At 71.7% G+C, this 56,301-nt stretch carries 52 protein-coding genes, 2 rRNA genes and 1 riboswitch (2 of these 55 only partly in view); of the genes, 20 read left to right on the top strand and 34 right to left on the bottom strand.

Going from position 1 to position 56,301, the window contains the following annotated elements:
• Positions 1–377, top strand: partial view of a lipase maturation factor family protein gene (locus tag ACMATS_RS32320; protein ID WP_414169889.1) — the 3' end only. Its footprint begins 1,054 nt before the window's first position; the window shows 377 of its 1,431 coding nt (coding positions 1,055–1,431); the start codon falls outside the window, past its left edge; the stop codon is at positions 375–377.
• A 206-nt stretch (positions 378–583) separates the two neighbouring features.
• On the opposite strand, the gene ACMATS_RS32315 is transcribed toward ACMATS_RS32320, so the two are convergent.
• On the bottom strand, positions 584–1,975 hold the full coding sequence (locus ACMATS_RS32315; RefSeq protein WP_414169888.1) for an FAD-dependent monooxygenase: 1,392 nt from the start codon (positions 1,973–1,975) through the stop codon (positions 584–586).
• Positions 1,976–2,083: 108 nt separating this feature from the next.
• Between ACMATS_RS32315 and ACMATS_RS32310 the strand changes: the two genes are divergently transcribed.
• Positions 2,084–3,106 carry a PHP domain-containing protein gene (locus tag ACMATS_RS32310; protein ID WP_414169887.1) on the top strand — a complete coding sequence of 341 codons (1,023 nt, stop codon included), beginning with the start codon at positions 2,084–2,086 and terminating at the stop codon, positions 3,104–3,106.
• A gap of 217 nt (positions 3,107–3,323) precedes the next feature.
• Here the strand turns inward: ACMATS_RS32310 and ligD are convergent, their stop codons facing one another.
• Entirely contained in the window at positions 3,324–4,226 is a 903-nt protein-coding gene (gene ligD / locus ACMATS_RS32305) for a non-homologous end-joining DNA ligase (RefSeq protein WP_414169886.1), read from the bottom strand.
• A gap of 32 nt (positions 4,227–4,258) precedes the next feature.
• Here ligD and ACMATS_RS32300 point away from each other — a divergent pair, with 32 nt between their 5' ends.
• The gene (locus tag ACMATS_RS32300; protein ID WP_414169884.1) at positions 4,259–5,209 is read left to right on the top strand and encodes a Ku protein; all 951 of its coding nucleotides are present in this window, start codon (positions 4,259–4,261) and stop codon (positions 5,207–5,209) included.
• 5 nt (positions 5,210–5,214) lie between these two features.
• Here the strand turns inward: ACMATS_RS32300 and ACMATS_RS32295 are convergent, their stop codons facing one another.
• Positions 5,215–7,893: an ATP-binding protein gene (locus ACMATS_RS32295; RefSeq protein ID WP_414169883.1), complete on the bottom strand. Its 2,679-nt coding sequence runs from the start codon at positions 7,891–7,893 to the stop codon at positions 5,215–5,217.
• 426 nt (positions 7,894–8,319) lie between these two features.
• Here ACMATS_RS32295 and ACMATS_RS32290 point away from each other — a divergent pair, with 426 nt between their 5' ends.
• From ACMATS_RS32290 to ACMATS_RS32270, 5 genes are read left to right on the top strand one after another with little or no spacing between them, the layout of a single operon-like run.
• Positions 8,320–9,783 carry a sensor histidine kinase gene (locus ACMATS_RS32290; protein WP_414169882.1) on the top strand — a complete coding sequence of 488 codons (1,464 nt, stop codon included), beginning with the start codon at positions 8,320–8,322 and terminating at the stop codon, positions 9,781–9,783.
• A 29-nt stretch (positions 9,784–9,812) separates the two neighbouring features.
• Positions 9,813–10,220, top strand: a complete 408-nt coding sequence (locus ACMATS_RS32285; protein WP_336417327.1) for a roadblock/LC7 domain-containing protein — start codon at positions 9,813–9,815, stop codon at positions 10,218–10,220.
• Positions 10,217–10,576 (top strand): DUF742 domain-containing protein, encoded by a 360-nt coding sequence (locus ACMATS_RS32280; protein ID WP_414169881.1) that lies wholly within the window; start codon positions 10,217–10,219, stop codon positions 10,574–10,576. The genes ACMATS_RS32285 and ACMATS_RS32280 overlap by 4 nt, the downstream gene beginning before the upstream one ends.
• On the top strand, positions 10,557–11,180 hold the full coding sequence (locus ACMATS_RS32275; protein WP_390776099.1) for a GTP-binding protein: 624 nt from the start codon (positions 10,557–10,559) through the stop codon (positions 11,178–11,180). The genes ACMATS_RS32280 and ACMATS_RS32275 overlap by 20 nt, the downstream gene beginning before the upstream one ends.
• Positions 11,177–12,610 (top strand): cytochrome P450, encoded by a 1,434-nt coding sequence (locus tag ACMATS_RS32270; protein WP_390776100.1) that lies wholly within the window; start codon positions 11,177–11,179, stop codon positions 12,608–12,610. The genes ACMATS_RS32275 and ACMATS_RS32270 overlap by 4 nt, the downstream gene beginning before the upstream one ends.
• Here the strand turns inward: ACMATS_RS32270 and ACMATS_RS32265 are convergent.
• Together ACMATS_RS32265 and ACMATS_RS32260 are read right to left on the bottom strand one after the other, a co-directional pair.
• The gene (locus tag ACMATS_RS32265) at positions 12,585–13,718 is read right to left on the bottom strand and encodes a terpene synthase family protein (RefSeq protein ID WP_414169880.1); all 1,134 of its coding nucleotides are present in this window, start codon (positions 13,716–13,718) and stop codon (positions 12,585–12,587) included. The two genes, ACMATS_RS32270 and ACMATS_RS32265, sit on opposite strands and share 26 nt — an antisense overlap.
• 5 nt (positions 13,719–13,723) lie before the next feature.
• Positions 13,724–14,629 carry an SAM-dependent methyltransferase gene (locus ACMATS_RS32260; RefSeq protein WP_390776102.1) on the bottom strand — a complete coding sequence of 302 codons (906 nt, stop codon included), beginning with the start codon at positions 14,627–14,629 and terminating at the stop codon, positions 13,724–13,726.
• A gap of 488 nt (positions 14,630–15,117) precedes the next feature.
• On the opposite strand from ACMATS_RS32260, the gene lnt reads away from it, so the two are divergent.
• Entirely contained in the window at positions 15,118–16,707 is a 1,590-nt protein-coding gene (gene lnt, locus ACMATS_RS32255; protein ID WP_414169879.1) for an apolipoprotein N-acyltransferase, read from the top strand.
• Between the two features lie 2 nt (positions 16,708–16,709).
• Here the strand turns inward: lnt and ACMATS_RS32250 are convergent, their stop codons facing one another.
• Together ACMATS_RS32250 and ACMATS_RS32245 are read right to left on the bottom strand one after the other, a co-directional pair.
• Positions 16,710–17,624, bottom strand: a complete 915-nt coding sequence (locus tag ACMATS_RS32250) for a Gfo/Idh/MocA family protein (protein WP_414169878.1) — start codon at positions 17,622–17,624, stop codon at positions 16,710–16,712.
• The gene (locus ACMATS_RS32245; RefSeq protein WP_414169877.1) at positions 17,621–18,841 is read right to left on the bottom strand and encodes an FAD-dependent monooxygenase; all 1,221 of its coding nucleotides are present in this window, start codon (positions 18,839–18,841) and stop codon (positions 17,621–17,623) included. Before ACMATS_RS32245 ends, ACMATS_RS32250 begins: the two co-directional genes overlap by 4 nt.
• Positions 18,842–18,955: 114 nt before the next feature.
• On the opposite strand from ACMATS_RS32245, the gene ACMATS_RS32240 reads away from it, so the two are divergent.
• The 3 genes from ACMATS_RS32240 (at position 18,956) to ACMATS_RS32230 (ending at position 20,893) form a co-directional block, all read left to right on the top strand.
• Positions 18,956–19,555, top strand: coding sequence for a TetR/AcrR family transcriptional regulator (locus ACMATS_RS32240; protein WP_391156221.1), 600 nt, complete (start codon positions 18,956–18,958; stop codon positions 19,553–19,555).
• An 85-nt stretch (positions 19,556–19,640) separates the two neighbouring features.
• Entirely contained in the window at positions 19,641–20,159 is a 519-nt protein-coding gene (locus tag ACMATS_RS32235) for a DinB family protein (RefSeq protein WP_414169876.1), read from the top strand.
• Between the two features lie 83 nt (positions 20,160–20,242).
• The gene (locus ACMATS_RS32230) at positions 20,243–20,893 is read left to right on the top strand and encodes a hypothetical protein (RefSeq protein WP_414169875.1); all 651 of its coding nucleotides are present in this window, start codon (positions 20,243–20,245) and stop codon (positions 20,891–20,893) included.
• A gap of 50 nt (positions 20,894–20,943) precedes the next feature.
• Here the strand turns inward: ACMATS_RS32230 and ACMATS_RS32225 are convergent, their stop codons facing one another.
• From ACMATS_RS32225 to ACMATS_RS32205, 5 genes are all read right to left on the bottom strand, one after another.
• Positions 20,944–21,630, bottom strand: coding sequence for a uracil-DNA glycosylase (locus ACMATS_RS32225; protein ID WP_390776109.1), 687 nt, complete (start codon positions 21,628–21,630; stop codon positions 20,944–20,946).
• Positions 21,631–21,781: 151 nt separating this feature from the next.
• Entirely contained in the window at positions 21,782–22,543 is a 762-nt protein-coding gene (locus ACMATS_RS32220; protein ID WP_390776110.1) for an SDR family oxidoreductase, read from the bottom strand.
• 41 nt (positions 22,544–22,584) lie between these two features.
• Positions 22,585–23,346 (bottom strand): 3-oxoacyl-ACP reductase FabG, encoded by a 762-nt coding sequence (gene fabG / locus ACMATS_RS32215; protein ID WP_390776111.1) that lies wholly within the window; start codon positions 23,344–23,346, stop codon positions 22,585–22,587.
• 144 nt (positions 23,347–23,490) lie between these two features.
• On the bottom strand, positions 23,491–23,934 hold the full coding sequence (locus ACMATS_RS32210) for a DUF3037 domain-containing protein (protein WP_414169874.1): 444 nt from the start codon (positions 23,932–23,934) through the stop codon (positions 23,491–23,493).
• Positions 23,892–24,719 (bottom strand): HipA family kinase, encoded by an 828-nt coding sequence (locus ACMATS_RS32205; RefSeq protein WP_414169873.1) that lies wholly within the window; start codon positions 24,717–24,719, stop codon positions 23,892–23,894. The genes ACMATS_RS32210 and ACMATS_RS32205 overlap by 43 nt, the downstream gene beginning before the upstream one ends.
• Positions 24,720–24,849: 130 nt before the next feature.
• Here ACMATS_RS32205 and ACMATS_RS32200 point away from each other — a divergent pair, with 130 nt between their 5' ends.
• The gene (locus tag ACMATS_RS32200; RefSeq protein ID WP_390776114.1) at positions 24,850–25,383 is read left to right on the top strand and encodes a Rieske (2Fe-2S) protein; all 534 of its coding nucleotides are present in this window, start codon (positions 24,850–24,852) and stop codon (positions 25,381–25,383) included.
• On the opposite strand, the gene ACMATS_RS32195 is transcribed toward ACMATS_RS32200, so the two are convergent.
• Positions 25,370–26,035, bottom strand: a complete 666-nt coding sequence (locus ACMATS_RS32195) for a cysteine hydrolase (protein ID WP_414169872.1) — start codon at positions 26,033–26,035, stop codon at positions 25,370–25,372. The genes ACMATS_RS32200 and ACMATS_RS32195 overlap by 14 nt on opposite strands.
• A gap of 136 nt (positions 26,036–26,171) precedes the next feature.
• On the opposite strand from ACMATS_RS32195, the gene ACMATS_RS32190 reads away from it, so the two are divergent.
• On the top strand, positions 26,172–26,615 hold the full coding sequence (locus tag ACMATS_RS32190; protein WP_414169871.1) for a pyridoxamine 5'-phosphate oxidase family protein: 444 nt from the start codon (positions 26,172–26,174) through the stop codon (positions 26,613–26,615).
• Positions 26,616–26,618: 3 nt separating this feature from the next.
• Here ACMATS_RS32190 and ACMATS_RS32185 read toward each other — a convergent pair whose 3' ends face one another.
• The gene (locus tag ACMATS_RS32185; RefSeq protein WP_414169870.1) at positions 26,619–27,527 is read right to left on the bottom strand and encodes a LysR substrate-binding domain-containing protein; all 909 of its coding nucleotides are present in this window, start codon (positions 27,525–27,527) and stop codon (positions 26,619–26,621) included.
• A gap of 74 nt (positions 27,528–27,601) precedes the next feature.
• Here ACMATS_RS32185 and ACMATS_RS32180 point away from each other — a divergent pair, with 74 nt between their 5' ends.
• Entirely contained in the window at positions 27,602–28,618 is a 1,017-nt protein-coding gene (locus ACMATS_RS32180) for a DMT family transporter (protein ID WP_390776118.1), read from the top strand.
• Here the strand turns inward: ACMATS_RS32180 and ACMATS_RS32175 are convergent.
• Complete coding sequence (locus ACMATS_RS32175; RefSeq protein WP_414169869.1) at positions 28,609–29,943, bottom strand: aminotransferase class I/II-fold pyridoxal phosphate-dependent enzyme; 1,335 nt, start codon at positions 29,941–29,943, stop codon at positions 28,609–28,611. The two genes, ACMATS_RS32180 and ACMATS_RS32175, sit on opposite strands and share 10 nt — an antisense overlap.
• A 35-nt stretch (positions 29,944–29,978) precedes the next feature.
• Between ACMATS_RS32175 and ACMATS_RS32170 the strand changes: the two genes are divergently transcribed.
• Positions 29,979–30,680, top strand: coding sequence for a pyridoxamine 5'-phosphate oxidase family protein (locus ACMATS_RS32170; RefSeq protein ID WP_414169868.1), 702 nt, complete (start codon positions 29,979–29,981; stop codon positions 30,678–30,680).
• A gap of 35 nt (positions 30,681–30,715) precedes the next feature.
• Here the strand turns inward: ACMATS_RS32170 and ACMATS_RS32165 are convergent, their stop codons facing one another.
• The 4 genes from ACMATS_RS32165 to ACMATS_RS32150 all read right to left on the bottom strand — a co-directional run bounded on the left by ACMATS_RS32165 (position 30,716) and on the right by ACMATS_RS32150 (position 35,430).
• Positions 30,716–31,705 carry an EamA family transporter gene (locus ACMATS_RS32165; RefSeq protein WP_414169867.1) on the bottom strand — a complete coding sequence of 330 codons (990 nt, stop codon included), beginning with the start codon at positions 31,703–31,705 and terminating at the stop codon, positions 30,716–30,718.
• Positions 31,706–31,772: 67 nt separating this feature from the next.
• On the bottom strand, positions 31,773–32,300 hold the full coding sequence (locus ACMATS_RS32160; RefSeq protein ID WP_414169866.1) for a Clp protease N-terminal domain-containing protein: 528 nt from the start codon (positions 32,298–32,300) through the stop codon (positions 31,773–31,775).
• Positions 32,301–32,424: 124 nt separating this feature from the next.
• Positions 32,425–34,716 (bottom strand): glycoside hydrolase family 3 N-terminal domain-containing protein, encoded by a 2,292-nt coding sequence (locus ACMATS_RS32155; protein WP_414169865.1) that lies wholly within the window; start codon positions 34,714–34,716, stop codon positions 32,425–32,427.
• Between the two features lie 135 nt (positions 34,717–34,851).
• Positions 34,852–35,430, bottom strand: a complete 579-nt coding sequence (locus tag ACMATS_RS32150) for a PadR family transcriptional regulator (RefSeq protein ID WP_390776123.1) — start codon at positions 35,428–35,430, stop codon at positions 34,852–34,854.
• A 183-nt stretch (positions 35,431–35,613) separates the two neighbouring features.
• Here ACMATS_RS32150 and ACMATS_RS32145 point away from each other — a divergent pair, with 183 nt between their 5' ends.
• Complete coding sequence (locus ACMATS_RS32145) at positions 35,614–36,429, top strand: PhzF family phenazine biosynthesis protein (protein WP_414169864.1); 816 nt, start codon at positions 35,614–35,616, stop codon at positions 36,427–36,429.
• Positions 36,430–36,450: 21 nt separating this feature from the next.
• Here ACMATS_RS32145 and ACMATS_RS32140 read toward each other — a convergent pair whose 3' ends face one another.
• Both ACMATS_RS32140 and ACMATS_RS32135 read right to left on the bottom strand, forming a co-directional pair.
• Positions 36,451–37,233: a CPBP family intramembrane glutamic endopeptidase gene (locus ACMATS_RS32140; RefSeq protein ID WP_414170834.1), complete on the bottom strand. Its 783-nt coding sequence runs from the start codon at positions 37,231–37,233 to the stop codon at positions 36,451–36,453.
• Between the two features lie 144 nt (positions 37,234–37,377).
• A complete protein-coding gene (locus ACMATS_RS32135) occupies positions 37,378–38,892 on the bottom strand; it encodes a glutamate--cysteine ligase (protein ID WP_414169863.1) in 1,515 nt (504 codons plus the stop codon).
• Between the two features lie 490 nt (positions 38,893–39,382).
• Between ACMATS_RS32135 and ACMATS_RS32130 the strand changes: the two genes are divergently transcribed.
• Together ACMATS_RS32130 and ACMATS_RS32125 are read left to right on the top strand one after the other, a co-directional pair.
• Complete coding sequence (locus ACMATS_RS32130; RefSeq protein ID WP_390776127.1) at positions 39,383–39,970, top strand: hypothetical protein; 588 nt, start codon at positions 39,383–39,385, stop codon at positions 39,968–39,970.
• A 301-nt stretch (positions 39,971–40,271) separates the two neighbouring features.
• Entirely contained in the window at positions 40,272–40,478 is a 207-nt protein-coding gene (locus tag ACMATS_RS32125; protein WP_190076185.1) for a DUF5999 family protein, read from the top strand.
• A gap of 116 nt (positions 40,479–40,594) precedes the next feature.
• Here the strand turns inward: ACMATS_RS32125 and gcvP are convergent, their stop codons facing one another.
• Positions 40,595–43,480: an aminomethyl-transferring glycine dehydrogenase gene (gene gcvP, locus ACMATS_RS32120; RefSeq protein ID WP_414169862.1), complete on the bottom strand. Its 2,886-nt coding sequence runs from the start codon at positions 43,478–43,480 to the stop codon at positions 40,595–40,597.
• A 184-nt stretch (positions 43,481–43,664) separates the two neighbouring features.
• A riboswitch (glycine riboswitch) is annotated at positions 43,665–43,772 on the bottom strand.
• 122 nt (positions 43,773–43,894) lie between these two features.
• On the opposite strand from gcvP, the gene ACMATS_RS32115 reads away from it, so the two are divergent.
• Positions 43,895–44,242 carry a PRC-barrel domain-containing protein gene (locus ACMATS_RS32115; protein WP_414169861.1) on the top strand — a complete coding sequence of 116 codons (348 nt, stop codon included), beginning with the start codon at positions 43,895–43,897 and terminating at the stop codon, positions 44,240–44,242.
• Here the strand turns inward: ACMATS_RS32115 and ACMATS_RS32110 are convergent.
• The 12 genes from ACMATS_RS32110 to ACMATS_RS32055 all read right to left on the bottom strand — a co-directional run.
• Positions 44,188–45,582 (bottom strand): DNA polymerase IV, encoded by a 1,395-nt coding sequence (locus tag ACMATS_RS32110; protein WP_414169860.1) that lies wholly within the window; start codon positions 45,580–45,582, stop codon positions 44,188–44,190. The two genes, ACMATS_RS32115 and ACMATS_RS32110, sit on opposite strands and share 55 nt — an antisense overlap.
• A 67-nt stretch (positions 45,583–45,649) precedes the next feature.
• The gene (locus tag ACMATS_RS32105) at positions 45,650–46,291 is read right to left on the bottom strand and encodes a MerR family transcriptional regulator (RefSeq protein ID WP_390776131.1); all 642 of its coding nucleotides are present in this window, start codon (positions 46,289–46,291) and stop codon (positions 45,650–45,652) included.
• Between the two features lie 169 nt (positions 46,292–46,460).
• A complete protein-coding gene (locus ACMATS_RS32100; RefSeq protein WP_045933737.1) occupies positions 46,461–46,934 on the bottom strand; it encodes a bifunctional nuclease family protein in 474 nt (157 codons plus the stop codon).
• A 51-nt stretch (positions 46,935–46,985) separates the two neighbouring features.
• On the bottom strand, positions 46,986–47,723 hold the full coding sequence (locus tag ACMATS_RS32095; RefSeq protein ID WP_414169859.1) for a MerR family transcriptional regulator: 738 nt from the start codon (positions 47,721–47,723) through the stop codon (positions 46,986–46,988).
• A gap of 16 nt (positions 47,724–47,739) precedes the next feature.
• The gene (locus tag ACMATS_RS32090) at positions 47,740–48,585 is read right to left on the bottom strand and encodes an FHA domain-containing protein (protein ID WP_390776133.1); all 846 of its coding nucleotides are present in this window, start codon (positions 48,583–48,585) and stop codon (positions 47,740–47,742) included.
• A gap of 130 nt (positions 48,586–48,715) precedes the next feature.
• Positions 48,716–49,609 (bottom strand): DUF881 domain-containing protein, encoded by an 894-nt coding sequence (locus ACMATS_RS32085; protein WP_391156335.1) that lies wholly within the window; start codon positions 49,607–49,609, stop codon positions 48,716–48,718.
• A 5-nt stretch (positions 49,610–49,614) separates the two neighbouring features.
• Positions 49,615–49,947: a small basic family protein gene (locus tag ACMATS_RS32080; RefSeq protein ID WP_004947174.1), complete on the bottom strand. Its 333-nt coding sequence runs from the start codon at positions 49,945–49,947 to the stop codon at positions 49,615–49,617.
• The gene (locus ACMATS_RS32075; protein ID WP_390776135.1) at positions 49,944–50,840 is read right to left on the bottom strand and encodes a DUF881 domain-containing protein; all 897 of its coding nucleotides are present in this window, start codon (positions 50,838–50,840) and stop codon (positions 49,944–49,946) included. The genes ACMATS_RS32080 and ACMATS_RS32075 overlap by 4 nt, the downstream gene beginning before the upstream one ends.
• Before the next feature lie 90 nt (positions 50,841–50,930).
• Positions 50,931–53,426, bottom strand: coding sequence for a mannose-1-phosphate guanyltransferase (locus ACMATS_RS32070; protein ID WP_336416952.1), 2,496 nt, complete (start codon positions 53,424–53,426; stop codon positions 50,931–50,933).
• Positions 53,427–53,503: 77 nt separating this feature from the next.
• Positions 53,504–54,094 (bottom strand): CDP-alcohol phosphatidyltransferase family protein, encoded by a 591-nt coding sequence (locus ACMATS_RS32065; protein ID WP_390776137.1) that lies wholly within the window; start codon positions 54,092–54,094, stop codon positions 53,504–53,506.
• Between the two features lie 157 nt (positions 54,095–54,251).
• Positions 54,252–54,368, bottom strand: a 5S ribosomal RNA gene (gene rrf / locus ACMATS_RS32060).
• Between the two features lie 74 nt (positions 54,369–54,442).
• Positions 54,443–56,301 (bottom strand): 23S ribosomal RNA (locus ACMATS_RS32055); it runs 1,266 nt beyond the window's last position.

The following is a 56,301-nucleotide window of genomic DNA, read 5'->3' as shown; positions in this document are numbered from 1 at the left end:
ACGAGGAGCACATCACGCGCGAAACGGTGTGGAAGGAGTACGGCTTCAAGGGCAAGCCCGGCGATCCACGGCGCGCACCACGGCAGTTCGCGCCGTGGCACCTCCGCCTGGACTGGCTGATGTGGTTCGCCGGGATCTCGCCCGGGTACGCGGAGGACTGGTTCGGCCCGTTCGTGGAACGGCTGCTCACCAACGACCCGGCAACGCTGCGGCTGTTGCGCCACAACCCGTTCCCCGACGCCCCGCCCACGCACGTCCGCGCGCGGCTGTACCTGTACCGCTTCACGACGTGGCAGGAGCGCCGCGAGACGGGGGCGTGGTGGCACCGGTCGCTGGAACGGGAGTGGCTGCCACCGGTGGCACTGGCGAGACGGTAAGTGGCGCCCCGTAAGGGGCGCGGGGCTGTTGACTTATGCGGCTCCGCCGCGTGGGCGCGACCGGACGCCCCGTAAGAGGCGCGGGGAACTGCGCGACCAGCCACAGACGGCCCGCAGCCGACGCATCACCCCAGGGGTCCGGGGCGCAGCCCCGGGACGTCGACTGCGGGAGCGTCGTAGCTGGTCGCGCAGTTCCCCCGCGCCCCTTACGGGGCGAGCCCCCACCGCTCCCGCTCCGCCGCAGTAATCGGCGGCTCCGCCGCGGGCCGCTGCCCAGGCCCCCGCAGCACATGCACGGCAACGCCCGGGGCAAACAGCGCGGACAGCGGCCGCGACAACGTCATCACCTCCAACAGCGGCCGCGTCACAGCCGGATTGGCGGTGGCCGTCAGCATCGTCCGCTGCACATACCCCCGCAGCAGCCGGGCCGCAGCAGGCGGCCGGGCACCCACCACCCCGGGGTAGTTGACGTCCTCGCCGACCGCCAGGTCCCACGCGGGCCCCGCCGCCGCGGCGGCCGCCCGCTGCACCCGCCGGGCGAACCCGGGACCGCCCGCCCCCTCCGCCCGCAGCACCGCCCGGAGGGCAGCCGCACTGTGCGCGGCCACCGACATGCCGTGCCCGTAGACCGGGTTGTACGCGGCCAGGGCGTCGCCCATGACGAGGAACCCGGCAGGCCACTCCGGGAGGCGCTCGAAGTACCGGCGCCGGTTGACGGTGGAGCGGGTGAGGTGCACCTCGGTCAGCGGCTCGGCGCGGGCGATGAGGTCGGCCACGATCGGGTGCCGCAGCGTGCGCGCGTAGGGCTCGAACTCCCCCGCGTCCCGGGTGGGTTCACCGCCCCGGGTGCCCGCGAGGGTGACGATCCAGCGCCCGCCCTCGATGGGCAGCAGGGTGGTGCCCCGCCCCGGGCGCGGCGTGCCCGCCTCCGCCTGGACGCTGACCACCGGGACGTCCTCCGCCCCGGGCGGCGCACGGAACACCCGCGTCGCGTAGACCAGCCCCGAGTCGACCGTCTCCTCGCGGACGACGGGCAGTCCGAGCCGCGCCAGCCACTGCGGCGCCCGGGAACCGCGGCCGGTGGTGTCGACCACGAGGTCCGCTTCGAGCTCCTCGGCGCCGTCCCCGCCGTGCAGACGCACCCCCGTCACCCTGCGCGCGGTCCCGAGCAGGCCCGCGGCCTCGGCGCCCTCGTGCAGCGTGATCCCCGGCCGGGCCAGGATCTGTTCGCGCACGACCGCGTCGAGCAGGTCGCGGCTGCAGGCGATGAGGTACTCCATCTCGGGCCAGCGCGGCATCCAGCCCTGCGCCAGGAGGGAGACCAGCCCGGTCGGCAGCGGGATCCGCCGGGCCCCCGCCGCCAGCCACCGCTCGGAGACGCCGGGCAGCAGGGTCTCGATCACGCGCGCCCCGCCGGACATCATCAGGTGCGCGTGGCGGGCCTGCGGCACGCCTTTGCGCGCGCGGGCGGTGTCCGGCAGCCGGTCGCGTTCGACGACCACGACGTCGTGGCCGTGGTCCGCGAGCGCCGCCGCGGCCAGCATCCCGGCCATGCCGCCGCCGAGCACCACTGCCCGGCGGCTGTTCGCACTGCTCATCCCGGATCCTCCCGACGGCTGTCTGTCGGTTCTCCCCATACCGCGCCCGGCCCGAACGCATGCGGGCGAACCCTCCGTGGCGCACGGTGGGGTGTGGAGGTGGCTGCCGTGGACACTCCCGGACCGGTGGAGGCCCTGGAACGCATCGCGTTCCTGCTGGAGCGCGACCGGGCGCCCACGTACCGGGTCAAGGCGTTCCGCACGGCGGCCGCGGTGATCGCCGCCATGCCGGAGGAGGAGGTGCGCCGGCGCGCGGCCGACGCCTCGCTCGTCACGGTGCGGTCCATCGGCCCCAAGACGGCCGCCGTGGTCACCGAGGCACTGGCCGGCAGGGTGCCGGAGTACCTGGCGCACCTGGAGCAGGAGTCCGGCGGGCCGCTGACCGAGGGCGGGGAGGCGCTGCGGGCCGCGCTGCGCGGTGACTGCCACCTGCATTCGGACTGGTCGGACGGCGGCAGCGGCATCGAGGAGATGGCCCGCACGGCCCGGGCCCTGGGCCACGAGTGGGCGGTGCTGACCGACCACTCCCCCCGGCTGACCGTCGCCCGCGGCCTCTCCCCGGACCGGCTGCGCGCCCAGCTCGACGCGGTCGCGGAGGTCAATGAGCGGATGGGCGACGGCTTCCGGCTGCTGACGGGCATCGAGTGCGACATCCTCGCCGACGGCTCGCTGGACCAGGAGGAGGAACTGCTGGAGCGGCTGGACGTGGTGGTGGCCTCGGTGCACTCGAAACTGCGGATGGACGCGGAGGGCATGACCCGCCGCCTGGTGGCCGCGGTGGCCAGTCCGCTGGTGGACGTGCTGGGGCACTGCACGGGCCGGCTGCTGGACGGGCGGGGGCGGCCCGCATCGGAGTTCGACGCGGCGATGGTCTTCGCCGCCTGTGCCCGCTTCGGCACCGCCGTGGAGATCAACAGCCGCCCCGAACGGCTCGACCCGCCACGCCGGTTGCTGCGCCGGGCGCTCGATGCGGGGGTGCTGTTCGCGATCGACAGCGACGCCCATGCGCCTGGTCAGCTGGACTGGCAGATTTACGGCTGCGCCCGCGCGGAGGAGTGCGGGGTACCTGCGGACCGCGTGATCACGACGTGGCCGGAGGAGCGGTTGCTGGAGTGGACGCGGTCGCGGTGACCGCGCCCGTAAGGGGCGCGGGACTGTTTCCATATGCGGCTCCGCCGCGTGGGCGCGACCCGGGCCCCGTAAGGGGCGCGGGGAACTGCGCGACCAGCCCCCACCGGCCTGCAGCCGAAGCACCACCCCCGGGGTCCGGGGCGCAGCCCCGGGATCGTCGGCTGCGGGCGCGTCGTGGCCGGTCGCGCAGTTCCCCGCGCCCCTACGGGGCGCACCCTCACGGGAGGTGGCCGCGCGTGGCATCCGCGGTCAGCGGCGCCAGCAGGTCGCCGAACTCCTCGGCTCGGTCGAGGACTTGCTCGGGGGTGAAGGCCAGCTCCGCAGGATCCCGGCAGGCCGCGACCTCGTCCCAGGTGACGGGGGCGGCAACGGCGGGAAGTTCCCGAAGGCGAAGGGTGTAGGGGGCGGCCGTGGTCTTGGCGCTCGCGTTCTGCGACCAGTCGATGAGCACCTTGCCGCGGCGCTCGACGCGCGTCATGGACACCACCACCAGGCCGGGGTGCTCCCCCATCATCCGGGCGGCCAGCCCCTTGGCGTAGCCGCTGACCGCCCGCCCGCAGGCGGGGTGGACGGGCGCGTAGAGGTGCAGGCCCTTGGAGCCGGAGACCACGGCGTGGGCGGTGAGCCCGTCGTCGTCCAGCAGCTGGCGCAGCCGCTGGGCGATGCGGCAGCAGACGACGAGATCGGCGCCCGGTCCCGGGTCCAGGTCGAGCACGAGCCGGTCGTGCCGGTCCGGCCCCGCGGCCGCAGTCCACTGCGGGACGTGCACCTCGTAGGCGCCCAGATTCACCATCGCGACCAGCGCTGCGGTCGAGTCGACCACGACCTGCTCCGTCACCCCCTCCCGGTGCTCCACGGGCACCACCCGAACCCACCCGGGCGCACCCGGAGGCGGGTTCTTGGCGACCCAGCTCTCCCCTTCCGGGCCCTCGGGCGCCCGTACGAACGAGGCGGGGCGCCCGTCGAGGTGCGGCACCATCACCGGCGCGATCCGCGCGTAGTACTGCAGCACCTGCGCCTTGGTGTGTCCCGTGGCGGGGAAGAGCACCCGGTCGAGATGGGACAGCGACAGCCGGCGGCCGTCGATCTCCACCACCTGCCGGTCCGGAGTGACAGGCATAAGGTAGGAATTCCCCGCGGAGGGACAAATCCATGCGCACCATGTGGAAGGGCGCCATCGGTTTCGGCCTGGTCTCGGTGCCCGTACGGCTCTATGCCGCGACCCAGGAACACGGCATCAAGCTGCACCAGGTCCACGCCGAGGACGGCGGCCGGATCCGCCTCAAGCGCGTCTGCGACAGCTGCGGCGAGGACGTCCCCTACGAGGAGGTGGCCAAGGGCTTCGAGGACGACGAGGGCCACACCGCTGTCGTCACCCAGAGCGACCTCGCGGGCCTGCCCCTGCCGAGCAAGAAGCTCATCGACGTCCTGGCCTTCGTCGACGCCGACCGCATCGACCCCCTGCAGCTGTCGAGCTCGTACTACCTCGCGCCGGACAGCACGGCCGCGGACAAGCCGTACGTCCTGCTGCGCGAAACCCTCAAACAGACCGACCGCGTCGCCGTCACCAAGATCGCCCTGCGCACCCGGGAGTCCCTGGCCCTGCTCCGCGTCCACGAGGACCTGCTGACCCTGCACACCATGTACTGGCCCGACGAGATCCGCGACAGCACCGACCTCGCCCCGCCGTCCTCGGTGACCGTGCGCCCGCAGGAGCTGAAGATGGCCACGAGCCTGATGGACACGCTCTCGGAGGACTTCGACCTCACCGCGCTGGAGGACGAGTACCAGGTCGCCCTGGACGACCTCATCGCCGCCCACCTGGACCACCGGCCGGTGGCCAGGAAGGCCGCAACGAAGGCGCCCGACAACGTCATCGACCTGATGTCCGCCCTCCAGGCGTCCATCGACCGCGCCGCCGGAAAGCCGTCGGGCACGAAGGCGGGGACGAAGGCGGGCACGAAGGCGAAGAAGGCGGCGGCAGGCCGGGAGCCGGCCAAGGCGAAGGCCGAGCCGAAGAAGCAGACAGGACGGACAGGACGGACAGGGGCGAAGAAGACGGCGGCGAAGAAGAGCAGCAGCGCGCGGAAGAAGGCGGGCTGACGCCGTCAGACCACCGGCGCCAGCTCGGCCCTGGCCCTGTCCGCCAGCCCCTCCGCCCCGCACTCCTCCGCGAGGTCCAGGCCCTCCCGGAGCTGCCCCGCCGCCTCGTCGACACGGCCTGCCCGGCGCAGCGCGGCGCCACGCTCCACCAAGGCGGTCGCGTACTCGAAGCGGCACGGCGACCTCCGCAGGTACTCCACCGACCGGTCCAGCTTGACCAGGGCGTCCTCCGGCGTGGCCACCCGGGCGGCACGCCGCAGCGCCTCGCCGATGGCGGTGTCGGTGCCGAACCGCATGGCGTGCTGCACGGCCTGGTCGGCGAGGGCACGGGCGCGCTCGGGCTCCTCGGGTGCGACGGCCGCCGCCAGGTCCAGCGCCCACGGGGCCCAGAGCGTGTTGTGACGGCCGCGCTCGCTCAACCGCCGCCCGGCGGACTCCAGTTCCGCGATGGCCTCCTTGGTCCGTCCGACGGCGAGCAGCAGCTTCCCCGCCACGGACGCCGCATCGGGCATCACCATGGCCGGAGGATAGGGCGGGCCGAACGCGTACTTCTCCGCGACGGCCCGGGCCTCGTCGACCCGGCCGCGGGCCAGCAGGGTGTCGACGAGCATGCAGGTCCCGTCCCACTGGATCGGCAGCCCCGGCCCCAGCCGGTCCGCGAGGCGGAGCCCTTCGCGCAGGAACTTCTCGGCGAGCTCCAGCCGGCCGCGGCGGAAGTGGACGAGGCCGAGGTACTCGTGGGCGAAGGCCAGATGGGCGCCGCGCCATCCGGAGATCTCGAAGGCGCGCACGGCCTCGGTGAAGAGCTCCTGGGCCTGGTCGAGACGGTCCGTGAAGGCATAGGTGATGCCGATGATGCTGGGGATCTCGAAGCCCCACTCCGTGTTCGTCCACCCCAGGCCGTCGGGGAGCCGGTTGCCCGTCAGGATGCGGTCGGCACGGTCGACGACCTCCATGGCGTCGTCGCCGCGGATCATGCCGTCGAAGGCGTGGAGCGCCAGCAGGGCCCGTTCGGAGTTGTCGCGCCCGCTGAGGCGGTTGGCGAGTTCGGCGACCTCCCGGGAGCGCTCGTGCGCCCCGTCCTCCTCCAGCTGGATCCCCTTCCAGAGGAAGTGGGCGGCCTGCAACCGCATCCGGTCGGGGCCTGTCGGTGTCCTGGTGGCCTGATCGGCCACGACCTTCGCGGCTTCGGCCAGTTGGCTGTTGTGTGCGTACGCCTGCGACAGGCGGTACGTCGCATCGACGCGCAGGCCGTCCGGCAGCCCCGGCAGGTCGAGTGCCGCCCGCAGGTGGTTGATGGTGGCGGGCGGCGAGGTCAGCAGGGCCGAGCAGCCCAACTCGTACAGCACGCTCGGCTTGTCCTCGTCGGGCGGCGGTTCGGCCAGCGCCCGTTCCAGACATCGGGTCGCGGCCTCGGGGGCGCCGACGGCGAGGTGTTCCCTGGCCGCTCTGCGCAGCTGCCGCACCAGATCCGGGTCGTCGTCGGGGTGGACCTCCAGGAGGTGCCGCGACGCGATGGCGGCGCCCTGCCCCGCGTTGGTGACCGCCCAGGCCGCCAGCCCGTGCATCGCGGTGCGCGTGGCGGGCGGGATGGCCTGGTAGACGGCGGTGGCGATCAGGGGATGGACGAATTCGAGCTCGGTGACGCCGACCAGGATCCGGGCCTCGCGCAGCCGGTCCGCACAGCTCAGGCCCTCCGCGGGGCTCATGCCGGCGACCATGGCGGCCATGCGGGGCGCGATCTCCGTACCGAGCACGGCGGCGGCCCAGGCGAACCGGGTGGTGGACGTGCCCAGTTGTTCGAGTCGGGTGACCAGGCCGCTGCCGCGGGCGGCGGCGCCGAGCTCGCGGAGCAGGGCGGCCGACTCCTCCGTGGGCTTGAGGCCGCGGTCCCGGGACTTGGCGATCAGCTCGACGGCCTCGTACGGATTGCCGCCGGTGACGGCCCAGATCTCGCGGCAGAAGGGGTCGTCGGCGCCCGCGCCCAGGGCGCCGCGCACCAGCACGGCCACGGCTGCCGGAGTGAGCGGGTGCAGGACGACGGGGCGATGGCCACGGCCGTCGACCAGATCCCCGAACGCGGGCACCTGCGGGGGCAGCTCACGCGGACGGTAGGCGGCGACGAGAAGGATCGGCAGCTCTCCGAGCCGCACGGCGAACGAGCTGATCCAGTTCAGCGATTCCGCATCCACCCAGTGCGCGTCGTCGACGACCAGGATCAACGGTCCCCGCTTCATGGCGAATTGGGCAACCATCCAGTCGAGGCCGTCGCGCACACCCTGCGGGTCGGGCTGCGAACCGGTCGGCGGCGCGATCCCCAGAGCCGGTCCCGAGATGTCGCGCCAGGCGCCGAGCAGTTCCTCGCGCTCCGCCGGGGCCATGGGAGCCAGGGCGGGCTGCAGCAGCTGCCGGACGACATGGAAGGGAACGGTTTCCGCACCCTTGCTGCCGCGGGCGGACAGCACGGTGCAGCCGCCGAGCTCGGCGGCGATCCGCCGCACCTCGCCCAGCAGTGCGGTCTTCCCGGTGCCGGCCTCGCCGCTGCAGAACAGCAGCCCTCCGCGGGGCCGTTCGCGCCCGGGTCCGCCGCACAGCTCCTCGACCGCCCGCCGAGCCGCCTCGATCTCGTCCTCGCGCTCGAACAGGGCGGGGCTCGGGCGGTGTTGGTCCTGTTGCCCGGTCATGACACTGCCCTCCCATATGAGTCTGATGAGGCGAGCCTAGCCCGGACGGCGAGCCTTGGGGCGAGGTTCGCAGGACAGCTCACTCGCGGGCCGCTCACGGGCACTCACGGACAGCGGGCCGCCCCCGTCCGCACAGACCGACATCATTCAAATGCCTTTTCGATAACGGCCGGTGCAGGGGGCATTGTGATGCCTTTCGAATTCGGTCGTCAGCCCATTCTGCGAATATGACAACTTCCCGTCGGAGCGTCGCGCGACCGGCTACGCTCCATCTCGCGCAGCGGGTTGTGGCGACTGCAGCACGCTGCCGTCTGCCGCTGCGCTGCCGCGACCGGAGAACCTCCTTCATCCTCATTCGCGCTCGGGCGGCTCCCGTTATTCCCACGTCGCCCCCCGACTTGCTTTTCAAGCGCCCGAGGTTCTCGCATGGTTGGTACTGGATCGTCACATCAAGTCAGGCGGCCCGCCTCCGCACTCATATGGCTGGTCCCCCCTGTCGTGCTGGCGGTCTGCACGGCCACCGCCGCGGTGTTCGCACCTCTCGACGTCCGCGTCCCGGCGGCCTGGTGCGGAACGGCGGCCACCGTGGCCGTCGCGCTCACCTCCTCCGAGGCGGTGCGCCGGGGACGGGTCATCGCCTCCCTGCGCCACCGGTGCGCGGAGCAGGAGGCCGTGCTCCGGCACCGGCTCGTCCAGCAGGAGCGTGAGACCCAGCGGCTGGCCCGTGAGCTGCTGCCGCACACGGTGACGCTGCTGCAGAGCGGCGCCGGCGCCGAGGAGGTCCTCGGCGCCGTCTCCCAGCCGGCCCCGCTCGACCCCGCGTTCGCCGCCGCGCACCGGTCGGTGCTGCGCTCCGTGATCGACGCCGTGCAGGCGGAGGAGGGCCTGCGCGACTCGGCGCACCGCGCGTTCGTCAACATCGCCCGCCGTATGCAGGCCATCGTGCACCAACAGGCCACCGACCTGCGGGAGATGGAGGACCGGCACGGCAACGAGCCGGAGGTCTTCAGCGACCTGCTCCACCTCGACCACGGGACCGCGCTGATCGGCCGCCTCGCCGACAGCATCGCGGTCCTCGGCGGCTCCCGGCCCGGCCGCCAGTGGAAGAACCCGGTTCCCCTCTACAACGTGCTGCGGGGCGCCATGTCCCGGGTGATGGACTACCGGCGCGTGGACCTGCACTCGGTGGCTGACGTCGCCATCACCGGCCCCGGGGTGGAACCGCTGATCCACGCCGTCGCCGAGCTGCTGGACAACGCCACCCGGTACTCCCCGCCGCAGACCCGGGTCCATCTCACCGCCGTCGAGGTCCAGTCGGGGGTGGCCGTGGAGATCGAGGACGCCGGTGTCGGCCTCACCGAGGAGGCACGCCGCCGCGCCGAGGCCGTGCTCGAACTGGCCGACCGCGGTCTCGACCTCAACGACCTCGGCGAGACCCCCCGTCTGGGCCTCGCCGTCGTCGGCAAGCTCTCCCAGATGTACGGGTTCAGGATCTCGCTGCGCTCCTCCGCCTACGGCGGGGTCCGCGCCGTTCTGATCGTTCCGCAGAACCTGGTCACGGCGAGTGCCACGCCGGGCGGCGAGATCGCCCGTGCCGCCACCCTGCCGCCGCCCAAGCCCAGGAAGAAGCCCGGCCGTCCGCTGCCGCCGCCGCCGGCCCTCGAACTGCCGGGCCCGGCCTCCGAGTCTCCGGGAGGACTTCCGCAGCGCCGGCGGCGGATGCCGGGCATGAGCCCCAGGACCGCGCGCGGGACCGCGGCCGACCGGGCGTCGGGCAGCCGCCGGCCGCCCTCACCGGCCGAACCCGTACAGCCGGGCATCTGGCTGTCCGCCTTCACCGACGCCATCAACGGCCGGGAATCCACGGGCGGTCAGGGCACCGAACAGTGATGAATCGTCAGACAAGAAAGAGTGGCCAAGTGACGCAGCAGCGGTTCAACATGGACTGGATGCTCAAGGATCTGGCATCCAGTGTTCCGCAGACCCGCCACGTGATCGTGCTGTCCTCGGACGGCCTGCGCATGGCTCAGCACGGTACGGACACGGACGCCGCGGACCGGCTGGCCGCCGCCTGCGCAGGGCTGCAGAGTCTGTCGGCGGCCGTGGCCGCCGAATTCCCGCAGGGCGACGGGCAGATGCGCCTCGTGGTCATCGAGGTCGACGGCGGCTTCTTCTATCTGATGGCCGCCGGTGCGGGCGCCTATCTGGCGGTGCTGGCCGACGACGACGTGGACGCCGGCCTGATGGGGCAGCAGATGCGCGACCTCGTGGCGCGCATCGGCGAACACCTCACCAGTCCGCCCCGGGTATCCGGGCCGGTGGCATGAGCAAACCCGAAAGGGCATGGGATCCCGGCAATCCGGACCGCCTGTACATCCTCACCAGCACGAGCGACGGTACGGGCAAGGAAGTCAGAATCGATCTGGTCACGCTGGTCGTCTCCCGAACGGAAGGCGACCCCGGCCTGCAGCCCGAGCACTGTGCCATTGCCCGGATGTGCGACTACCCCTTGTCCGTGGCCGAGATATCCGCCTATCTCACCCTGCCCGTCAGCACGGTCACCGTTCTGCTCAAGGACCTGCTGGCACGCGAACTCGTGGAGGCCAGACCGCCGGTCCCGGTCGCCACGGTGCCCGACGCCCGAATCCTGGAGGCGGTGATGCATGGACTACAGAATCTCTGATTCCCCCGCGGGGCCCAGGAGGGAGGACATCCTCCCGGCCTCGACCGCGGCAGCCGTCAAGGTGGTGATCGTCGGTGGTTTCGGGGTCGGCAAGACGACCCTGGTGGGCACCGTGAGCGAGATCAGGCCGCTGACCACCGAGGAGACGATGACCCAGGCCGGTGTCGGCGTGGACGACCTCGCCGGCATCGAGCAGAAGATCGAGACGACCGTCGCGATGGACTTCGGGCGGATCAGCATCAACGAGCAGCTGGTGCTGTACCTGTTCGGCACCCCGGGCCAGGAGCGCTTCTGGTTCCTGTGGGACGGCCTCTTCGAGGGCGCCCTGGGGGCGGTGGTCCTGCTCGACACGCGCCGCCTGGAGGTCAGTTACGAGGTCGTCGACCTCCTGGAGGAGCGCGGCGTGCCGTTCGTCGTCGCCGTCAACACCTTCCCCGGCGCGCCCGTCCACCCCATGCCGGAGCTGCGGGCCGCCATGGACCTGCCCGACGAGGTGCCACTGTTCTCCTGCGACGCCCGTGACCGCATCTCCTGCCGCGACGCCCTGATGACCCTGATGCGCTACCTGTACGCGCTCGCCAACCGATCCCCGGAGCCACAGTGACCCCACCAGACGAACACTCCCGTACCGAGACCGCGACCGCCCCTCCCCCGCAGTGCCCGGCGCACGCCTACGGCACGGGTGGCATGGTGCGGCTGTACGGGCCCGCCGCGGAGGCCGACCCGATGGGCCTGTACGAGCAACTGCGCGAACGGTACGGCGCGGTGGCACCCGTGTTGCTGCACGGCGATCTCCCCGCCTGGCTGGTCCTCGGCTACCGCGAGAACCTGGACGTCATGCGCACCCCCTCGCGCTTCTCCCGCGACTCCCGCAACTGGCGTGACATGCGCGAGGGGAAGCTCACCCCCGAGCACCCGCTGGCCCCGATCTCGACCTGGCAGCCCATCTGCGCCTTCGCCGACGGCCAGGTGCACGAGCGCTGGCGGGGCGCCATCAACGACTCCATGGGGCGATTCGACCGCCGTGGCATGCGCCGGCACATCACCCGGTTCGCGGGACAGCTGGTCGACCGGTTCTGCACCACCGGCACGGCGGACCTGGTCGACGACTTCGCCGAGCACCTCCCCATGCTGGTGATGACCCAACTCCTCGGCATGCCCGAGGAGTACGGCCCGCGTCTGGTCAAGGCCGCCCGCGACATGATCAAGGGCACGGAGACGGCGGTCGCCAGCAACGCGTACGTGCAGGAGACCCTGCGCAAACTGGTGGCGCGCAAGCGGGCCGACCCGGGGCCGGACTTCACCAGCTGGCTGCTGGAGCACCCGGCCGAGCTCACCGACGACGAGGTCCAGCAGCATCTGCGCCTGGTGCTCATCGCCGCGTACGAGACCACCGCCAACCTCATCGCCAACACGCTGCGCATGGTGCTGACGGACCCGCGCTGCCGCGCCAATCTGGCGGGCGGGCACATGACGCTCCCGGATGCGGTCGAGCAGATCCTGTGGGACGAGCCCCCCTTCACCACCATCCTGGGCCGCTGGGCGACCCAGGACACGGAGCTCGGCGGACACAAGATCAAGTCCGGTGACCCCCTGGTGCTGGGCCTCGCCGCCGCCAATCTGGACACGGCGATCCGGCCCGACCCCACCGCACCCGTGCACGGCAACCGCTCGCACCTCGCCTTCAGCGGAGGGGCCCACGAGTGCCCGGGCCAGGACATCGGCCGGGCCATCGCGGACACCGGCATCGAGGCGCTGCTGACCCGGCTGCCCGACATCCGGCTGGCGGTGCCGGAGGACGAGCTGTCCTGGGTGTCGGCGCTGATGTCACGGCATCTCGTCGAGCTGCCCGTGGAGTTCACGCCTCAGCAGCCCCAGCCGATGCCCCTCCCCGAGCTGCCCGCTCCGGCCCCGGCGGCACAGGACGCCGGGGAGTCCGCCGGCCCCGCCACGGACCCGGCGGCTCCGGCCCCGTCGTCCTCCACACGACGGTCCTGGTGGGCCTCGCTCACGCGGTGGCTGCGCAGGGGGTGACAGGAGCATCGAGCTGCTCCCACCACCAGGCCGCCGACGCTATGGGCAGCGGCGCGGTCCCGGAGTCACGGGGACTGTCCCGCCAGGTGATGCCGTAGGTCGCTCCCGGTACCGGAAGGTCGTACCGGTTCCGGGGGCTGGCATAGCGCGGAGCGGCGTCCATCCACCGGATGCAGCCGGAGATGTAGTGCCCCAGTGCCTCCAGATAGCGCCGCAGGTGAAGGCCGGCGTTCCTGGCGATCTGCGCCCGCAGGTCCAGGAAGAGCGTCATGGTGCGGTCCCTTATGGCCAGGGCCTCCTCGAGAGCCCGGTCCGGCGGGCAACGCCGCTCGTGGGCGAGGACGTTGACGATGTTCTGGTCCGTCGTCTCCTGGCTGTCCTCCTTCGCGTACGAGAAGAGGTCGTTGTCGCAGCTGACGATGAAGCCGGCCGCCTCGGTGAGCGCCTGGACCGGGGCCGAGTACAGCTCGTGGTCCGGGATGTGGATACCACTGGCGATCTCGCTCCAGGAGAGGGAGAAGCGGGTGCCGTTGATCGAGGGCCGCATGGCGACGTAGTCGGACAGACTCGGCATCACACCGCGCTCGACATTGCTGACCTGCCATGCGGCGCCGAAGAGCCAGTCCCGCATCCCCTCGGCCACGCGCCGGAGTTGTACGGGCGTGGTCATGGCGCGGGTGCGGGCGGCGAGGTCCTCGAGCGCCGCGTCGAAGGGGGTGCTGCCGAGCATGCCGGAACCCGGCGCCTCCAGGCAGCGCGACACCCGCGCGTTGAGGTCGACGATCGCGGCGGTCTTGACATCGGCGGCACCGGTGTCGTGGCAGATGTCGTCGAGGGCGAAGGCCCAGTGGTTCCACTCGATGAACAGCAGCAGCGGTTCGTCGTCCCCGTAGGGGATGATGCGGCAGCTGAAGTCGGCGCTGTGGGTCGCGATGCTCCAGGCCCGGTCCATGGCGTTCCCGAAGATGCCCATGGAGTCGAGCCAGGCGATGGCCCGTTGCTCGAGCTGTCCGACCCTCGGGTGGACGGCCGGTTCGATCGGGCAGTAGAAGGGGGGCAGCCGCCAGCCGATGGCCGACGGGCGAGTGCGCGTCGAGGTCTCCGTCATGGCGCTCACCCTTCCAATCGGAACAACAGCATCCGCGTCTCCACCGCGTGATCGCGCCACGCGCGGAACAGTTTCCCGTGCGCCAGCGCCGACTCCACCAACCGCTTCTCGTCGATCGGCGAGGCCACTCCGGTGCGCTCCGCTCGGTCCAGCTCCGCCGTCGTCCAGGCCATGGACTGGACCCAGAACTCCGCGACGCGGTCGGTGATGTCCTCGTCCTGCTCCAGCTGGAAGCCGGCCGCCTCGGCCGCCACGATGTACTCGGCGAGGGTGCCGAGCCTGGTCTTGTAGTAGCCGTCGATGAAGGACGTCCACTCGGGACGGCACAGGAAGTGCTCCTGGATGCCGAACCAGCTGCCCGGCCTGAGGGCCTTGGCGACCACCCTGAAGAGCCGTTCGCGGTCCATGTAGCCCGAGCTCTCGATGGCGACGGCCGCGTCGTAGCGCCGCTCCTCGCACAGGTCGTGGATGTCGCCGAGGACGGGGGTCACCAGATCCTCCACGCCGGCCTGCTCGACCAGGTCCGCCATCACGGGGACGTGCTTGGCCGTCACCGTCATGGCCGTGACGGAGCAACCGTACTCCTGGGCCCAGTAGATGGAGCCGCCGCCGAGGCCGCAGCCGATGTCGAAGAGGTGCGACGGCGGGGTGTCCTTCACGCCCCAGATGAGGGCGGCGTGGTCGAGGGCCGCCTCCTGGGACTCGAGGAGACGGCGGCGCAGGACGCTCTGGGCCACGGTGGTGTTGGGCGCGACGCCGGTGTCGAACAGCCCCACATGGAAATGGACTCGTGGTCCGGGTCCGTACTTGTGCAGGATGTCCGCCGTCTTCCTCGAGTAGTACGACGGCACCTGTGTCTCGTCGCGCCCTGTGACAGGAGCGGCGGTCACCTCGGCGACAAGGTTCTCCATGATCCCTCCGAGACATCGGCTGTCGATGGACACAGGAACGACGCCGGGCGCTGTGTGATCACGGACGTGAGTCACGCCGCCGCCCGGCGACAAACGACCAGCATTCCTGTCCACTTTTGTGCGGTACCTGCCCAGGCCCGTCCATCGATAACCCGCATTACGTACCGACCTGCGCCTTTCTGGCGCTTCTTTTGCGGATCGTCTGGGATCAGTTTGTAGCGAAACGCGAAGCTTGAGGACCGCTCGGCGACCGGAATGGCTGAAAGCTGCGCGCCGTTGTCGGAGTTTCGGCCCGTCGGGAGACGAGGATCCGGACGCACGGCATATGGCCGGATTTCGCGTATCCACGAGGTGTACGGACGATCCCGGGGGGCGCCCGACTATGCACGCGCCCCTTGGCCGGAGGGAAACCCGAGCAAGTCGGCGGTTTCCGGGAGTGCCGTGGCATCGTGGGATCCTCACCCAGCCGGAGCGAGGGAGGCGCGGACATGGTTCCGTCGGTCGGCCTGAGGAAGCGGTTCCGGTTCTCCGCCCCGCCCGGGCCCGGGCGCCGGCACGGCCGGCGGCGCGGTGCCGCCGCGGTCGTGGCCGGGGCGCTGCCCGCCCTGGCCTTTCCCGCGCCCGCGTTGTGGTGGCTGGCCTGGGTGGCCCTGGTGCCCTGGCTGCTGCTGGTGCGGTCGGCCGGTACGGCCCGGCGGGCCGCCCTGGAGGGCTGGCTCGGTGGTGCGGGGTTCCTGCTCGCCGTGCATCACTGGCTGCTGCCCAGCCTGCACGTCTTCATCCTCGTCCTGGCCGCGCTGCTGGGGCTGCTGTGGGTGCCGTGGGGACTGCTGGTGCACCGGCTGCTGGGCGGTTCGCCCGGTCCCGGCCGGGTGGCGGCGGCCCTGCTGGTGGTGCCCTCCGGGTGGCTGCTGGCCGAACTCGTGCGCTCCTGGCAGTACCTGGGCGGTCCGTGGGGACTGCTCGGGGCGAGCCAGTGGCAGGTGGCGCCCGCGCTGCGGGCCGCGTCGGTGGGCGGCGTCTGGCTCGTCGGCTTCCTCGTCGTCGCCGTCAACACCGCACTGGCCGCGCTGATTTCGGCCTCCGGCGCCCGGGGCCGCACCACCGCCGTGGCGGGCGGGCTCGCCTGTGCGGCGGCCGTCGGCGGGATCTGGCTGGGCGCGCCGCTGCCGCAGGGCGCCGGGGCGGTGCGCATCGCGGTCGTACAGCCCGGAGAGATCGACGGCGTCGGCAGCGTGCAGCGGCGCTTCGCCCGCGAGGAGGAGCTCACCCGGCAACTGGCCGGGCAGCGCGTGGATCTGGTGGTGTGGGGCGAGAGCAGCGTCGGCGAGGACCTCGGGCAGCAGCCGCAGTTGAGCAGCCGGCTCGCGGCACTGTCGCGTACGGTCGGCGCGGACCTGCTCGTCAATGTGGACGCCCGGCGCTCGGACCGGCCGGGAATCTTCAAGAGTTCGGTGCTGATCGGGCCCGACGGGCCGACCGGCGACCGCTACGACAAGATGCGGCTGGTCCCGTTCGGCGAGTACGTCCCGGCGCGTTCGCTGCTGGGCTGGGCGACCTCGGTGGGCAAGGCGGCGCAGGAGGACCGCAGGCGCGGCGACCGCCAGGTGGTGATGCGGCTGCCGGAGCGGTACGCGGGCGGGCTGCGGATCGGCCCGCTGGTGTGCTTCGAGTCGGCGTTCCCGGACATGAGCAGGCAACTGGCCCGGGACGGCGCCCAGTTGCTCGTCGCCCAGTCGGCGACCTCCACCTTCCAGCACAGCTGGGCACCGCTCCAGCACGCCTCGCTGGCCGCGATGCGCGCCGCCGAGACCTGGCGGCCGATGGTGCACGCCACCCTCACCGGCGTGAGCGCGGTCGCGGACGCGCGCGGGCGGACCGTCGGCCCGTGGTTGGGCACCGGGCGCAGTACGGCCGTGGTCTACGACGTCCCGCTCGCCCGGGGCACCAGCCCGTACGTCGGGGCGGGCGACTGGACGGCCCACGGCGCGCTGGCCGTGCTGGCCGTCTTCTGCGCCGTCGAGGGGGTGCGCACCCGCCGACGGCACGTCAAGCCGACGGCCGCGTCAGCCCGTTGACGTCATCCCGTGATCTCGGTGATCCCGGTGATCTCCGCGACGATCCGCTCGCACAGCTCGTGCGTGCGCAGTGCGTCCTCCGCGTCCAGCACCTTGCCCGCCTCCGCCGCTTCGAGGAAGGCGAGCACGCACTGCTCCACACCACGCTGGCGGGACACCGGCACCCAGTCGCCGCGGCGGCGGATGCTCGGCTGTCCCTTGTGGTCCACGACGTCGGCGAGGTTGAGCACCTGCCGCTTGGTGTCCTGGCCGGAGACCTCCAGGATCTCCTCGGCGGAGCCGCTCATCCGGTTCATGGTGCCGATGGCGGTGAAGCCGTCGCCGGACAGCTGCAGCACCACGTGGTGCACGAGCCCGTCCTGCACCCTGGCCCGGACGCCCACGTGGTCGACGGTCCCCGGCACGAGGAAGCGCAGGGTGTCGACGACGTGGACGAAGTCGTCGAGGACGAGCGTGCGCGCGTCCTCGGGCAGACCGATGCGGTTCTTCTGCATCAGGATCAGGTCGCGCGGGTGCTCCAGGCACTGCGCGTAGCCCGGCGCCCAGCGGCGGTTGAAGCCGACCGCCAGGGAGACCTGCCGCTCCCGTGCCAGGCGGACGAGCCGCTCGCTCTCCGCGAGGTCGTAGGCGAGCGGCTTGTCGACGAAGACCGGCACCCCCGCCTCCAGGAGGCGGGTGACGAGGGCGGGGTGCGCCGCGGTCGGCGCGTGCACGAACGCGGCGTCGAGGCCGGCGGCGAGGAGCGAGTCGAGGTCCGCGTGCCGGTGGGCGGCGGGCACCCGGTGGGTGTCCGCGACCCGGTGCAGGGTGGCGGGGGTACGGGTGTGGAGGTGCGGTTCCAGCCCGGGGCGGGCGGTGAGGACGGGCAGGTACGCCTTCTGCGCGATGTCCCCGAGCCCGATGACGCCGACCTTCACCTGTGACCTCCTTGGTGTTCCACCTCCGCCCCCGCCTCGGCAGCATACGTGGGGGCCGGCGGGCACCAGTCGATGATCCCCTCGTACCCGCGCAGGAGCAGGCCCGGGGCGAACCGGCCGGCCGCGGAGATCAGGGCCTGACGGAGGAACAGGCCGGGAGCGCCACCGGCCATGGCCACCCGGCCGACACGGGCCGACCGGCGGACGACGTCCATCGTGCGCGGCAGCCGGTCGCGGGTGTAGGCGTCGAGGGCTCCCGCTGCTCCGGGCGCCGCGTGGTGGGCGAGGACGACGGCGTCCTCGATGGCCTGGTTGCCGCCCTGGCCGAGGTTGGGGGTCATGGCGTGGGCGGCGTCGCCCAGCAGGGCGGTGCGGCCGCGGTGGTAGGCGGGCAGCGGGCGGGTCATGGAGCGGATGTCGTGGCGGAGGACGTCCGCGGGGGCGACGGCCGCGAGGATGCCGGGGACCGGGTGGTGCCAGGTGCCGAAGAGGCGCAGCAGCTCGGCCTTTTCGTCGTCGGGGGCACGGCTCCCCTCCGGGGCGAGGGCCGAGGCGTAGGCGTAGACCCGTCCGTCCTTGAGCGGCTGGGTGCCCCACAGCCTGCCCCGGCCCCAGGTCTCGTGCGGCGGGAACGGCCGTTCCGGGGCGGGGACGACCATGCGCCAGGTGGTGAATCCGGCGTACGCGGGGCGGGGGTGACCGGGGAACAGGGCGCTGCGGACGGCCGAGTTGATGCCGTCGGCGCCGACGACGAGGTCGGCCTCGAGCTCGCCGTCGTCGGTGGCGACGCGGGCGCACCGGTCGTCGGCGCCGGGGTCGGCCAGGCGTGCGGCGGTGCCGGTGTGCAGCGCTCCGTCGGGCAGCCGGGCGGCGAGCAGGCCGGCGAGGGTGGCCCGGTGCAGGAGGACGAGGGGGCCGCCGAACCGTTCTGCCACGGCGGCACCGTCGGTACGGGCCAGCCAGCGGCCGCCCGGGGTGAGCAGGCCGGCGTCGCCCCGGAAGGCGGCGAGTGCGCGGATCTCGTCGCCCAGGCCGATGAGGTCGAGGGCGCGCTGGGCGTTGGGCATGAGGGAGATGCCGGCGCCGACCGGTTCGAGGGAGGGCGCGCGCTCCAGGACGGTGACGTGCCAGCCGCGCCGGTGCAGGGCGGCCGCGGCGGCGAGACCGCCGATTCCGGCGCCTATGACGACGGCTCGGGGGGTGCGGGATGTGTCCACGGTGGGGCTCCTCGTCACACGACGATGCGGGAACTACAGCTGTAGTTTCCGCAGATGAACTTACTACACCCGTAGTGAGACGTGCCCCGTAAGGGGCGCTATAGGTTGGCCCCCATGAACACCGCACGCCCCGGCCGCCCAGGCCGGTCCCGCGCCGAACTGGTCGCCGACGCCGCCATCGCCCTCCTCGCCGAGCGCGGCCTGCGGGGTCTGACCCACCGTGCGGTCGACGAGGCCGCCGGACTGCCGCCCGGCTCGACGTCCAACGTCGCCCGCACGCGCGCGGCCCTGCTGGAGGCGGCGGTGCGGCGGCACGCGCAGCGGGAGACGGAGCTCCTCGCGCCGGACGAGATGCCGGACCCCGCGGGCGGGCTCGACGCCCTGACCGACGCCCTCGCCCTCGCCCTGCACCGCTCCCTCACCCGCCACCGCGAACTGGCGCTGGCCCGCTACGAACTGGCGCTGGAGGCGAACCGACGGCCCGAACTCCGCGCCGTCTACGACGCGCTGGGCCTGGACATCCGCGCGCCGTTCGTCGCCCTGATGACGGCCGCCGGTTCCGCCGAGCCCGAGCGGCACGCGATGTCGGCGCTCGCGTGGTACGAGGGGATGCTGTTCTCCTGCGTCGCCGGGCAGTACCACACCGAGGTGCCGGAACAGGCGCGGCTGCGTGCGGGGTTCGCCGAGCTGCTGCGCGGCATGCTGGGCGGATGACCTGCGAAGAGGTGGCGGAGAGGCTGCGGGGAGCCCGGCGGATAACCTGTGGCGCGGCGGCGGGCGGGGCGTCAGGATGTCGCGCATGACAACCGCTGAACGCACGTTCCCGCCCTACATCTCCGACGAGCGCAGCAGCCTGGAGGGCTGGCTCGACTTCCACCGCGCCACGCTCGCGGCGAAGTGCGCCGGCCTCGACGACCAGCAGCTGCGCGAGGCCTCCGTGCCGCCGTCGATGATGACGCTGCTCGGGCTGGTGCGGCACATGGCCGAGGTGGAACGCGCCTGGTTCCGCAACGTGTTCGCGGGCGACACGACGGCCGAGCCGCTGTACTACACGGACGAGGACCCCGACGGGGACTTCCGGGTCTCCGCGACGGACACCTGGGACGAGGCCCACGCCGCCTGGCAGACGCAGATCGCCGCCGCCCGCGACATCGTGCAGGGCCGCTCGCTGGACGACGTCAGCACCGGCCGCCGGCACCGGGACGGCGCGCAGGTCGACCTGCGCTGGATCTATGTGCACATGATCGAGGAGTACGCGCGCCACAACGGCCACGCCGACTTCCTGCGCGAGCGCATCGACGGCGCGACCGGCTCCTGACCGGAGCGCGGGCGGGCGGATGCCTCCTCCTCACCCCTGCGGGGCCTTCCCAACTGCCCGCATGCGCAAGCAGGGTTGGGCGAGTGCACCGAATGCCCGCAGCGGCAGCCCTGGTGGCGGTGGCGATGTCGGCCGCCGTCGGCTGCGTCTCCGTATCCCAGCACTCCCCGGCGCCCGGCGGCCGGCCCGGCGCCCGCCCCGGCATGGTCCGGGGAAGCACCCGTGAGGGCCTGACCGTCACCGGCCCCGGCGCCTCCTCGGCGCCGGCGCCGCAGCCGTCGTCCCCGGCGGCCGACGGGGCCCAGGGCAAGGCGCAGGGCCCGCTGGGCGATCCGCGGGACCCACGGCATCCCCGGGATCCGCACGACCCGAGGGAGCCCGCCGAGCCGCGCGAACCGGCCGAACCCGGGGAGCCCGGCGCCGTGTCGCGCCCTGCGGGCTCCTCGCCCGCGCACCCCCCGGACACCTCCGGCCCGGACCGCACCACGGGCCCCGCCGACTCCCGCCCGGCCGGCCCGCCGGCCTCGGCACCCGAGCCGGCGCCGCCGCCGGCTCCCCCGGCACCCCCACCGGCGAATCGGCGCGCCGAGCCCGCGCCCGGCGGGGGCCGGGAGGCACCCGCCCCGGCCCCACCGGCCCGCTCCGGCAAGGGGGTCTGCGGGCTGGGCGACACCTACGGCAAGTGGCAGCAGGGCGGCGACGCCTCGCGGATCTGCCACCAGGTGTACGGCTGACCCGCGGTCTGAGCGGTCCCGGGCCGGGGCCGGGGCCGGGCCGGGGCCGCTCAAACCGCGAGGTCCGGGATCCGCCAGTCGATCGGCTGGTGCCCCTGCGCGGCCACGGCCTCGTTGATCTGCGTGAAGGGGCGGCTGCCGAAGAACTTCTTCGCCGACAGCGGCGAGGGGTGGGCGCCCTTGACGACGACGTGCCGCTCCTCGTCGATCAACGGGAGCTTCTTCTGGGCGTAGTTGCCCCAGAGCACGAAGACCGCCGGGTCGGGCCGGGAGGCCACGGCGCGGATGACCGCGTCGGTGAACTTCTCCCAGCCCTTGCCCTTGTGGGAGTTGGGCTCCCCGCCGCGGACCGTCAGCACCGCGTTGAGCAGCAGGACGCCCTGCTCGGCCCAGGGCAGCAGATAGCCGTTGTCCGGCACGTCGTAGCCCAGCTCCTCGCGCATCTCCTTGTAGATGTTGCGCAGCGAGGGGGGCGTCCTGACGCCGGGCCGCACGGAGAAGGACAGGCCGTGCCCCTGCCCCGGGCCGTGGTACGGGTCCTGGCCGAGGATGAGGACCTTGACCCGGTCGTACGGGGTGGCCTCCAGGGCGGCGAAGACCTCCCCGCGCGGCGGGTACACCGGCGCCTTGGACCGCTCCTCCTCGACGAACTCGGTCAGCTCCTTGAAGTAGGGCTGCTCCAGCTGCTCTCCGAGGACAGCGTGCCAGGACTCGGGCAGCACGTCGGTGACGGTCACGTCGACAACCTCCGGTGTTCGTTCCGTTCTCGAGGGAAGAACTTACCGGCGGCCACTGACAACGCGGACCCGAAGCCCCGGATCCCGAAGCCCCGGATCCCGAAGCCCCGGACTCCGAAGCCCCGGACTCCGAAGCCCCGGACTGCGAAGCTCAGACTCCGGCGTTGAGGAAGAGCCCTCCGTCCACGACGAGGGTCTGCCCGGTGACCCACCCCGCGGCGTCGGACAGCAGGAACGCGGCCGCGCCGCCGATGTCCTCCGGCAGGCCCAGCCGGCCCAGCGGGTACGAGGCCGCCGCCTCCTCCTCGCGACCCTCGTAAATGGCCGCGGCGAAGCGGGTCTTCACCACCGCCGGGGCGATCGCGTTGACCCGCACCGCGGGCGCGAACTCGTGCGCCAGCTGCAGAGTGAGGTTGACCATGGCGGCCTTGCTCATGCCGTAGGCGCCGATGAACGGGGAGGCCGCGACGCCGGCGACGGAGGCGATGTTCACGATCGCCCCGCCGTTGTCCTTCTGCCACGCCTTCCACGTCTGCTGCGCGAAGCCGAGGGCCGAGACGACGTTGGTCTCGAAGACCTTGCGGGCGACGGCGAGGTCGAGCTCGGCGATCGGGCCGAAGACCGGGTTCGTCCCGGCGTTGTTGACGAGGTAGTCGACGCGGCCGTAGGCCTCCATGGCCCGTTCGACGGCCACGGCCTGGTGGGCCTCGTCGTGGGCCTTGCCGGGCACGCCGATGCAGCGGTCGGCACCGAGCTTCTGGACGGCCTCGGCGAGGGTGTCCTCGTTGCGGCCGGTGATGACGACGCGGTCGCCACGGGCCACGAGGGCCTCGGCGATGCCGTAGCCGATGCCCCGGCTGGCGCCGGTGACCAGGGCCACTCTGCCGGTGGGTGCGGGTTCCTGAGCAGTCATGAGTGCGTTCCTCCTGTGGGTCCTCCTGTCGGTTCCGGCGGTCAGTCGAGCGGCCCGCCGGCCACGTACAGGACCTGGCCGGAGACGAAGCCGGCCGCCTCGGCGGTGAAGAACGCGATGGCGTTGGCGATGTCCTCGGGCCTGCCGACCCGCTGCACCGGGATCTGCGAGGCGGCCGCCGTCTGGAAGTCCTCGAAGCTCATGCCGACCCGGGCGGCGGTGGCCGCGGTCATGTCGGTGGCGATGAAGCCGGGGGCGACGGAGTTGGCGGTGATGCCGAACTTGCCGAGCTCCTTGGCCAGGGTCTTGGTGAAGCCCTGCATCCCGGCCTTGGCGGCCGCGTAGTTGGCCTGGCCGCGGTTGCCGAGGGCCGAACTGCTGGAGAGGTTGACGATCCGGCCGAACCCGGCGTCCACCATGTGCTTCTGGCAGGCGCGCGACATCAGGAACGCGCCGCGCAGGTGCACGTTCATGACGGTGTCCCAGTCGCTGTCGCTCATCTTGAACAGCAGGTTGTCGCGGAGCACGCCCGCGTTGTTGACGAGGATCAGCGGGGCGCCCAGCTCCGCGGCCACGCGGGCCACCGCGGCGTCCGCCTGTGCCGAGTCCGAGACGTCGCAGCCGACGGCGAGGGCCCGGCCGCCCGCCGCCGTGATCTTCTCCACGGTCTCCGCGCAGGCCGCCTCGTCGAGGTCGAGGACGGCGACCGCGCGGCCCTCCTCGGCCAGGCGGACGGCGGTCGCGGCGCCGATGCCCCGGGCCGCGCCCGTGACCAGGGCGACGCGCTGCTCGGTGGTGGACATGCGGGTACTCCTCACCTCGAAGGCGGCTCACCCACCGTCCGACCGCCGTCCGACCACAGGTGAGCAACTGCTTAGTAGCTCGGCCGCTCAGACGCTAGAAGCCCCGACACCCCCTGTCAACGCCTCACGGTGCCCCGACGGCCGTCACCGCACCAGCAGGTCGAGGAGGCGTTCCGGTTCGCCTTCCGGATCCGCCGTCAGCCCGGTGTGCACGGGGCCGGGCTGAACGACCGTGCTGCGCGGGGCGATCAGCCAGCGGAACCGCCGCCCGGCGTCGTCGCAGGCCGCCTGCCCGGCCCGGTCGCCGCCCGCGCAGACGCCCTCCACCGCGTGCAGCGCGGCCCGGACTCCCGCGACGTCCACGGTCGGGTCGAGCGCCCGCAGCCGGGCCTCGTCGAGGTGGACCGAGGCCTTCACGAAGGACCTCGCCTGGCAGTAGACGACGACTCCGGCGTTGATGAGCTCACCGCGCTCGACCCGCGGAACGACCCGCAGCAGCGCGTACTCGAACACCTCGCGCCCGTTGTGGCGTCCGTTGCGCCCGTTCACTTCTTTCCAGCCCTTCCGTCCAGCCTGACACGCACCCATTCCGGCGCCTGCGAGGGCTTCACCGCGGTACGCTCGCCGAGCGTGATCCGCTCACCGATTCCGGCGGCGCGCTCCAGCAGCACCTCGACATACGCCCGGCGCACGGCGTCCGGGCCGTCGAATCCCGGTTCCCCCTCGAGCCACTCGTCGGGCACGTCGGCCGCGACCTCGGTCAGCAGCTCCTCGGTCACCCGCGGGGCCAGCTCGGCCGCCGCGGCGGCGATGTCCGGACCGAAGGAGGCCAGCACGTGGTCGGAGGCGTCGTACGCCCTGCCCGCCGCGGCCGCCGCCGTGGGCCAGTTGTGATGCCAGATCATGGTCGCGCCGTGGTCGATGAGCCACAGCTGCCCGTGCCACACCAGCAGGTTGGGGTTGCGCCAGGACCGGTCGACGTTGCCGACGAGCGCGTCGAACCACACCACGCGCCCGGCCTCGGCCGCGTCCGTCTCGAAGGCGAGCGGGTCGAAGCCGAGGGCGCCGGGCAGGAAGTCCATGGCGAGGTTGAGGCCGCCGCTGGCCTTGAGCAGCGCCTGCACCTCGGGGTCGGGCTCGCCGCGGCCGATGACCGGGTCCAGCTCGATCGCCGCCAGCTCGGGCACGCGCAGCCCCAGGCCGCGGGCCAGCTGCCCGCAGACGACCTCGGCGACGAGCGTCTTGCGGCCCTGTCCGGCGCCGGTGAACTTCATGACGTACGTCCCGAGATCGTCGGCCTCGACGATGCCGGGGAGCGAGCCACCCTCACGCAACGGCGTGACATACCGGGTGGCGGTGACTTCGGGAAGCATCGCCCCAGGTTACTCGGCCTGCACACCCGCCCCTGAACGCAACGGCTGAAACGGCTGAACGGAACGGACGGCCCGTCCGTACGACTCCTCGGACTCCTCGTACTCCTCGTCCCTCACCGAAGGAGCGATCGTGTCACCTTCCTCATCCTCGTCATCCTCGTCATCGTCCTCGTCATCCTCGCCGTCCGGCGCCACGAGCCGCCGCACCGTCGTCGTGTCCGCGGGAGCGGCGGGACTCGCCGCCGCGCTGGCCGCGTGCGGCGGCTCGAACAAGAAGACCCAGGAGACGCCGTCCGCACCGGCCGCGCCGCCGTCGCAGTCCTCGGCCCCGCCGAGCTCGCAGTCGTCCTCCGCGAGTGCGCCCGCATCGCCCAAGGGGAAGGCGCTCGCCAAGACCTCGGACATTCCGGAGGGCGGCGGGAAGGTCTTCAAGGACCAGAAGGTCGTGGTGACCCAGCCGGCCAAGGGCGACTTCAAAGCCTTCTCGGCCGTGTGCACCCACGAGGGGTGCACGGTCTCGACCGTGGTCGGCGGGACCATCAACTGCCCCTGCCACGGCAGCAAGTTCGCCGTCGCGGACGGCAGCGTGAAGCACGGTCCGGCGCAGTCGCCGCTGCCGGCGAAGAAGATCACCGTCAGCGGCGACTCCATCACGCTGGACTGACCCCGGGGCCGCCCCGCCGCCTCCGTCGCCAGGTCCGCAGCACCTCCTCCGCCGTGGTGACCGTCGCGACGGGGGAGAGCGTGTGACGGACCATCGCCGCGGTGTAGTCGGCGGGGACTCCGGCTATCGCGTCGGCGGGGACGACGGCCGTGTAACCGAGGTTGACGGCGTCGAAGACGGCGTTGGGGACGGCGATGTTGGCCGAGACGCCGGTAACGATCAGGGTGCGGCAGCCGACGTTGCGCAGCAGCGCGTCCAGGCCCGTGCCGGCCAGCGGCGAGAGCCCGTGCAGCCGGCGCACGACCAGGTCGCCGTCCCCGACCGGGACGGGATCCGCGATCCGGACGGCCGACGTGCCGGTCAACTGCTGGACGGGCAGCCGTTCGGCGGCCCGGAAGAGCCGGGCGTTGCGGCTGGCCCCGCGCCCGTCGGGGCGGCGCTCGGCAACGGCGTGCACGACCTGCACGCCCGCGTCGTGCGCCCCGGCGACAAGCCGCGCGATGTTGGCCAGGGCCCCGGAGGCCCTGGTGACGGCGGCCAGTTCGGGCAGGGCGCTCTCCGGGCCGACGACGCCGCGCTGGCATTCGACGGTCAGCAGCACGGTGGCCGCCGGGTCCTGCAGGTCGCGCAGGTCGTGCTCAGGGTGTGCCATGGTGCCCCCTGATGTGGGTGGGTACGGCCGCGTGTCATGGACCTTGTGCCGTGGAGCAGGAGGCCTCATCCTGCCGCACATGACCGTCGGACAGCCACAGTCACAACCGCAGTCACAGCGACACGGTCGCCGGATCATGATGCCGCCGACGGAGCTGGACACCTTCCTGACCGCTCAACGTACGTGCCGCCTGGCGACGGTCGGCCCGGACGGGTCTCCGCACGTCAGCCCGCTGTGGTTCGCCTGGGACGGCGAGGCGCTGTGGCTGTACTCGCTGGTGCGCAGTCTGCGGTGGACGGCGCTGCAGGGCGAGGCGCGGGTGGCGGCGGTGGTCGACGACGGGCGGGAGTACGGCGAGTTGCGCGGTGCGGAGCTCTCGGGCCGGGCCGTCCGCGTCGGCGAAGCACCCCGCAGGGGCGATCCGTGCCCCGAACTCGACGCGGTGGAGCAGCTGTTCGCGGCCAAGTACTTCGGCCTGGGGGCGATGCCCCACGACGGCCGCCACGCGTGGGTCCGCCTGCGGCCGGACCGGATCGTCTCCTGGGACTTCCGCAAACTCCCTGGCCCGCAGGGACAGTAGAGGTCAGGCGTGGGAGACGGCCTCCCCGGCCGCCCGCAGCGCCCCCACTGCCGCCCGGATCGACGGCCGCCGGTCCGCGTCGGCGCGCCATACGGCATACACGTGCCGGAACATCGTGTGCCGCACCGGCACGATCCGCACCCCCTCCGGGACCGGCCCGCGCCCGAGCCGCGGCGCGACGACGACACCGAGTCCCGCTGCGACCAGGGCGAGTTGTGTGTGGTGCTCGTCGGCCATGTGCGAGATGCGCGGCTCGATCCCCTTGCTGCGCAGCGTGGACATGAGCCAGTCGTGGCAGAACTGCCCGCGGGGCCAGGAGATCCACTCCTCCTCCGCGAGGTCCTCCAGGTCCACCGCGTCCCGCGCGGCGAGCGGATGCCCGGCGGGCACCGCCACGTCGGCGGGGTCGTCGAGGACGGGCGCCCTGGTCAGCGCCTCGTCGATCGGCAGCGGATGGTTGTGCCACTCGAGCACGACGGCGACGTCCATGTCGCCGCGCACCACGCGGGGCAGGGACAGGTCCGGGTCCATCTCCTCCAGCCGGACGCGCAGTTGCGGCTGGCTCGCGCGCAGGCCAGCGAGCGCGACCGGGGCCAGGCCGCGGGCCGCCGTCGGGAAGGCGCCCAGCACCAGCTCGCCCACGGCCTGGCCGCGCTGGGCCTCCAGGTCGGCCTGGGCCAGCTCCACCTGAGAGAGAATGCGCGAGGCGTGCTCCGCCAGCAGCCGCCCGGCATCGGTGAGCCGCACCCCGCGCCCCTGCTTGGCCAGCAGTTGCTGGCCCGTCTCCCGCTCCAGCTTGGCGAGCTGCTGGGAGACCGCCGAGGTGGTGACGTGCAGCCCGTCCGCGGCAGCGCTGACGGAGCCGTGGCGGGCGACGGCGTTGAGGGTCCGCAGGCGGTCCAGGTTCAACATGTAAGCGATGCTACGCGATGAGCCGAAATTTTATTTGCTTGTCCTAATGGGTGGAACCCGGCATGGTGATCATCATGAGCACCGTGGCCACCCCTGACTCCTCGCCCTCCTCGTCGTCCCTCTCACCCTCCTCACTCGACTCGTCCGCCCCGGCTTCCCCGGCGCCGGCTCCCGCCGACCCGGGGCGTTCCGCGGTGGACTGGCGGATACGCTTCGGCGCTCTCGCGCTCATCTGGGGGTTCAGCTTCCTTTTCATGAAGCTCGGCACCGAGGGCTACGCCCCGGCGTACGTCTCCTTCGGCCGGATGTTCTTCGGCACCGCGGTGCTGCTGGCAGCGCTGGCCGTCAAGCGGCAGCGGCTTCCCCGGGCTCCCCGTACGTGGCTGCATCTGGCCGTCGCCGCCCTGCTGCTCAATGCGCTCCCCTTCACGCTCTTCGCCTACTCCGAGCTGACCATCCCCTCCACGCTGGCCGGCATCTGCAATGCCACCACCCCGCTGTGGGGCATGCTGCTCTCCCTGGTGGCGCTCTCCGAGGACCGGCCGACACGGCGCCGGTTCGCCGGCCTCGGCCTCGGCTTCGTCGGGGTCCTCACCGTGTTGGGAGCCTGGCAGGGCTTCTCCGGCCAGGACCCCGCGGGCACCGTGATGGCTCTGGTCGCCTCCGCCTGCTACGCGATCGGCTGGATCTACGTCCGGCGCACCCTCTCCGGCACGGGCGAGTCCAACCTCTCGCTCACCGGCGGCCAACTGCTCGTCGGCACCGCCCAGCTGGCGGTCGTCGCTCCGCTCAGCAGCCCGCTGCCCACCTCCTTCCACCTCGTGCCCGTGCTGGCGATCCTCGCGCTCGGCGCCCTGGGCACGGGCTTCGCGATGCTCGTGCAGTTCGGGCTGGTCGCCGAGGTCGGGCCGACGACCGCGACGCTGACCACCTACTTCATCCCGGTCGTCGCCACTGCGGCCGGCGTGGCGCTGCTGGGCGAGCGGCTCACCTGGAACACCCCGGTCGGCGCGGTGATCGTGCTGGCCGGAGCGGCCCTCACGCAGAGCAGGGCCCGCACCGGGAAGGCGGCCGGAGGCCGTCAGTCGTAGCGCCGCCCGAGGGAGCCCGGCCCGGTCGCGGACGCCACGGCATCCGCGACCGCCTCCGCCTCCTCCAGCGCCATCGCCGACACGGTGAGCCGCACCCCGGGCGGGGAAGAGAGCCGGAAGCGCGCACCGGGCGCCACGGCCCACCCGGACTGCAGCAGCCGCGCCACCGCCCCCGTCTCGTCCGGCACGGGCAGCCACACGTTCATCCCGCTGCGCCCGTGCGCGGCAATTCCCCGCTCCCGCAAGGCCGTTATCAGCGCTTCCCGGCGCCGCCCGTACGAGGCGGCGACCGCCGCCTCGTCGACCGCCCCCGAGCGCCAGAGGTGCAGCACCGCGTCCTGCAGCAGGTGGCTGACCCAGCCGGGGCCCAGGCGCTGCCGCCCCCGCACCCGGTCGACGGTCACGGCGTCGCCCGTGAGCACCGCTATCCGGAGGTCGGGCCCGTAGGCCTTGGCGAAGGACCGGACGAGCGCCCAGTGGCGGGTGGCCCCGGCGAGGGGGAACAGGGGCAGATCGACGATGCCGTGGCCGTGGTCGTCCTCGACGAGGAGCACGTCGGGGTGGGCGGCGAGCACCGAGCGCAGCTCGCGGGCCCGCGCCTCGCTCACGGCCGCGCCCGTGGGATTCTGCGCCCGGTCGGTGACCACCAGCGCCCGCACCCCCTGCCGCAGCGCCCGGTCCGTCTCCCCGGGCAGCGGGCCGTCGTCGTCGACGGCGACGGGGACGGGTCGCAGCCCGAGCGCCGGGACGAGGTCGAGCAGGCTGCCCCAGCCCGGATCCTCCACGGCGACGGCATCCCCGGGCCTCAGGTGGGCCGCCAGCAGTCGCTCGATGGCATCCAGCGCCCCCGAGGTGACCGCTATCGGCCCGTCCGGAAGACCGTCCGCCGCGAAGGCCGCCCGGGCCGCCCGCTCCAGCTCCGTGTCCACAGGGTCCTCGCCGTAGAGCACGGGGCTGCGCAACGCCCTTGCGGCAGCCGCCGCGAGGGCTTCGCCGAGCGGGGGCAGCAGCGCGGGGTCGGGGCTGCCCGTCGAGACGTCCCGCACGCCCTCCGGCACCTCGACCTGGATGAGATCCCGCGGGGTGCTGGCCGGACGGGGGCGCACCCGGCTGCCACGCCGCCCGGCCGTCTCGATCACTCCGCGCTCGCGCAGCGTCCGGTAGGCGGCGGCCACCGTGTTGGGATTGACGCCGAGCTCGACCGCCAACTCCCGCATGGGCGGGAGCAGTTCGCCCGGCGCAAGTCGGCCCGCCCCGACAGCGCCCTCCACGCTCGCGGAAATCTCCGCTGCGCGACGACCTTCGATCCGATACTCTCCTAGCACAAACACGAGTATGCACTAGTGCAATGGAGATCGCAATGGCTTCTTCCACGGCTGCCGGGCCGGCCACCCGGCCCGCGTCGCACGAGCCGTACGAGCGGACCGAGCGCACCACGCCCTCGCGCTACCGCGACCGCACCTCCTACGACCGGGAGTCGGTCCACGCGATCCTCGACGCCGGTTACGTCTGCCATCTCGGTTTCGTGCGCGACGGCGCCCCCGTCGTGCTGCCCACGCTCTACGGCCGGATCGGCGAGCGCCTCTACGTCCACGGCTCGACCGGGTCCCGGCCGCTGAACGCCGCCGGGCAGGCCGAGGATCCCGGGATGCCGGTGTGCGTGACCGTGACGCACCTCGACGGGATCGTCCTGGCGCGCTCCGCCTTCCACCACAGCCTCAACTACCGCTCGGTCGTGGTGCACGGCACGGCCCGGCGGGTCACCGACGAGACCGAGCTGACCGCCGCTCTCGACGCGCTGGTGGACCAGGTCGTGCCGGGCCGCGCCGCGGACTCGCGGCCGCCGACGGCCAAGGAGCTCGCCGCGACGGCCGTGCTGCGGATCGATCTTGCAGAGGTCTCGGCCAAGGTGCGGAACGCCGGGCCCGGCGACGATCCCGAGGACCTGGCGCTCCCCCACTGGAGCGGGGTGGTGCCGGTCTCCACGCACTACGGCACGCCCATACCCGCGGAGGACCTGGCCCCCGGGATCCCGGTGCCGGGGTACCTGCCCGGGCGCTGAGCAGGGTTCGGGAATGGAGAGGGAGGCGGGGAGGGCTATCCGTTCGAAACCCCCATCCCGTGGCTCTGCGCGTCCGGCGCCGTCCGCCCTCCCCCTGCCACCGGCCCCGGGGACGCCCGCCTCGGGGCCGCAGTCTGCGCGATGAACGCCCCCGTCAGCACCAGGACGCCGCCCACGATCTGCGGGGCGGCCAGGTGCTCGCCCAGCAGCAGCCACGCCAGCACCGTCGCGACCACCGCCTCCAGATAGGCCACGACCCCGGCCACCTGCGGAGAGAGCCGACGCACGGACAGGACGCCGGTGAAATAGGCGACCACGGTCGCCAGCAGCACCAGCCAGGCGACCAGCAGCACGCACGGCACCCGCCTCCCGCCCAGGTCCGCGGGGCCGGAGAGAATCGCCCAGTCCATGTCCCAGGGGTGCGCCACGACCGTCAACAGCACGGCGCCGACGAGCAGTCCGAACGCGATGACGCCGACCGGATCGGCGGCATCGGCGCCGGAGCCGCCGTGGTCGGCCAGGAGGAAGTAGCCGACCATGCAGCAGGCCGCACCCCCTGCCGCCAGCAGGCCGGCCACATCGAAGCGCAGCCCGGACCACACCTCGACGACGCAGCTCAGCCCGACGACCGCGAGGACGACGCCCGCCACCGCGCCCCGGCTCACCGGCCTGCGCCCCACGAACCGCATCCAGCACAGCAGCAGCGGCGGACCGAGGTACTCGACAAGGACGGCCACCCCGACGGGTATCCGGGACAGCGCGGCGAAGTAGCAGACCTGGACGCCCGCGACGCCCAACAGCCCGAAGCCCGCGAGCAGGGCCGGGCGTCGCCGCGCCAGGGAGCGGTGGCGCCAGGCGACGGGCAGGACGAGCAGCGCGGCACCCGCCACCCGTATCCACACCACCTGGAGCGGTCCCAGCCCCGCCTCGATCAGCGGTTTGGCCGCAACTCCCGACCCTCCGAAGGCACATGCGGACACCAGGGCCAGAACCAGGCCCGTCCTTCTGCCACGAGACGCGCGCACCGCCGCATCATGGCAGCAGTGGGCGGGCGAGCGACAGGGGTGTCACCCCCGTTGCTCATGGCGGGTGTTACTCGCACGTGTTACTCGCGGACGTTGCCCACACCCCCAGTCGCGTCCCCAGCCGGTCGGTGTCGACGCCGGCCCGGTGCAGCACGTCGACGGCCCGGCAGCCGGGGTCGCGCACGAGGGCCGCCAGCAGGTCGGTCCCCTCCACCTGCGCGGCGCCCCGCGCGCGGGCCCGGTCGTGCGCTCTGCGCAGCGCGGCCACCGCGGCCGGCGACCAGCCGGACATCCCGCCGGCAGGCAGGGCACCGGACTCCTCCACGGTGCCGCTCCACCGCAGCCCGTAGCCGATGGTGCGCTGGACGAGATAGCCGAGCAGCCGGGCGACCTGCGCCGGCCCTCCGTCGAAGGCGAGCCGTGCCGCGGGGTCCGACTCGAGGAGCGTGTGCAGCAGATGCGCGGTGTCGGTCTGTCGGTCGCCGTCCCGCGCGGCCCGTCTGCGGGCACCCGCGACCGCCGAGGCCAGTTCCGCGCTCAGCGGTCGCTCGCACGTGGCCCCGGGGCGCTGGGTGTCAGGTGTACGGCTTTGCACCCTCCCACCCCATCAGTCCCGTGCCGTCCGGTCATCCCCGAGGGGGAGCATTCGCGCATCCGACGACAGTTGGGGACGGATGCCCGGGCCCTCCTCCTTGAGGAGGACATGTGCGCCGACCGGACTAGGTGACGTCCACAGTCACCGCACGCTCTCCGGCTGTGAACACGTACGCGCCCCGCTCGACGCGCGGCGGTCCGGAACCGTCGATGTCGCCCGGGGTCACCGCCAGCGCCGCGGCCGGGACGGCGAGCCGCACGGTGGCCCGCTCCCCCGCCCTCAGGTGCACTCTGGCGAAGGCGGCAAGCCTGCGCGGCGGGGCGAGCACGTCGCTCACCGGACGGGACACGTACACGGGGACGACCAAGTCGCCCTCGCGTGCTCCGGTGTTGCTCACCTGCACGCTCACCCTCACCGGCGCACCCGTCGGCACCGAGGCCGCGTCGGCACTGATGCCGTCGAAGGCGAAGCGCGTGTAGGACAGCCCGGCGCCGAAGTCGTAGGCCACGTCATGTGCGGACTCGGCGCCCGAGTTCGTCCCGGGCAGCTGCTGGTAGAAGAGCGGGTCGTTGCCGGTCCTCCTGGGCCAGGACACCGGCAGCCGCCCGGCCGGGTTCACCCGGCCGAACAGCACGTCGGCAACCGCGTGCCCGCCCTCGGTGCCGGGCAGCCAGGACATCAGCAGGCCCTCGGTGCCGTCGGCGTCGCCCAGCGTCGGCGGCCGCCCGGCGATCACCACGACGACGACCGGTCTGCCGCTCGCCTTGAGGGACTTCACCAATGCCTGCTGATCCGCCGACAGTTCGGGGCGCGGGCTGTCGGCTCCGCCCTCGGCCCCCGCCCTCTCGCCGACCACGACGACGGACGCGTCGGCCGTGCGGGCCTGCGCCACGGCGTCGGCGTCGTCCTCGGCGCGGACGATCTGCGTCCCGGCGGGCGCGGCTTCCTCGATGCCCCGGAGCACCGTGGTGCCGGGCAGCTTCACCCCGGCGGGCACCCGCTGCCAGCCGACGGTCCAGCCGCCCGCCTGGTCGTCGACGTCGTCCGCATAGGGACCGGCGACGACGATCCTGCGGACCGCCGGGCCGAACGGCAGGACGTCCTTCTCGTTCCGGAGCAGCACCTGCGAGGCGGCGGCAGCGCGCCGGGCAGTCTCCCTGCCGGTGCCGAGAACTTCGGTGTTTGCGCGCGAGACGTCGACAAAAGGATGCTCGAACAAACCGAGCTCGAATTTGAGCCGGAGCACGCGTCCGGCCGCTTCGTCGATGCGCGCCCGGGAGACCAGACCGTTCTGCACTGCCGTGCGCAGTGCGTCACTGAACTCGCGTGCTTCGTACGGCTCCATCGCCATGTCGACACCTGCACCGACGGCGAGTGCGACGGCATGGGGGTAGTCCGCGGCCACCTTGTACTGGTCCCGGAGGGCCCGGACGTCCTGCCAGTCCGAGACGGTCACACCGGTGAATCCCCACTGCTGCCGGAGCACGGTGGTGAGCAGATAGCGGGAGGCGGTGACCGGTACGCCGTTGACCGCACCGGAGTTGACCATCACGGTCCTCGCCCCCGCCCCGACCGCGGTGCGGTAGGGCGGCAGCAACGTGTCGTGGAGCGTGCGCAGGGAGACGTCGGCAGGGACCCGGTCGTGCCCGTTGGCAGGCACGGAGTAGCCGCCGAAGTGCTTGACGGTGGCTGCGATCCGTTTGGCGCCCCGGGCGCCCTGGAGTCCCTGCACGCTCGCGGCGGCGAGCGTGCCGGCGAGGAGGGGGTCCTCGCCGTAGGTCTCGTAATACCTCCCCCAGCGCCGGTCGCGGGCCACGTCGGCGACCGGGGCGAAGTCCCAGTCGATGCCCGTCGCGGCGACCGCACGGGCGGTCGCCGCGGCGGAGTCGCGGACGAGCCCCGGGTCCCAGGCCGCCGCGAGGCTGAGCTGGTGGGGGAAGACGGTGGCGCCGAGGACGTTGTTGTGTCCGTGGACCGCGTCGATGCCGTAGAGGACGGGCACGTGCAGCCGGCTGCGGTCCACTGCGTACCGCTGGACGGCGTCGACCATGCGGGCCCAGTCCGCAGGGGTGTTGACCGGCGGCCCCATCCCGCCGCCCGAGAGCACCGATCCGACCGCGCAGTCCTGCAGCACGGTCTTCATGCAGCTCTCCGTCAACTCCCCTCCGCCGCCCCGGCAGTCGCCCTGCAGGCGGTCCACGGCGATCTGCTGCAGCTGGCCGATCTTCTCGTCGAGCGTCATCCGGTGCAGCAGGTCCCGTACGCGGTCGTCCGTGGCCGCACGGGCGTTGCGGTAGAGCGGTTCGGGTGCGCCGGTCGCTGCCGGTACGAGGGTGACGGACGCGGCGCAGAGGGCGACGGCCGCCAAGGGGACGGCGAGGTGTCTCCGGCGTCTGCAGCGGATGCGCAAGGCCATGGCGGGCGCTCCGTTTCTGTCGGATGCGGTTGCCGGAGTCTGGCCGCGTGCCGCCGCCCGGTCAACGGGACACGGCGAGAGGGTGCCCCCGCGGCGGTCCGCGGGGGCACCCTCATCCGTTCGTCGCCCGGGCCCTCAGCCTTCGTCGGCGAGGATCAGGTAGAGCTTCTTGCGTGCGTCGTTGATGACGGTCATGGCCTTCTGCCGCTGATCGGCACTGCCCGTCCGCCAGACCTGGCCGAAGGCCTCCATCAGCCCGTAGCCGGCCTGCCGGATCTCCTTCATCGTCTCCCAGTCGACGCCGCGCCCGGCCTCTTCCCAGGGCGCCTGGGACCCCGCGTCCGCCTCGGTGCGGCCCTGCTCGGTGAGCGTGAACAGCTTCTTGCCGCCCTCGCTCTCACTGACGATCAGGCCCTCGTCCTCCAGCAGCTGGAGCGTGGGGTAGACCGAGCCGGGGCTCGGCTTCCAGGTGCCCCCGCTGCGCTCGGCGATCTCCTGGATCATCTCGTAACCGTGCATGGGCCGGTCCTTGAGCAGCGCCAGGATCGACGCGCGGACGTCCCCGCGCCGCGCCCTGCCGCCCGGTCCGCCGCGCCCCCGGCCGCCGAACGGCGGGCCCCCGAAGGGCGGTCCGAACGGCCCGAAGGCACGCCGTCCGCCGAAGTCCCCCCGCCCCTGATGGCCGGGTCCACAGTGCTCGTGATGAGAACGCATCCTTACACTTCCTTCCATCGTTGATCTGTCGCGATGTTCTCGCGATGCTTCGACGATATATCGGAACCGATCGCATGACAACACCCTTTCGCGCGCCGACCCCCGGAGGGCGCCCCGCAAACGGGTCCAGATTTCGCGGATTGGCCTTGGCCTGCGGCCCTGCCGGCCTTCTACGCTCCAGCCATGCGGATGCGAATCGTCGACGCCTTCACCGACCGCCCCTTCGCCGGCAACCCGGCCGGGGTCCTGCTCTTCGACACGGGGACCTTCCCCGACGACACCCGGCTCCAGCAGATCGCCGCCGAGGTCAACCACCCCGAGACCGCCTTCGCCCACCGCCTCCCCGACGGCGGCGAGGCCGACTGGGCGCTGCGCTGGTTCACCCCCGCCGCCGAGGTCGACATGTGCGGCCACGCCACGCTCGCCACGGCACACGTCCTGCACACCACCGGCGCCGCCACCGGCACGGTCCGCTTCGCGGCCCGCTGCGGCATCCTGGCCGCCACCGCCCACGAGGACGGCTCGATCACCCTGGATTTCCCGACCTCACGCCTCACCCCGGTCGCCGTACCCGACGGCGTGGCCGCCGCCCTCGGCGCCGAGCCGCTCGGCGTCCACGACACCAGCGAGCACATCGGGGACCTGCTGGTCGAGCTGCCCGACGAGAAGTCCGTACGCGCCCTGGCCCCCGACTTCCGGGCGCTCGGCCGGCACTCGCGTCGCGGCATCATCGCCACCGCCCCGGCCGAGGACCCCACACGCGGCTACGACTACGTCTCGCGCTGCTTCTTCCCCAACGTCGGCATCGACGAGGACCACGTCACCGGCAGCGCACACACCGCACTGGCCCCCTTCTGGTCCGCCCGCCTGGGCCGCGACGAACTGACGGGCCTGCAGGCCTCCCGCCGCGGCGGCCTCGTACGCACCACGCTGCGCGGCGAACGGACGCTGCTGACGGGCAACGCCGTCACCACCGTCGAGGGCGACCTGCTCGTCTGACGCCCCCTGCGGAGGGGCGGGTCAGGGGTGAGGCAGCCAGCCCACCTTGCCCACCAGCAGCGCGTAACCGACGAAGGCCACCGTGTCGATCAGCGCGTGCGCGGCGACCAGCGGCCCGACCCGCCCCCACCGCCGGTAGAGCAGGACGAACAGCACGCCCATCACCATGTTCCCGACCATCCCGCCGATCCCCTGGTACAGGTGGTACGAGCCGCGCAGCGCCGCGCTCGCCGCCAGCGCGGCGGCCGGCGTCCAGCCCAACTGTCCCAGCCTGCGCAGCAGATAGCCGACGACCACGACCTCCTCGAGCACCGCGTTCTGCACGGCCGAGGCGATCAGCACCGGGACCTTCCACCACACGTGCGGCAGCGCCTCGGGCACCACGGTCAGGTTGATCCCCGCAGCCCGGGTGGCCAGGTAGAACAGCAGCCCCGTCCCGCCGACGACGGCCGCGACGGCCGCACCGCGCCCCAGGTCGGACGCCGGACGGCGGCGGTCGAAGCCGACGGCACGCAGGCCGTCGGCACCCTCGCGCTGCAGCAGGTGGGCCACCAGGAGGACCGGCACGAGGGCCGTGGCGATGCCGAAGACCTGCCAGGTCAGGTCGAGCCAGGGGCGGCCGGGGGCGTGCGAGGCGTTGAGGGTGACGGCCTGGTTCGCGAGCCCGCCGGGGCGGGTGACGGAACCCACGAAACTGATCACTGCCGAGACCCCGCTGGCCCCCAGCGACAGGGCCAGGACCAGGAGCGTCTCGGTACGCAGCGTCCGCCGCCCCGGCACGATGTCCGGCCCCGGGCCGGACAGGGCCTCCGGCCGGCCGCCCGCACCGTCCCTCGCGTCCTGCCGCACATCCGCCTCCGCCGTCAGCTGCTCACCACGATCGTCACAGCTTGCCGGACGCGCGGGGGGCCGTACGACAGGGGGGCTTCCGTGTCCGTACCGGCGGGGTCAGGACACGCCCTGGTCCCCGGTCCCCGCGGGCCAGGTGTGGACGGGCTCGCCGGTCCGCATCAGCTCGCAGTAGCGGCGCGTGGTGACGGCGAGGGCCTGCTCGCGGTCCAGCCCGCGCTCCCGGGCCCGGTGGTAGGCGGCCGCCTGCCAGGAGGCGCCGTTCACCCGGCGCCGGCAGCGCTCCTCGATGACGCCGAGGTAGCGGTCGCGGTCGGCGGGCTCGACGCCCCAGGCGTCCAGGCCGGCCGCGGCCAGCGGCAGCAGTTCGTCGAGGACCAGACGGACGGCCGGGACACGGGCGAGCGTGCCGGTACGGCCCGCCCGCGGCCAGCGCAGCGCGGAGTCGATGCCGTGCCGGCAGGCCATGTCGAAGTTGTCGCCGGCAACGGCGAACGGCAGCCGGGACCACACCGGCCGCGGCTCCTCGGCCAGCCCCCTGACCACCCCGTAGTAGAAGGCCGCGTTGGCGATGACGTCGGTGACGGTGGGGCCCGCGGGCAGCACCCGGTTCTCCACGCGGAGGTGGGGGACCCCGTCGGCGACCCCGTAGACCGGCCGGTTCCAGCGGTAGACCGTGCCGTTGTGCAGGGAGAGCTCCGAGAGCCGGGGCACCCCGCCCTCGTCCAGCACCCGCAGCGGGTCCTCGTCGTCGGAGATGGGCAGCAGCGGGGGGAAGAAGCGCAGGTTCTCCTCGAAGAGTTCGAAGGCGTCGCCGATCCAGCGCTCGCCGAACCAGGTGCGCGGCCGCACGCCCTGGGCCTGGAGCTCGGGCGGGCGGGTGTCGGTGGACTGGACGAACAGCGGCGGCCGCGACTCGCGCCACAGCTCCCGGCCGAAGAGGAAGGGGGAGTTGGCGCCGACGGCGATCTGTGCGGCGGCGACGGCCTGCGCCGCGTTCCACACCGCGGCGAACCGGCCGGGAGTCACCTGCAGGTGCAACTGCACGGAGGTGCAGGCGGCTTCGGTGACGATCGACCCGGCCGTGCAGGTGAGCCGCTCGACTCCGTCGATGTCGATGGTGAAGTACTCGCCGCGGGCGGCCAGGATCTGCTCGTTGAGCAGGGAGTACCGGTCGGCCGCGGAAAGATTGGCGGAGACCGCGTGCCGGCGGGTGAGCGTCGGAAGAATACCGATCATCACGATTCCGGAATCGAGCTCCATGGCCCTGCGGTCGGCATAGGCGAGGCCGGTGCGCAGCTCCTCGGCAAGCTGATCGAGAACCCGGCCGGACAGCCGGTGCGGCACAATATTCACTTCCAGGTTGAACTGTCCGAGTTCGGTCTGGAAATCCCGGCTCGCGATCCGCTCGAGCACCTCGGCATTCATCATGCTCGGCATGCCGTCGGAGCCCGCGAGATTCAGCTCGATCTCCAGCCCCATGAGATTCCGGGGCCGGTCGAACCGCTTCTCCTCCAGCAGTCTCGCCAACGCTTCCAGGCACTGCCGGAGCTTGTCCCGGTGGCGCTGCGGGTCGGCGGGGCCGAACCCCTCGGCCGCGACCTTCTCACCCATTCAAGTGTCCCTCCTCAAACGGGTCGCCCGCGACGGCGCCGCCCTTGTCACGGTCGATGATGCCCAGCGGGACGATCGATAACGCCTCGCCGGAGCCGGATACCCGATAGGCTCTGCACCATGCGTACTCCGGCACATTCCGTCGGCATACGGGTGGTCGGCAGTTGCCCGGCAATGCGCTGGTGATAAACACCGACGAGATCCGGCCGACCGCTTCCCGGGAAAAGCCCGAGGCCATGGGTGCGATATCGCGGCATAATCACCGAAATCACCCCGAAAAGAGGCCCTGATTTCCTCTTGCCGGAAATGCCGCGGACAGCTAGCCGAAACACTGCGTGAACACGTGTCGTATAAACTCCGGGGTGAGGCAGAGAGCAGGCGCCCCGGAAGTCGGTCCGGCCCCCCTCTGACCCCTTCCGACAGCGTCGTCGCACCTGCCCAGCACCCCCGCGTGTCTCCGAAGTGTCTCCGGAAGCGAGAGGCGACCCCCATGCCGCTGCACGTCCCCCCTGCCCCCGCGCCCGCCCTCCGCAGTGTCCGCGCGGCCCTCGGTTCCCCGACCGCCGTCCGCGCGGCACGCACCCCGTCGCTGAAGTCCGCACAGACGGCCCTGACCCCCGAACTGCCGCTGCCCGTCCACGTGCTGGAGCCGGTCGCACCCCGCGGCGGAGCGCCCCGGTCCCGGCTGACGGGCTGGCGCTTCCTGGTCCGGGGCGGCGGACGGGCGATCGCCGCGGCCGAGACCATGCTCACCCCGGACGGCTGGGCGTTCTCCCACTTCTTCGAGGGCCCCTACCTCGCCTCCACCGAACTGGCCCTGCACCAGGCGGAGGAGCTGACCTCGCCGTACCAGCCGAGGCTGCTGTCCGTTCCGGGGCTCTACATGCTCACCCTCTGGCTGCACGGCGACATCACGGCCGAGGCCTCGTCGGGCGTGCTCGCCCCGGGCGACCTGCTGGTGCCCCTCGCCCCCGCCCCGCCCGGCATCGCCGCCCACCACCCGCACCGCGTCGCCGACCTGCTGCCCGTGCTCACCCTGCGGCTCACGCCGGCCCCGCTGCTGAAGACCTCCGCCTGACCGGTGCATCCGCCGCAGAAGTGCCCCGCGGGCCCACGGGCCACGGGGCACTGCGCCGTGCTCCCCCGACCGGGCTAGCCCACCGCGGCCATCGCGAACCCCCCGAAGGGACAGCCCTGTTGGCCGCAACCCCCCGCACGGGTGACGCGTCCTCATCCTGTGAGGAGCACCACAGGGAAATGCCTGCGGAATTCCGCTCACAGGGCAACACTGGGATCGACCGACGAATGCAACGGGGGGCGGCATGACCACCGCATCGAGCCGCAGGACAGTCACGACACCACAGCGAAAGATCCCTGCCATGTGCCAGCACCAGCCCACGTGCCCGTCAGCCGACTCCGCCGACCGGGAGGCCGCCCAGCTCGTGGCGCACTTCCCGGAACAGGGCTGGAGCCTGCTGTGCAACGGCGTCCTCTGCTTCGAGGACACCGGTGAGCTGCTGCCGGACGGGCAGATCATCGCCCCGCACCGGCCGCTCGGCGCCGACCACGTGGTGACGGCTGCCTAGCGCAGCACTACCCATCGCACCCGCATATGACACCCGGAGACACATAAGGGGCCGGCCCGGCGAAGATCGCCGAACCGGCCCCGACGCGCATCAGCCGCGCCGCACCGCCGAGTTGCTCAGCCCTCGTAGGCGTCGAGCGGCGGGCAGGAGCAGACGAGGTTGCGGTCGCCGTACGCGCCGTCCACGCGGCGCACCGGCGGCCAGTACTTGTCGGCCGCCGTCACCCCGGCGGGGAAGGCCGCCTCCTCGCGGGTGTACGAGTGCTCCCAGGCACCGGTGACCGAGGCCGCGGTGTGCGGGGCGTTGCGCAGCGGGTTGTCGTCCTTGTCCCACTCGCCCGAGCCGACCTTCTCGATCTCGGCACGGATCTCGATCATGGCGTCGCAGAACCGGTCCAGCTCGACGAGGTCCTCGCTCTCCGTCGGCTCGATCATCAGCGTGCCGGCCACCGGGAAGGACATGGTCGGCGCGTGGAAGCCGTAGTCGATCAGGCGCTTGGCCACGTCGTCGACGCTCACCCCGGTCGCCTTGGTCAGCGGGCGCAGGTCCACGATGCACTCGTGCGCGACCAGGCCGCCGGGGCCGGTGTAGAGCACGGGGTAGTGCGGCTCCAGGCGCTTGGCGATGTAGTTGGCGCCCAGCACGGCCACCTGCGTGGCGCGCTTGAGGCCCTCCGCGCCCATCAGCCGCACGTACGCCCAGGAGATCGGCAGGATGCCGGCGGAGCCCCAGGGCGCGGCCGAGATCGGTCCGACGCCCGTGGCCGGACCGGCGGCGGGCTGCAGCGGGTGGTTGGGCAGGTAGGGGGCGAGGTGGGCGCGGACGGCCACCGGGCCGACGCCCGGACCGCCGCCGCCGTGCGGGATGCAGAAGGTCTTGTGCAGGTTCAGGTGCGAGACGTCGCCGCCGAACTCGCCCGGCCGGGCCAGGCCCACCAGGGCGTTGAGGTTCGCCCCGTCCACGTACACCTGGCCGCCGGCCTCGTGCACGGCCGCGCAGATGTCCGCGACGTGCTCCTCGAAGACGCCGTGCGTGGACGGGTAGGTGATCATCAGCACGGCCAGCTCGGCGCGGTGCTGCTCGATCTTGGCGTGCAGGTCCTGGACGTCGACCTCGCCGTCGTCGGCGGTCTTCACCACGACGACCTTCATGCCCGCCATCACCGCGCTGGCCGCGTTGGTGCCGTGCGCGGAGGAGGGGATGAGGCAGACGGTGCGCTGCGCGTCGCCGTTGGCGCGGTGGTAGGCGCGGACGGCCAGCAGGCCCGCGAGCTCGCCCTGGGAGCCCGCGTTGGGCTGGAGGGACACCTTGGCGTAGCCGGTGACCTCGGCGAGCCGCTCCTCGAGCTCGGTGATGAGCGTGAGGTAGCCCTCGGCCTGCTCGGCGGGCGCGAAGGGGTGCAGCGCGCCGAACTCGGGCCAGGTGACCGGCTCCATCTCGGTGGTGGCGTTGAGCTTCATCGTGCAGGAGCCGAGCGGGATCATGCCCCGGTCCAGGGCGTAGTCGCGGTCGGCGAGGCGGCGCAGGTAGCGCAGCATCGCCGTCTCGGAGCGGTGCTGGTGGAAGACCGGGTGCGTGAGGTACTCGTCGGCGCGCAGCAGGCCCTCGGGGAGGGTGTCCGCGGTGGCCGCGTCGAGCGCCTCGATGTCGGCCTCCACGCCGAACGCGGCCCACACGGAGGCCAGATGAGCCCGCGTGGTGGTCTCGTCGCAGGCGATGCCGACGTGGTCGGCGTCCGTCAGGCGCAGGTTGACGCCGCGCTCGCGGGCGGCGCCGACGACCTCGGCGGCGCGGCCGGGGACGCGCACGGTCAGGGTGTCGAAGTACGCGCCGTGCACGACCTCGACGCCCGCGGCCCGCAGGCCCTCGGCGAGGAGGACGGCGTAGCGGTGGGTGCGGCGCGCGATGGCGGCCAGGCCCTCGGGGCCGTGGTAGACCGCGTACATGCCGGCCATGACGGCCAGGAGCACCTGTGCGGTGCAGATGTTGCTGGTGGCCTTCTCGCGGCGGATGTGCTGCTCGCGGGTCTGCAGGGCCAGGCGGTAGGCCTTGTTGCCGTCGGCGTCGACGGAGACGCCGACCAGGCGGCCCGGGAGGCTGCGGGCGAACTTCTCGCGGACGGCCATGTATCCGGCGTGCGGGCCGCCGAAGCCCATGGGCACGCCGAAGCGCTGGGTGGTGCCGACGGCGATGTCGGCGCCGAGCTCGCCGGGCGGGGTGAGCAGGGTCAGGGCGAGCAGGTCGGCGGCGACGGTGACGACGGCGCCGAGCTCGTGGGCCTGCTCGATGACGGGGCGCAGGTCTCTCACGGCACCCGAGGCGCCCGGGTACTGCAGCAGCACGCCGAAGACGCCGCGGCCGGCGATCTCCTCGGGGATGCCCGCCGACAGGTCCGCGACGACGACCTCGACACCGGTCGGCTCGGCACGGGTCTCGATCACCGCGACGGTCTGCGGCAGGGCGTCCGCGTCGACGAGGAAGACCCCGTCCTTGACCTTGCCCATGCGCCGGGACAGCGCCATGGCCTCGGCCGCCGCGGTGCCCTCGTCGAGCAGGGAGGCGCCGGAGGTGGGCAGACCGGTCAGCTCGGCCACGACGGTCTGGAAGTTGAGCAGGGCCTCCAGCCGGCCCTGGGAGATCTCCGGCTGGTACGGCGTGTAGGCCGTGTACCAGGCGGGGTTCTCCATGACGTTGCGCAGGATCACCGGCGGGGTGAACGTGCCGTGGTAGCCGAGGCCGATCATGGGGGCGAGCACCTGGTTGCGGCTCGCGAGCGAGCGCAGCTCGGCGAGGACCTCGGGCTCGGTGCGGGCGGCCGGGAGGCCCAGCGCCGCGGCGCTCTTGATCACTTCCGGCACGGCGGCGGCGGTGAGCTCGTCGAGGGAGCCGAAGCCGACCTGGGCGAGCATCTTGGCCCGCGCCCCGGAGTCGGGCCCTATGTGGCGGTCCTCGAAGGGAGTGCCGCGCTCCAGGTCGGAGAGGGAGATGCGGTGGGCGGTCATCTGCGGAGGCCTCCTGGTCATTGCGACCTGCGAGGGGTACCACGGCGCGGGTACCCGGACGGCCTCCCCCTCTGTCATCGCAACCTGAGAGCTTCACCGGGCGGTGCAGTACCCGGCTTTCACCGTCGGTGAGGAAGGGCTCGGAGTACTGCCGGACCGGACCCGCCCTGCTTTCCAGAGTGGCCTCGTCCGTGCGGTACGGGGTGCCTGAGAGATTCCGGGGAGGATTTGCTCCTTCGGCGCCTCCGGGACCGCCCCTGGGGGCATCGGAGGACTCTCCCGCACAGGGTCTGCGGCCACTGGCCAGCCTACCAGCGAGAATTTGCCCACGGGAGCGCCCAAGTGGCCGCTTCCCGCTTTGTGGCTTTTGGTTGGTGGCAGGTGCGCCAGGCGGGAGGAAACAGGAGGAAGGCCGTGCAGACGGACGTCGACCCCCGGAGCCTGATCGGCCGCAAGGCCTTCGACCGCGACGGCATGCGGATCGGCACGGTGGACGAGGTGTACCTCGACGACGCGACCGGCGAGCCGGAGTGGGCCGCCGTGCGCACCGGGCTGTTCAGCCGCGACGCCCTGGTGCCGCTGCGGCCGAGCCGGGCCGACGGCGAGGGACTGCACGTCCCCTACGAGCGGGCCCTGATCAGGAACGCCCCGGACATCGGCGCCGGCCGCCACCTCTCCCCCGAGCAGGAACTGCGGCTCTACCGGCACTACGGGCTCGCCATCCCCCCGGACGACGGCGCCTCCGGCGCGTCCGGCGGCTGATCCTCCGCGGGCCGGACGAGCGGCAGCGGATCGGCGTGCTCCAGCGCCGGGTCGTCGACCGCGAACGTGCGCACCCTGCCGGGCTCTTCGGACCAGGGCTCCTCGAAGCGGACCGTGACCCGGCCGACGCCGCTGCCCTGGACCCAGCCGGCCCCGAACTCCGCGTGCCGCACGTCCAGCCCCGGCAGCCACTGGCGGGGCCGTGCCGTCTCCTCCGCGGCCTCCTCCTGCTCCCGCTCCGGCGCCTCCCCGCCCTCGGCCGTGCCGCCGGCCGCCTGGGCGAAGAGGTCCTCCTGGGTGTAGTCCGCGAGCCCGGAGACACCGACCCCCAGCAGCCGCACCCCGGCCGTGGTGTCCACCCCGTCCAGCAGCCGGGCGGCCGCCTCCCGCACGACCACGGGATCGTCCGTCGGCCCGCGCAGCGTCTCCGAGCGGGTGAGGGTCGAGAAGTCGTAGCGCCGCACCTTGATGACCACGGTGCGCCCGCTGCGGCCGGCGCCGCGCAGCCGCCGCACGCAGCGGTCGGCGAGGCGGGCGAGCTCCAGCTGCACCCGGGTGCGGTCGGTGAGGTCCTCGGCGAAGGTGTCCTCCACGGACACCGACTTGGCGTCCCGCTCCGCGACGACGGGCCGCTCGTCGCCGCCGGTGGCCAGCACGTACAGCCCGCTGCCGTGGGCCTTGCCCAGCAGCCTCACCAGCTCGTCCTCACCGGCCTCGGCGATCTCGGCCACCGTGGTGATCCCGGCGCGGCGCAACGTTTCGGCAGTGGCGGGGCCGACGCCCGGAATGGCGCGCACCGACATCGGGCCCAGGATCTCCTGCTCGGTGCCGGGCTCTATGCACACCAGGCCGTCGGGCTTCGCCTGCTCGGAGGCGATCTTCGCCATCATCTTGGACCCGGCGAGCCCCACCGACCCGCTGAGCCCCGTGGCCGCCCTGATGTCACGGCGCAGCCGCTCGCCCACGGCCCGCGCGGCGGCCGAGGAGGGCTCCACTCCGCCCGCCTCCAGGTCCACGAAGGCCTCGTCCAGACTCAGCGGCTCCACCAGCGGCGACAACTCTCGCAGCAGCCCCATGACCACCTCGCTGACCTGCCGGTACAGGGTGAACCGCGGGGTGAGGTAGGCGGCGTTCGGGCAGAGTCTGCGGGCCTGGGCCGTCGCCATCGCCGAGTGGACCCCGAAGACCCGTGCCTCGTACGAGGCCGTGGCCACCACCCCGCGGGGGCCGATGCCGCCGACCACCACGGGCTTGCCGCGCAGACTGGGCTTGGACGCCTGCTCCGCCGAGGCGTAGAAGGCGTCCATGTCCAGGTGCAGGATCGTCGGCGCTCGTCTCACAGCACGATGCTGCCGCACCCCACTGACAATCGCGCCGGCCCGTGGCGGAGCCCCGCCGGGCTGCCGGTCAGCCGGCCCGGTTGCGGCGGCGTGCCAGCTCGTCGGCGGGGTTGTGGCCCGCGAGCGTCTCGCCGGTGTCCACGCGCTCCCCGTGCAGCTTCGCGAGCGCGCTCTCCACGTCGCGCCAGACGACGCCCACGGCGATCCCGAAGACGCCCTGGCCGCCCTGGAGGAGGTCGACGACCTCGTCGGGCGAGGTGCACTCGTACACCGTGGCGCCGTCGCTCATCAGCGTCATCTGCGCCAGGTCGGCCATCCCGCGCGTGCGCAGGTGCTGGACGGCGGTGCGGATGTTCTGCAGGGACACCCCGGTGTCCAGGAGCCGTTTGACGATCTTCAGGACGACGACGTCCCGGAAGCTGTAGAGCCGCTGGCTGCCCGACCCGTACGCGGGCCGCACGCTGGGCTCGACGAGCCCGGTGCGCGCCCAGTAGTCGAGCTGCCGATAGGTGATGCCGGCGGCGGCGCACGCCGTCGGCCCCCGGTAGCCGATGTTCTCCGTGCCGCCCGAGGGCACCGAGCCGTCCGAATCCCGCCCCCGCGGAGTGGTGACCGCCATCGCGGCGGGATGACGGGGCACCGGTTCGACCGTTCCCCCGTGCAGCGGATACGGACTGCCGACCGCTGTACCGTCGCCCGTGCTTCTCACGCCGACCTCCGTCCTTGACCTGCCTTCTCGACGGTAGGCAGTCGCTCGGGGTGCGTCAACGATCGCCACACTCGGCACGCCGAGTGATAATCACCCTGAGAGTGGTTTTACGTGTCCGTGTAGCGGGAAAAGCTACTCGAATGCGCCGCGGCGACCCGCGCGCACCGCCTCACTGGCTGTTGGTGCCGAAGTCCTCCGGCGAGATCTGGTCGAGGAACTCGCGGAACTTCTCCACCTCGTCCTCCTGCTCGTCCGGGATCGCGATGCCCGCGTCGTCGAGCACCCCGTCGCTGCCGTAGATCGGCGTCCCGGTGCGCAGCGCGAGCGCTATGGCGTCGGACGGCCGGGCGCTGACCTCCACGCCGCTGGCGAAGACGAGCTCCGCGTAGAACACCCCCTCGCGCAGGTCCGTGATGCGGACCTCCGAGAGCTGCTGTCCGACCGCGTCCAGCACGTCCTTGAAGAGATCGTGGGTCAGCGGGCGGGCAGGAGCCATGCCCTGCTGGGCGAAGGCGATCGCCGTCGCCTCCCCCGGTCCGATCCAGATCGGGAGGTAGCGGTCGCCTCCCACTTCACGCAGGAGCACGATCGGCTGGTTGGAGGGCATTTCCACCCGGACACCCACGACATCGAGCTCGTTCACACAGCAACCCTAGGCCGTGCCCGGCAGGTTTGGGTAGTCGGGCACTCGCCGTCACCGCTCCCGCAGGTGCAGGGCGCTGCGGACGAGGGCCGCGTGGAGCCGTACGGACAGGCCGGCCAGCTCCCGGGCGGTGGCTTCGGCATGGGCCCTGGTCTGCGGATTGCGGTGCCTGCGCAGTGGGGCGACCACTTGTTCGACCAGACCGGCCTCGCGATCCGCGGCGGCCTTGACGGCACGCAGGTGCCGTGGCTCCAGGCCGAACCGGCCCAGATCCGCCACGAGCCGGGCGACGGCCACGGAATCGGCGTCGAATCCACCGTCCGGGTGGGCGACGACCAGGCCGTAGGACTCCCACTCGGCCAGTTCCCCGTCGGTCGCCCCGGCCGCGGCCAGCAGCTCCTCGCGGCCGATCCGCACCTGCGCCGGAGGCGCGGCCTCCTCGCCGGCGAAATCCTCCGCCAGGCCCTGGGCACCGCCGGGCTGCGCGGGCCCGCTCCGGTCCGGGGCGTCCAGCTGCTCCCGGATGACCTTGAGCGGGAGGTAGTGGTCGCGCTGCATCCGCAGCACCTGTCCGAGCCGCTCCACGTCCGCCGTGCTGAACTTGCGGTAGCCGGACGGCGTGCGCTGCGGCTCGACCAGGCCCTCCGCCTCCAGGAAACGGATCTTGGAGATGGTGACCTCGGGGAATTCCTCGCGCAGCACGTTGAGCACCGCTCCGATGCTCAACAGCCGGCCTTCCGCACCAGCGGTACCGGAGGATCCGGTACCGCCCGACGGTGTCCGAAGCATGGCCCTCCCTCGAGGGTCAGATCCCCGCCGCCTGCTGGCTGGCGTAGAAGACCAGGCGGTACTTGCCGATCTGGACCTCGTCGCCGTTCGTCAGCGCGATCTCGTCGATGCGCTCCCGGTTGACGTAGGTGCCGTTGAGGCTGCCGACGTCCGCGACCGTGAACGAGCCGTCCTGCCGGCGACGGAACTCCACGTGACGGCGCGAGACGGTCACGTCGTCCAGGAAGATGTCGCTCTGCGGGTGCCGGCCGGCCGTGGTGACCTCGCCGTCCAGCAGGAAGCGGCTGCCGGAGTTGGGACCGCGGCGGACCACCAGCAGCGCCGAGCCCAGCGGCAGGGCCTCGACGGCTGCCTGTGCCTCCGGGGAGAGCATCGGGATCTGCGTCTGCCCGGTCACCTCGGAGTCGTACGCCTCGAGACCGGAGATGGAGATGGTCGAGGTCGTCTCCGAGGCGCGCTCCGCGACGGCTCCGGGCCGCAGCGGCGCACCGCAGTTGGAACAGAACCGGCTGGCCTCGGCGTTTCGGTGGCCACACCTCGTACAGACCGGCAAGGCAAACCCTCCACCCGCACTTGAGGTCGCTGGTGCCCCGAAACCTATGCGTCCGGCAGCGGCAGGGTCAACAGAAGACGCGCCCTGTCCGCCCGGAATGTCGCTGCCGGGAGCACCCACCTGGTCCCGGAACAGGGGACGCCCCTCCTGGGCGCCCTGATTGCCTTCCACCGGCCCCGAGGCGCGGTGACGGGCGCTGCCGCCGTCCCGGCGTGCGCTCTTGCCGAACAACTTCGCAAACAACTTCACGGGCGATTCCCCTTGACCGAAACAGACCCGCCCGTGGGGCAGGACAAACCCTCGATGCACACACCGTCCGACCCGGACAACCTGACAACGTCCGAGATCACCAGACAGTTTCCATCACGCACCCCGAACCGGGTGCGCCGACCCCCCGCAAGCCCCCGTCCTCCCCGCGGAGCCCCTCTCCTCGCCTGCCTCACTGCGATGACGACCGAGCGTAGTCAGGCCGCTTCGCCGGGCGCAAGGCGTCGACAACGATCTTCTCAGACCGGGAGACCGAGACACCGGCCTGCTCCTTCTCCAGCGTCTGCACCACTCCGCCAGGGATGTTCAGTGCGGGCTCCAGATCCTGGGGCTTGCCGATGACCTTGAACTTATAGGGCTGCGAGACCTTCTTTCCGTCGATCTCCACCTTCCCCGCGGATCCCGAGAAGTAGGTGTTCGCAGCCACCCGGACGTTGTTGATCTGGATCGCCTCCGCACCCGCGGCCCGCAGTTCCTGGATCGTGTCGAGCAGCTTGTCCGGCTCGACCGCGCCCTTGGCGTCGCTCACCGTGAGCTCGATGCCGGGCCCCTCGGCCGCCACCGTACCGGCCAGCACGCCGAGCTGGTCCTCCTTCTGCTCGGTCTGCTTGCGGGCCTCCGCGGCCTGGTTGGAGCTGCTCTCCAGCTCCGCCTTCTGGCTCTCCAGCTTCCGCTTCTCGTCCTCCAGCCGCTTGGTGCGGCTGTCCAGTTCGTCCAGGATCCGCACCAGGTCCTCCTGCCGCGCCCCGCGCAACGCGCTGTTGTCGCTCGTCGTACGGACCTGGATGGCCAGGCCGAGCCCCAGGACGCACAGCAGCAGGGCGACGGTGAGCTGGGCGCGGGTGAACCGCGGCGGCCACAGGCCCTTCGCGAGCCGTTGACGCCCCGTCAACGGCTCGGCCGGAGCCCCGGCTTCCGGCTCCGCTCCCGGCTCCTGCCGGGGGCCGGAACCGGGCTCGGGGGCGGGCTCGGGCGCAGCCTCAGGGGCGGGCTCGGGAGCCTGCGCCTCGGGCTTCTTCGGCTCCTCGGCGGGCTCGGGCTTCTCCGGCGTGTCGTCCGTGCTCATCGGTCTCACGCCCGGAAGACGTGCCGCCGGATGGCGGCCGCGTTGGAGAAGATGCGGATGCCCAGGACGACCACGACACCGGTGGACAGCTGTGCACCCACGCCGAGCTTGTCGCCCAGGAAGACGATGAGCGCGGCCACGACCACGTTGGACAGGAAGGAGACGACGAAGACCTTGTCGTCGAAGATTCCGTCCAGCATCGCCCGGAGGCCGCCGAAGACCGCGTCGAGCGCCGCCACGACGGCGATGGGCAGATAGGGCTCGACCGCCGTCGGAACCACGGGGCGGACCACCAGTCCGACCACGACTCCCACGATGAGGCCCAATACGGCGATCACGATGTGCCCTTGCCCTTCCCTGTGTTCTGCGGCTTTGCGGTACGTACGATCAGGCTCGGCGCGGCCGGCAGCCGGACCTCGTCCTGAGCGGAGATGCTGGCTCTGATGCCGTAGTTCTGCTGCAGAACATGCAGGTACTGACCGTCGGCACTGTCCTGGAACGCAGTGCTCAGCTTCTGCCCGTCCCCGATCGCCAGCACCGTGTACGGCGGCACCAGCGGCCTGTTGTCGACCAGTATGGCGTCACCGGCGGCCCTGATGGCCGACAGCGCCGTCAACCGCTGGCCGTTGACCGCGATCGCCTCGGCGCCGGACTGCCACAGGCCGTTGACGATGCGCTGCATGTCACGGTCGCGCACCCGGCCCGTGTCCGAGAAGCCCTGGTTCTCCCGGGGGTTGCCGCCGCCCGTCGTGGTCTGTTTCGCGTCGTCGACGACCAGTTTGACCCCGGGCCCCTTCACCGCCGTGGCGCCAGCGAGCAGGGACACCAACTCCGCCTGGTCCCCGCCGTGTTTCTCCAGGGCCTCGCGCTGCTTGGCACCGACGCTGTCGCGCAGGGTGTCCACGTTCTTCTGCAACGTGTCGGCCGCCGAGGTCTCGGCGTCGATCCGGTCGATGAGCTGCTGGCGCTCCTTGGCCAGCGTCGGTGCCGATATCCGCGCCTGCGCGGCTCCGATCGTCACCACCACCGCGGCGAGCAGCAGAGCCGCACCGACCCCCAACTTCGCCCGCAGCGTGCTCGGAAGACCCTTGCCGCCCTCCGCGCGCCGGGCGGCCGCCTCGGCATAGCCGTCGTCGAGGCTGTGGTCCATCACATTGGTCAGCAGCGACATCGACGCGTCGGGGCGCGGAGGCGGCGACGACGTGCTCCGAACGGGGGGCTGCTGCGACATGCCGCACATCGTCGCACGTCGGGGGCGCCGTCTCCCAATGGCCCCACCGGCGTGCCGGATCCGGACCGAGGAGACCACGCCCCCGGGAGCTCAGCGCCCGGCGCCGTCCACCACCGCCGACCACTCGTCGAGCAGCGCCTGCGCGGAGGCGTCGTCGGGGCCCTCCGCCCACAGATGGGTCACGGCCTCCGCCGGGTCGGGCAGCACCAACACCCAGCGCCCGTCCGCCTCGACCACCCGCACCCCGTCCGTGGTGTCGACGAAACGATCCCCCGCGGCCTCCACCACATGCCGCATGACCAGCCCCTTGACCGCCCACGGCGTCGCCAGGTCCCGGCGCAGCACATGCGCCCGGGGAATGCGGGCGTCGATCTGGCTCAGCGTGAGCTGCGTCCGGGCCACCATGCCGATCAGGCGCACGAAGGCCGCCGTGCCGTCGAAGACACTGCTGAACTCCGGGACGATGAAGCCGCCGCGCCCGTCGCCGCCGAAGATGGTCGACTCCTGACGGCCCACGCGGGTCAGGTCGTCGGGCGAGGTCGTCGTCCACTCCACCTGTGTGCCGTGGTACGCGGCCACCTGCTCCGCAACCCGGGTCGTGGTCACCGGAAGCGCCACCCGCCCGCTGCGCCGCTCGGCGGCGACCAGGTCCAGCAGGACCAGCAGGGCCCGGTCGTCCTCGACGATCCGCCCGCGCTCGTCCACCAGCGAGATGCGCTCCCCCACCGGATCGAACCGCACCCCGAAGGCCGCCCGCGCCGACGCGACGATCTCGCCGAGCCGCACCAGCCCCGAACGCCGGGCGTCCGCGGTCTCCGTCGGGCGGGCCTCGTCGAGCCCGGGGTTGATGGTGAGGGCGTCCACGCCCAACCGCCCCAGCAGACTGGGCAGGACGAGCCCCGCACTGCCGTTGGAGGCGTCCACGACGACCTTCAGCCCGGCCTCGGCCACCCCGCTGGTGTCCACGGAGCGCAGCAGGGATCCCGTGTACGAGTCGTAGACGCTGGACGGGAAGGACAGGTCGCCGATCTCGCCGGGGAAGGCCCGCCGGTACTCCTGGCGGGCGTAGACCCGGTCCAGCTTGCGCTGCCCGCCCTGGGAGAGATCGGCCCCACGCTCGTCGAAGAACATGATGTCCACCGAGTCCGGAACGCCCGGCGAGGTACGGATCATGATGCCGCCGGCACTGCCCCGCGCGGTCTGCTCGCGCGCCACGGGCAGGGGGACGTTCTCCAGGTCCCGCACGTCTATGGCACTGGCCTGCAGCGCCGAGATGACCGCGCGCTTGAGCGCCCTCGCACCCCGCGAGTGGTCACGGGCGGTGGTGACCGTCGAGCCCTTCTTGAGCGTCGTGGCGTACGCACCGGCAAGGCGCACCGCGAGCTCCGGGGTGATCTCCACATTGAGGATGCCGGAGACCCCGCGCGCGCCGAACAGGTGGGCCTGGCCCCGGGACTCCCAGATGACCGAGGTGTTGACGAACGCGCCGGCCTCGATGGTCTTGAAGGGATAGACCCGGACATTGCCCTGGATAATCGATTCCTCACCGACCAGGCACTCGTCCCCGATGACGGCTCCGTCCTCGATGCGGGCAGCACGCATGATGTCGGTGTTCTTGCCGATGACACAGCCACGCAGATTGCTCTGCTGCCCGATGTAGACGTTGTCGTGGACGACGGCCTTGTGGAGGAAGGCACCGCTCTTCACCACCACGTTGGAGCCCACGACGGTGTGCTCCCGGATCTCGGCGCCGGCCTCCACCTTGGCGTAGTCGCCGATGTAGAGGGGGCCGCGGAGCACCGCGTCCGAGTGCACCTCCGCACCCTCCGCGATCCAGACGCCCGGCGAGATCTCGAACCCGTCGAGATCGACGTCGACCTTGCCCTCCAGGACGTCGGCCTGGGCCTTGACGTAGCTCTCGTGCGTGCCGACGTCCTCCCAGTAGCCCTCGGCGACATAGCCGTAGATCGGCTTGCCTTCCTTCATCAGCTGCGGGAAGACGTCCTGGGACCAGTCCACGGACACATCGGCCCGGACGTAGTCGAAGACTTCCGGCTCCATGACGTAGATGCCGGTATTGACCGTGTCGGAGAAGACCTGACCCCAGGTCGGCTTCTCCAGGAAGCGCTCGACCTTGCCCTGTTCGTCGACGATGGTGATGCCGAATTCCAGCGGATTGGGCACCCGGGTCAGACAGACGGTGACCAGGGCGCCCTTCTCCTTGTGGAAACGGATGAGGTCGGTCAGGTCGAAATCGGTGAGGGCGTCTCCCGAGATGACCAGGAAGGCATCGTCCCTGAGCGCCTCTTCGGCGTTCTTGACGCTGCCTGCCGTGCCGAGTGGCTTTTCCTCGTTGGCGTAGGTGAGCTCCATGCCCAGCTCCTCGCCGTCGCCGAAATAGTTCTTGACGAGGGAGGCGAGGAACTGCACGGTCACCACGGTCTCGGTGAGCCCGTGCCGTTTGAGCAGGCGCAGCACATGCTCCATGATCGGCCGATTGGCCACCGGCAGGAGCGGCTTGGGCATGCTCGAGGTCATGGGGCGAAGGCGAGTCCCTTCGCCGCCGGCCATCACGACGGCCTTCATGTCGGAAGCGTCCTCCTTGAGAGACGACGGTCTTGCCGACTTCGCACCCGAGGGGGCCCGGCTCCAGAGCCGCCAGGTCAGTCGGCCGTGGCGTCCGCCCTGACAAGCCGGCGGACCTGCACCACATAGAGGATCCCTGCCCACCAATAGAGGGTTGTACCCCATCCGGCGAACGCCCATCCGAAAACCGCGGCGAGCGACGACAACCAGCCGTGCCCGTCACTGAGAAGCAGCAACGGGAAGGCGTACATCAAGTTGAAGGTCGCAGCCTTGCCGAGGAAGTTCACCTGAGGCGGCGGGTAGCCGTGGCGCCTCAGGATCCACACCATGACCAGCAGCATCGCCTCACGCGCGAGCAGGGCCAGCGTCAGCCACAACGGGAGGATGTCACGCCAGGTCAGGCCGAAGAGCGTGGAAAGGATGTAGAGCCGGTCCGCAGCCGGATCGAGCAGCCGGCCGAGGCTGCTGATCTGATTCCAGCGCCGGGCGAGCTTGCCGTCGAGGTAGTCGCTGACACCGCTCAGTGCCAGGACCAACAGCGCCCATCCGTCGTGCTTCTGAAGAATCAGCCACAGGAACAGCGGTACGCCGACCAGGCGCGCCATGCTGAGGATGTTCGGGATGGTGAGGACACGGTCGGTCTGGACTCGCGTCTCCTGGACCTCCACCCGGGGGCCTCCTGTGGGGAAATGTACCGACGATACCCCATGACCTTACCCGCAGACAGACCGTGGACGTGCGGTGGGGTGCGGTGAGGGTGCGGGTAAACGCAAGAAAGCCCTGACAGGGAACCGGAGTTCCCCGTCAGGGCTTTCTTCAACATTAGTTCGGCGGCGTCCTACTCTCCCACACGGTCCCCCATGCAGTACCATCGGCGCTGAAAGGCTTAGCTTCCGGGTTCGGAATGTAACCGGGCGTTTCCCTAACGCTATGACCACCGAAACACTATGAAGATATCGAACCGGATGTTCACACGGGTCGTTACTTCAGAACCTACACAGTGGACGCGAGCAACTGAGGACAAGCCCTCGGCCTATTAGTACCAGTCAGCTCCAACCGTTACCGGTCTTCCACACCTGGCCTATCAACCCAGTCGTCTACTGGGAGCCTTACCCCATCAAGTGGGTGGGAGTCCTCATCTCGAAGCAGGCTTCCCGCTTAGATGCTTTCAGCGGTTATCCCTCCCGAACGTAGCCAACCAGCCATGCCCTTGGCAGAACAACTGGCACACCAGAGGTTCGTCCGTCCCGGTCCTCTCGTACTAGGGACAGCCCTTCTCAAGACTCCTACGCGCGCAGCGGATAGGGACCGAACTGTCTCACGACGTTCTAAACCCAGCTCGCGTACCGCTTTAATGGGCGAACAGCCCAACCCTTGGGACCGACTCCAGCCCCAGGATGCGACGAGCCGACATCGAGGTGCCAAACCATCCCGTCGATATGGACTCTTGGGGAAGATCAGCCTGTTATCCCCGGGGTACCTTTTATCCGTTGAGCGACGGCGCTTCCACAAGCCACCGCCGGATCACTAGTCCCGACTTTCGTCCCTGCTCGACCCGTCGGTCTCACAGTCAAGCTCCCTTGTGCACTTACACTCAACACCTGATTGCCAACCAGGCTGAGGGAACCTTTGGGCGCCTCCGTTACCCTTTAGGAGGCAACCGCCCCAGTTAAACTACCCACCAGACACTGTCCCTGATCCGGATCACGGACCCAGGTTAGACATCCAGCACGACCAGAGTGGTATTTCAACAACGACTCCACACACACTGGCGTGCATGCTTCACAGTCTCCCACCTATCCTACACAAGCCGAACCGAACACCAATATCAAGCTATAGTAAAGGTCCCGGGGTCTTTCCGTCCTGCTGCGCGAAACGAGCATCTTTACTCGTAGTGCAATTTCACCGGGCCTATGGTTGAGACAGTCGAGAAGTCGTTACGCCATTCGTGCAGGTCGGAACTTACCCGACAAGGAATTTCGCTACCTTAGGATGGTTATAGTTACCACCGCCGTTTACTGGCGCTTAAGTTCTCAGCTTCGCACACCCGAAGATGCGCTAACCGGTCCCCTTAACGTTCCAGCACCGGGCAGGCGTCAGTCCGTATACATCGCCTTACGGCTTCGCACGGACCTGTGTTTTTAGTAAACAGTCGCTTCTCGCTGGTCTCTGCGGCCACACCCAGCTCACACTGCAAGAGTGATCACCGGACATGGCCCCCCTTCTCCCGAAGTTACGGGGGCATTTTGCCGAGTTCCTTAACCATAGTTCACCCGAACGCCTCGGTATTCTCTACCTGACCACCTGAGTCGGTTTAGGGTACGGGCCGCCATGAAACTCGCTAGAGGCTTTTCTCGACAGCATAGGATCATCCACTTCACCACAATCGGCTCGGCATCAGGTCTCAGCCTCAACGTGTGACGGATTTGCCTATCACACGGCCTACACCCTTACCCCGGGACTACCACCGCCCGGGCTGGACTACCTTCCTGCGTCACCCCATCGCTTACCTACTACAAGTCTGGGTCGTCGGCTCCACCACTTTCCTTCACCCGAAGGATCCAGAACGGCTTCACGGACTTAGCATCGCCTGATTCGATATTGGGCGTTTCAAAGCGGGTACCGGAATATCAACCGGTTGTCCATCGACTACGCCTGTCGGCCTCGCCTTAGGTCCCGACTTACCCTGGGCAGATCAGCTTGACCCAGGAACCCTTAGTCAATCGGCGCACACGTTTCCCACGTGTGTATCGCTACTCATGCCTGCATTCTCACTCGTGAACCGTCCACAACTCGTTTCCACGGCTGCTTCACCCGGCACACGACGCTCCCCTACCCATCCACACACCCGTTAGGGCTATATATGTGAATGACA

Source organism: Streptoverticillium reticulum, from assembly GCF_047456005.1.
Lineage (GTDB): Bacteria > Actinomycetota > Actinomycetes > Streptomycetales > Streptomycetaceae > Streptomyces > Streptomyces reticulum.
Note: the sequence above shows the minus strand (reverse complement) of the source record. Positions and strands in the feature narration are given on the sequence as shown.

Excerpts from the sequence above, each read along its gene's own strand:
- ACMATS_RS32315 (WP_414169888.1), bottom strand. The coding sequence starts at position 1,975 with ATGAGCAGTGCGAACAGCCGCCGGGCAGTGGTGCTCGGCGGCGGCATG.
- ligD (WP_414169886.1), bottom strand. The coding sequence starts at position 4,226 with ATGCCTGTCACTCCGGACCGGCAGGTGGTGGAGATCGACGGCCGCCGG.
- ACMATS_RS32300 (WP_414169884.1), top strand. The coding sequence starts at position 4,259 with ATGCGCACCATGTGGAAGGGCGCCATCGGTTTCGGCCTGGTCTCGGTG.
- ACMATS_RS32295 (WP_414169883.1), bottom strand. The coding sequence starts at position 7,893 with ATGACCGGGCAACAGGACCAACACCGCCCGAGCCCCGCCCTGTTCGAG.
- ACMATS_RS32290 (WP_414169882.1), top strand. The coding sequence starts at position 8,320 with ATGGTTGGTACTGGATCGTCACATCAAGTCAGGCGGCCCGCCTCCGCA.
- ACMATS_RS32280 (WP_414169881.1), top strand. The coding sequence starts at position 10,217 with ATGAGCAAACCCGAAAGGGCATGGGATCCCGGCAATCCGGACCGCCTG.
- ACMATS_RS32275 (WP_390776099.1), top strand. The coding sequence starts at position 10,557 with ATGGACTACAGAATCTCTGATTCCCCCGCGGGGCCCAGGAGGGAGGAC.
- ACMATS_RS32265 (WP_414169880.1), bottom strand. The coding sequence starts at position 13,718 with ATGACGGAGACCTCGACGCGCACTCGCCCGTCGGCCATCGGCTGGCGG.
- ACMATS_RS32260 (WP_390776102.1), bottom strand. The coding sequence starts at position 14,629 with ATGGAGAACCTTGTCGCCGAGGTGACCGCCGCTCCTGTCACAGGGCGC.
- lnt (WP_414169879.1), top strand. The coding sequence starts at position 15,118 with ATGGTTCCGTCGGTCGGCCTGAGGAAGCGGTTCCGGTTCTCCGCCCCG.
- ACMATS_RS32240 (WP_391156221.1), top strand. The coding sequence starts at position 18,956 with ATGAACACCGCACGCCCCGGCCGCCCAGGCCGGTCCCGCGCCGAACTG.
- ACMATS_RS32235 (WP_414169876.1), top strand. The coding sequence starts at position 19,641 with ATGACAACCGCTGAACGCACGTTCCCGCCCTACATCTCCGACGAGCGC.
- ACMATS_RS32220 (WP_390776110.1), bottom strand. The coding sequence starts at position 22,543 with ATGACTGCTCAGGAACCCGCACCCACCGGCAGAGTGGCCCTGGTCACC.
- fabG (WP_390776111.1), bottom strand. The coding sequence starts at position 23,346 with ATGTCCACCACCGAGCAGCGCGTCGCCCTGGTCACGGGCGCGGCCCGG.
- ACMATS_RS32210 (WP_414169874.1), bottom strand. The coding sequence starts at position 23,934 with ATGGGTGCGTGTCAGGCTGGACGGAAGGGCTGGAAAGAAGTGAACGGG.
- ACMATS_RS32205 (WP_414169873.1), bottom strand. The coding sequence starts at position 24,719 with ATGCTTCCCGAAGTCACCGCCACCCGGTATGTCACGCCGTTGCGTGAG.
- ACMATS_RS32195 (WP_414169872.1), bottom strand. The coding sequence starts at position 26,035 with ATGGCACACCCTGAGCACGACCTGCGCGACCTGCAGGACCCGGCGGCC.
- ACMATS_RS32190 (WP_414169871.1), top strand. The coding sequence starts at position 26,172 with ATGATGCCGCCGACGGAGCTGGACACCTTCCTGACCGCTCAACGTACG.
- ACMATS_RS32185 (WP_414169870.1), bottom strand. The coding sequence starts at position 27,527 with ATGTTGAACCTGGACCGCCTGCGGACCCTCAACGCCGTCGCCCGCCAC.
- ACMATS_RS32180 (WP_390776118.1), top strand. The coding sequence starts at position 27,602 with ATGAGCACCGTGGCCACCCCTGACTCCTCGCCCTCCTCGTCGTCCCTC.
- ACMATS_RS32170 (WP_414169868.1), top strand. The coding sequence starts at position 29,979 with ATGGCTTCTTCCACGGCTGCCGGGCCGGCCACCCGGCCCGCGTCGCAC.
- ACMATS_RS32155 (WP_414169865.1), bottom strand. The coding sequence starts at position 34,716 with ATGGCCTTGCGCATCCGCTGCAGACGCCGGAGACACCTCGCCGTCCCC.
- ACMATS_RS32150 (WP_390776123.1), bottom strand. The coding sequence starts at position 35,430 with ATGCGTTCTCATCACGAGCACTGTGGACCCGGCCATCAGGGGCGGGGG.
- ACMATS_RS32145 (WP_414169864.1), top strand. The coding sequence starts at position 35,614 with ATGCGGATGCGAATCGTCGACGCCTTCACCGACCGCCCCTTCGCCGGC.
- ACMATS_RS32135 (WP_414169863.1), bottom strand. The coding sequence starts at position 38,892 with ATGGGTGAGAAGGTCGCGGCCGAGGGGTTCGGCCCCGCCGACCCGCAG.
- ACMATS_RS32130 (WP_390776127.1), top strand. The coding sequence starts at position 39,383 with ATGCCGCTGCACGTCCCCCCTGCCCCCGCGCCCGCCCTCCGCAGTGTC.
- ACMATS_RS32125 (WP_190076185.1), top strand. The coding sequence starts at position 40,272 with ATGTGCCAGCACCAGCCCACGTGCCCGTCAGCCGACTCCGCCGACCGG.
- gcvP (WP_414169862.1), bottom strand. The coding sequence starts at position 43,480 with ATGACCGCCCACCGCATCTCCCTCTCCGACCTGGAGCGCGGCACTCCC.
- ACMATS_RS32095 (WP_414169859.1), bottom strand. The coding sequence starts at position 47,723 with ATGCTTCGGACACCGTCGGGCGGTACCGGATCCTCCGGTACCGCTGGT.
- ACMATS_RS32085 (WP_391156335.1), bottom strand. The coding sequence starts at position 49,609 with ATGAGCACGGACGACACGCCGGAGAAGCCCGAGCCCGCCGAGGAGCCG.
- ACMATS_RS32075 (WP_390776135.1), bottom strand. The coding sequence starts at position 50,840 with ATGTCGCAGCAGCCCCCCGTTCGGAGCACGTCGTCGCCGCCTCCGCGC.
- ACMATS_RS32070 (WP_336416952.1), bottom strand. The coding sequence starts at position 53,426 with ATGAAGGCCGTCGTGATGGCCGGCGGCGAAGGGACTCGCCTTCGCCCC.